Here is a 55,786-nt window from a genome sequence, read left to right as displayed (position 1 = left end):
CGAGCAGCATTTCGCCGCTTTCATCAAGCTCAATCCGTGCAAGCCTCGAATTTTCCGGCACGAAAATCGTGTCGACGTCTTCCGCGATGCTGTTGGTCAGCGGCTCCAGCGTCACGATGCAGGACTGAACGATTTCCGCATCGATACGACCCCGCACCCGGATACCGTCCTTTTTCCAGGGTGTAATCAGAAATTCCGCAGCAAAGGCATTTACAGCCTCTAGCCCATGGGCTGCCGCGAGTGCTGCGCGCTCTTTCTCATCCGTGCCTATTTTCACCGTCACGCCCTTTTGCGGCAGGTGAAGAACCGGAACAGGATAGGTGAGCGCCGGTTTGTCAGTCATTCTCATTGGCCTTTTCAGCATTGTTTTTTGGCGCAAAGTCCATTTGATCCGCATCCATATAGGAAATGTCGCCTGCCGCCAAAGCATCGTCCGCAATTTTTTGCAGCCGGTCACGGCATCCCAGAACATATTCACTTAAATGGTGGGCATGCGGCCAGAATTCGAGGTCCGGGCGGATATTTCGCGTGAGTGCGGCAGCCAGCGCGTCTGCATCATTTGCATCCAACGCCTCCCCATAAGCTGCGACCCGACCATAGAACATGCGTGCAAGCTTCTTCATGCGCTTCGGGACGCCCTGGTCACCGATACCGAGTTCGCGCAGCGAATGATCGACATCCTTGAAAAACTCGTCGGCGATTTCCTGTGCCAGATCGGCAAGCGCCTTGTTTTCTCCCCTCATCCGATGCAGGGCGAGGAAAATATGCAGCGAAAGCATTTCATAGCGGCCAAGCGGCGTATCAGGCACCTGAAATTGTGCATAAAACCGTTTTTGCCGCGCCGCCGCCACGATCACCTCGTAAACGCGAAGCATAATTGCCTCGTTTGCTTTCGATTTGCGGCGGAATAGTTGGAGAATCATGTCCGTACGACCGTTCCAGTTGCATAAATAAGCAAGGTGGTTTACCGAAGTTCTCCCGACGGCGAAAGTGCCGCGCTGATTTAGAATGTATGGAGAGGTCTTTGTTGCAGCGAATTTTTCCAAGTGCATCCTCTGGCGTACGCAAGCAGGGTGCCCTTCTCGCAGGCACGGCAATTCTCGTCGCAGTAGCTCTTGCCGGATGTAACACTGCATCCACGCTCAATCCGTCCGAAACGCTGACAGAGGGTTACGTACTCGATCAGGGTGCGCTTGATTCGGTTCCTGTCGGCTCCAGCCGCGAGCAGGTGCTTCTGGCGCTCGGTACGCCGTCCACCACCGCGACCTTCGACAATGAAGTGTTCTACTACATTTCGCAGAAGCGTTATCGCGCCGCGCAGTTCATGAAGCCGAAGATCATCGAGCGGCAGATCCTCGCCATCTATTTCAACAAGGACGGCAAGGTCGAGCATATCGCCAATTACGGCCTGAAGGACGGCAAGCTGTTCGACTTCGTGTCGCGCACCACGCCGACAGGCGGCAAGGACCAGACCTTCCTCGGTCAGATCATTCAGGGCGTTTCCAAGGCCCCGACATCGTTGCCGGGCGCCGCAGGCGGTGCCAGCAACTGATCCGGTCAATCCCGGCAAAAAGAAAACCCGCCTTTACGGCGGGTTTTCTTTTTTCACAATGCATGTCCGTCAGGACATATGCGCCAACACAGCCAACAGAAGAAGGGCCACGATGTTAGTGATCTTGATCGCCGGATTGACAGCCGGACCGGCTGTATCCTTATAGGGATCACCAACCGTATCGCCGGTCACCGATGCTTTATGCGCTTCCGACCCTTTCAGGTGCTTCACGCCGTCGGCATCGGTAAACCCGTCCTCGAAGCTCTTCTTGGCATTATCCCATGCGCCACCTCCGGACGTCATGGAAATCGCGACGAAGAGGCCATTGACGATAACGCCGAGAAGCGATGCACCGAGCGCTGCAAAGGCTGCAGCCTTCGAGCCTGAGATAAGCAGCACGCCGAAATAGACCACAATCGGCGCCAGCACAGGCAGGAGCGACGGGATGATCATCTCGCGAATGGCCGCCCTGGTCAGAAGATCGACCGCACGGGCATAGTCCGGGCGCTCCTTGCCGGTCATGATGCCTGGCTTTTCACGGAACTGGCGGCGCACTTCCTGCACGACCGCGCCTCCGGCCCGGCCCACGGCGGTCATCGCCATGCCACCGAACAGATAAGGGATCAGGCCGCCAAAGATCAGCCCCGCAACCACATAAGGGTTGGAGAGATCGAAGGAAACCGGCCCCATATCGGCGAAATAAGGATAGGTCTGTCCGTTGGCGGCAAAGTAGGCCAGATCGTTGGAATAGGCCGCGAACAGCACCAGTGCGCCAAGCCCTGCCGAACCGATAGCATAGCCCTTCGTGACGGCCTTGGTAGTGTTGCCAACGGCATCGAGCGCATCGGTGGCCTTGCGGACTTCCGGGTCGAGACCGGCCATTTCCGCAATGCCACCCGCATTATCCGTGACCGGACCGAAGGCATCGAGCGCAACGATCATCCCGGCAATACCAAGCATGGCAGTGACGGCGATTGCCGTACCGAACAGACCAGCCAGCTGGTAGGTCGAAATAATACCGCCGACAATCACGATCGCTGGCAGAGCCGTGGATTCAAGCGAAACCGCCAGCCCCTGAATGACATTCGTGCCGTGCCCTGTTACCGAGGCCTGCGCGATGGAATTGACCGGACGTTTGTTGGTGCCGGTATAGTATTCTGTGATCACAACGATCAGACCGGTAACGATCAGACCGATCAGTCCGCAAATGAAGAGATTGGTGCCGGTAATGCTTTTACCAGCCACAGTACCGATTTCACCCCAGCCAACGGTCAGCGTATTGGCAATAGCAAGACCAACGATGGAAAGCAGGCCCGTCGCTATCAGCCCCTTATAGAGGGCACCCATGATGGAGCCATTGACGCCGAGCTTGACGAAAAATGTGCCCACGATTGACGTGATGACACAGGCGCCGCAGATCATCAGCGGATAGAGCATGACGCTCGAAAGAATGTCCGATCCGTTGAAGAAGATTGCGCCGAGAACCATGGTTGCGACGACTGTCACCGCGTAGGTTTCGAAAAGGTCGGCAGCCATGCCTGCGCAATCGCCGACATTGTCGCCGACATTATCCGCAATGGTCGCTGGGTTGCGCGGATCATCCTCTGGAATACCGGCCTCGACCTTGCCGACAAGATCGCCGCCGACGTCAGCGCCCTTGGTGAAGATACCACCGCCAAGACGCGCGAAGATCGAGATCAGCGAAGCACCGAAGCCGAGCGACACCAGCGCATCGATAACCGTGCGGTCGGACGGCGAATAACCAAGCCAGACAGTGAGAATGAAATAGTAAACGGATACGCCGAGCAGCGCGAGCCCTGCCACCAGAAGGCCGGTAATGGCCCCTGACTTGAAGGCCAGCTCAAGCCCTCCGGCGAGGCTGAGTGAAGCTGCCTGGGCGGTGCGCACATTGGCGCGAACCGAAACGTGCATTCCGATAAAGCCGGTAACGCCCGACAGAACCGCGCCAATCAGGAAACCGATTGCGGCACTGATCGACAACAAATACCAGGCTGCCAGAAAGACCACGACGCCGACAATGGCAATCGTCGAATATTGTCTTGTGAGATAGGCTGAGGCACCCTCGCGGATGGCTTCAGCAATTTCCTGCATGCGCTGCGTCCCCTGATCGGCTGCAAGAACCGAACGGATCGCCCATATGGCGAAAAGAACGGAAACCACGCCGCAGGCAATGACGAGAACTAAGACTGCCACTCCCATTTGCATAAAGGCCAACTCCCATTGAGCTCGCGCTGGCTACCGTCAGACCGCGAGCCGCGATTGTCGGCAGGCACATGCGCAGGTTAGGCCCGAAAACCCCTCCCCGGACCCGATTGAGCGGCATGGAAGTGCCTGAAGCCAATGCAAGATACCGGGCTTCTTCGGTATATTCACGTCTGGAACTTACGCCTAAAGCGGATCGCGATCTTTCAGATTCGCTCTCAGCGCTTTATGTCTCTGATTTCAGGCCTGTCGTTCTCGCAAAACTGCTACGCACTTTTGCGCGACATGCCTGAGAAATCAATCAATTGGCGCGATTCCTTGCATTTCAGCATTCTCAATGCCGCGTACCCAACATGCGAAACGGTTTAACAAACGTCAAGTCGTTCTTTGCCAGCGTACAATGAAAGAAGGGCTGCGATTTCTCACAGCCCTTTTTTCATGATTATTGTCAGGGAAGCCGGATCAGCGCGGTTTCACACCGCGGCTCTCGCCACGAATGACGAATGCCAGGCGATCAAGTACGGCATTGACCAGCTTCGGCTCGTCTTCTGTGTAGAAAGCCTTGGCGATATCAACATATTCCGACACGATAACAGCCGTCGGCACGTCTTTGCGTGTCTGCAATTCCCAGGCGCCAGCACGGAGAATGGCGCGCAGGGTCGAATCGAGACGCGACAGCGGCCAGTCTTCCGTCAGCGCCTGATGGATCATCGGATCGAGCTTCAGCTGTTCATCGACGACACCAGCCACGATTGCGCGGAACCATTGCGGATCGGCATCAAGATACTGCGTGCCATCCACTTCCTTGCCGAGACGGAAAGCTTCGTACTCAGCCACCACTTCCAGAACACCTGTTCCGGCAACATCCATCTGATAAAGCGCCTGGACTGCAGCAAGACGGGCAACACCGCGCTTGTTCGCCGTGCGTGGGAGATTGGGGGTTGGGCGGCCTTCGGTAGAAGAATTCATAATGATCAGACTCCGAACTTCTTGCGCAGGTCGATCATGGTCAGCGCAGCGCGGGCGGCAAAACCGCCCTTGTCCTTGTCTTCACGGCGGGCGCGTACCCATGCCTGCTCTTCGTTTTCGACCGTCAGAATGCCGTTGCCGATGGCGATGCTTTCCTCGACCGAAAGATCGGTGAGTGCGCGGCAGGATTCATTGGACACGATATCAAAATGATAGGTTTCGCCACGGATAACCGTACCAAGCGCAACAAAGCCATCATATTCCTTGCCGCCATTGTCTTCACCATCGAGTGCGAAAGAAATGACCGCCGGAACTTCCAGCGCGCCAGGCACCGTCACCACGTCGTAGGTGGCCCCTGCCTCATCCAAGGCTGCCTTTGCGCCATCCAGAAGCGCGTCGGCGAGATCATCGTAGAAACGCGCTTCAACAATAAGCAAATGCGGCGCATGCGCCTCGTGCTTGGACATGAGAGACTCCATGACAAATCTTGCGGACCGCAACGATTGCGGTCAACGCTTAAAATCGGGATATGCTTTTACAGCCTGGGAATTTAGGCTGTAAGCCTATTTCTGATATTGCGCAAGCCTTGCTGCGTAACGTGCCAGCTGGTCGATCTCGATATTCACCTTGTCGCCTGCTTTCCGCTCGCCCCAGGTCGTGACTTCAAGCGAGTGGCGGATCAGAAGCACATCGAACTCGTTGCCATTGACGCCATTAACCGTCAGCGAGGTTCCATCGAGAGCGACCGAACCCTTCTGGGCGATAAACGGGGCCAGTTCTTCCGGCGCACGCAGGGTGAAGCGCACTGCATCGCCTTCTTCCTTGCGCTCGACGATTTCAGCCTGCCCATCGACATGGCCGGAAACGAGGTGGCCGCCCATTTCGTCGCCAAGTTTCAGAGAACGTTCCAGATTGATGTTCCGTCCGCTCTGCCATTTGGAGATTGTGGTCAGGCGCAGCGCTTCTTCCCATGCCTCGACCTCGAACCAGCGGGCATTCGTGCCTTTTTCTGGCAGCGCCACCACTGTGAGGCAGACGCCTGAACAGGCAATCGATGCACCAAGCTCAATCGTTTCGGGATCATAGGCAGTTTCAATGCGCAGAAGAACGCCTTCATTCAGCGGCTTGATCCGGTCAACCTTGCCGATATCGGTAATAATGCCTGTAAACATCAAGTCTCCTTCGTGCCTGATCCAAAATTCGCCATGTCTTGGCTCGCAAATAGCGGTTTCCTGCGCTTCCGGCGCTCATGTACTTAAGTACACTGCGCTCCGGTTCTCGAAAACCACCATTTTTGCTGCGACCTGACGCTTTTACATTCTGGCACTTACATATTCCGCATAGGCATCGTCGCCGTAGCGAGCCTGCCTTAAGATTTTGAACTTGTCTGCGATATGGGTTTCAAGCCCGTCCACGGCAACCCCAAGTTCTGAGCCGATTTCAACCGGCGAACGGAAGATGGCAAGCCGGTCCACCAGCCCCTCGTCCAGAAAGCTCTTCGCAACACCTGCTCCGCCTTCAACGAGAACCGAGGAAATGCCTTGCGCAGCGAGATCGTCCATCAGTTCGGGCAGAGCGATGCGGCAATCATAAGCTTCGGTCGCGAGAATCCGGCAACCGGCCGCCTGCAACTCGTAGCGCCGCTCCGGCAACGCTTCTTCACCACAGGCGATCCATAAGGGCTGGGCATCAGCGGTCTGTACAAGTTTCGAGGAAAGCGGCAAACGCAATCCGGTATCGAGCACCACCCGAACAGGCGAACGCTGTTCCAGCCCCGGCAGGCGGCAGTTCAACACCGGATCGTCGGCCAGGGCGGTTTCGATGCCAATCAGGATAATATCGGTCTGGGCCCGCAGGATATGCGACTGGGCGCGCGCAACCGACCCCGTTATTGCAAGCTGTCCCTCGCCCCGACGGCCGATCATGCCATCGGCAGAAAGTGCAAGTTTCAGAATCACTTCCGGGCGCTTCTTCGCAGATCGATTCAGATAGCCCGCAAGATCATCGGCAGCCTGTTCGGCAAGAATGCCTGGCACAACCTCAATCCCTGCCTCGCGCAGAATGGCAAAGCCTCTTCCGCTGACCCGTTCGTCCGGATCGGTCGCGGCAACCACGACACGCGCCACACCCGCCCGCACCAGCGCTTCCGCGCAAGGCGGTGTGCGTCCGTGATGCGCACAAGGTTCCAGCGTCACATAAGCCGTCGCGCCACGCGCCGCTTCTCCCGCGTCTGCAAGCGCCTGCGGCTCGGCATGAGGCCTGCCGCCAATTGCAGTCACGCCACGTCCGACGATGACGCCATCCTTGACGATGATCGTGCCGACGGACGGATTGGTTCCCGTCAGCCCCTTGTGACGCCGTGCATAACGGATCGTCGCTTCCATGAAGCGGACGTCATCCGCAGTTGCATTCGAAGGCGGAAATTTGCTGCCACTCATGCCTAAACGTCCAGATCGTCCTCGGTTTCAGCAACTGTCAGTTCATCAATGACATTGTGGAAATCGACGGCCTTGCTGAAATTGCGATAGACCGAAGCAAAGCGGATATAGGCGATATCATCGATGCCTTTCAGCGCATCCATGGCCAGCCGCCCGATTTCGTCGGACGTCACCTCCGCCTCACCCGAACTTTCAAGCTGGCGGACAATGCCGGAAATGGCGCGTTCCACCCGGTCATTATCGACGTCGCGCTTGCGTAGCGCCACTTCGATAGACCGCGTAAGCTTGTCGCGATCGAAAGGAACTCGGCGCCCGCTTTTCTTCACAACCATCAGGTCACGCAACTGTACGCGCTCAAAGGTCGTGAAACGGCCTCCACACACCGAACAGACACGACGCCGGCGAATGACCGCACCGTCTTCCGCCGGACGGGAATCCTTCACTTGCGTATCTTCAGACTGGCAATAGGGACAACGCATGGAACACTTTCGATTTCAATATCGGCAATTTCAATATCGGCAGCTTTAGCACTGGCGACGAACAGCTCATATGTGGGGACACCCCCGCCAAAAACTCAAGAGCTTTGCCATCGTCAACCGATTCCCGGCGATCATAGCCCATAAGCGGTAAGCTACCTACCAGATGCGACAATGAAAAAGCCCCGCTCAACAGAGTTGAACGGGGCTTCATCTCAATCATGGAAGCAGGCTTAACCCTGATAGCCATACATCGGGAAACGGTCGGTCAAGGCCATGACCTTTTCCTTCACGGCCTGTTCGACAGCGGCATTGCCTTCATCGGAATTGGCAGCCTTCAGACCATCCAGCACTTCGGCGATCAGCGAACCAATTTCCTTGAACTCGGTTACGCCGAAACCGCGCGTGGTGCCAGCAGGCGTGCCGAGGCGGACGCCGGACGTGACAAACGGCTTTTCAGGATCGAACGGAATACCGTTCTTGTTGCAGGTGATGTTGGCGCGGCCAAGAGCAGCCTCTGCACGCTTGCCGGTTGCGTTCTTCGGACGCAGATCGACCAGCATCAGATGGTTATCGGTGCCACCCGAGACGATGTCGAGGCCATTGGACTTCAGTTCTTCGGCGAGCGCGCGCGCATTGTCGACGACGTTCTTGGCATAAAGCTTGAACTCCGGCTTCAGCGCTTCGGCAAAAGCAACAGCCTTACCGGCGATGACGTGCATCAGCGGACCACCCTGAAGACCCGGGAACACAGCCGAATTGATCTTCTTGGCGATGTCGGCGTCGTTGGTGAGGATCATGCCACCGCGTGGTCCGCGAAGCGACTTGTGCGTCGTCGTGGTGCAGACATGCGCATGCGGAACCGGCGAAGGATGGACGCCACCGGCAACGAGACCGGCAATATGCGCCATATCGACCATGAGATAGGCACCGACTTCATCGGCGATCTCGCGGAAACGCTTCCAGTCCCAGACGCGCGAGTAAGCAGTACCGCCTGCGAGGATGAGCTTCGGCTTGTTCTCGCGTGCGAGGCGGGCAACTTCATCCATGTCGAGCAGATGGTCGTCCTTGCGAACGCCATAGGACACGACATTGAACCACTTGCCGGACATGTTGACCGGCGAGCCGTGGGTCAGGTGACCACCCGAATTGAGGTCGAGGCCCATGAACGTGTCGCCCGGCTGAAGAAGCGCAAGGAACACGGCCTGGTTCATCTGGCTGCCCGAGTTCGGCTGAACGTTGGCAAATTCGGCGCCGAAGAGCTTCTTGGCGCGTTCGATGGCCAGTTCTTCCACGACGTCGACATACTGGCAGCCGCCATAATAGCGCTTGCCCGGATAGCCTTCGGCATATTTGTTGGTGAGGATGGAACCCTGCGCTTCGAGAACAGCGCGCGAAACGATGTTTTCCGAGGCAATCAGCTCGATTTCATGGCGCTGACGACCGAGTTCGTTGCGGATTGCTCCGAAAATCTCGGAATCGCTGTCCTCGAGGCTTGCATTGAAGAAAACGTCGGACGACGCGTTCTTGGCGGCGGCGTTGGCTTGAGACATGTTTCACACCCTCCGGGTTAGCCGGTAAAAGCTATATGGATGAGGCGCATTATCACACTTGAATGCACAAGGCCAATGGTCGCAAAGCGAAAAGCTTATTCCAAAATGCGGCAAACCGATTTGATAAATGCCTTGCAACTAAAAAGCCGCCCGGAACGGGTCCGGACGGCTTTGGAAAATCAAACTCAAGATGAGAATCAGGTGTCGGTGCCAAGAGCGAGTTCGGTTGCGCCATCCATCTTGTAGATGTCGTCGCGGAACTGCACCACGCCGTCGCCGGTAGACCACGCAGTAATGTAAACAAAGTGCAGCGGAACCGGATCGGCGAGCTGGATCGGCGTGTTCGTGCCCGACTTGATCGTGCTTTCGATGTTCTGACGATCCCAGCCTGCGGTGTTCTTCAGCAGCCACACATCGAGGTCGCGCACGTTCTGGACGCGAACGCAGCCCGACGAGTCGAAACGCATGAGCTTGTTGAAATAGCTCTTCTGCGGCGTGTCGTGCATGTAAACGGCGTACTGGTTGTGGAAGTTGATCTTGGTCGAGGACATGGCGTTGATCTTGCCCGGATCCTGACGGAACATCAGCTTCACTGCATCGTCCGTATTCCAGTCGATGCTTTCCGGCGCCACTTCCTGACCGGACTGGTCGTAAAGGCGGATCTTGTTCTTCGCCAGATATTGCGGGTCCTTCCGCATCAGCGGAATGATATCCTTCTGGATGATCGACTTCGGCGCAGTCCAGTAAGGATTGAGAATGACTTCGTGAATCTTCGAATTGAGGATCGGCGTCTGGCGGTCGATCTTGCCGACAACTGCCGTATGGCGCTGCATGACGCTGCCGCCTTCAACGGCTTCGATACGCGCAGCCGGGATGTTGACCATCACGAAACGCTGTTCCTGCAGGCCCTGATTGGCGAGAGGCGAAAGACGCTGCAGATTGGTCTGGAGCTGGCCGAGGCGCGTATTCGCGTCCACATTCATGGCCGCATAGGTGAACTGTCCCATGACGCCGTCGGCCGGCAGACCATGACGGGACTGGAAGCGCTTCACGGCAGCATCGACATAGGTGTCGAAAGAACTGGAAAGCCCGGCTTCCTGTGGCAGATCGCCAGAAATCATGAGGCGCTTGCGCAGTGCCTGGACGGACGGATCGGTGACGCCGATCTGGAGTTTTGTATTACCCGGAACGCTCGGCCAGCCACCGCGGCCGGCAATGTCGGTATATTGAGCGATAGCGGTCTGGAGATTGCCAACCGTCTGCGGGCTCAAAACCGGCTGGTTGGTTGCGACCCGCTGGCCACCCGTCGCGCGGGCATCGAACTGGTCAGCCCAGTTGCCGCGACGCGACGATGAGATTACATCGGTCAGAGCTTGTTGAGCGTAAGCCGAGGAAACCATGGCGGAGGCTGCCACGGAAAGGCCGGCGGTTGCCGCGCCGCGCAGGAAACTGCGGCGGTCTACTCTTAAAGTATCGGCTGGTCTGTCGGTCTTGGTCATTTTGCTTAGTCCCAAAAGGCTAACCGCTCGCGCGGGATCTTCCCAGAGAATATCAGCAATAGGTCAACAAGGCGATATCCGGACTGCAGACGATGCAAAGCTGCTCGCTCATCCGAAATTCGATTTCGAGCCCATTCCTGACTGAAGGTGGCACAATATTGCCCGTGCCGCTCTAAAACGCTTATGTCGTTTTTTATGGCTTAATCATGTCGCATGGCCCGAATTTCAAGCCATGCGCCTTACGATTGGGAGCTTCACAGCGCCTTATTCTTCTCAATGGCAGCCTGTTGTGACAGTTCTGCAACAAAGCAGTCAGTCAGTTAACACCGACCCGCTTTCTTTAGAGCCGGTAAGCGATGCTGTCGTTCCAGAAACGGTCGAGACGCTGCAGCGACTTGTTCATCGCCGTGAATTCTTCGACCTGAATACCGCCAACCTGTTCGATCGAGGAGATATGGCGTTCGTAGAGCGAAGCCACCTGATCGGCAATAGCATTGCCCTTGTCCGTCAAGCTGACGCGCACCGAACGACGGTCAACGCGCGAGCGCTGATGATGAATGAAGCCCATTTCGACCAGCTTCTTCAGGTTGTACGAAACGTTCGAGCCGAGATAGTAACCGCGCGAGCGCAGTTCACCGGCGGTCAGTTCCGAATTGCCGATGTTGAAGAGCAGAAGCGCCTGCGTCGCATTGATGTCGCTCTGGCCATTGCGGTCGAACTCGTCCTTGACGACGTCGAGCAGGCGGCGATGCAGGCGCTCGACCAGCTGGAGCGCTTCCAGATAAAGCGAACGAAGTGCGGTTTCCGGTGTCGTGAGCGGAGCGGATATGTCCGTCTTGCGCTGTGCGTTGATCATTTCTTTTGCCTCTCTGTCGGAGCCGCATTCCATGAAACCATGATGCAGCTCTCTGTCCTGTTTTATGCGGTGTATTGTTTCTCACCGTGTCTTGAGAGGAATTTAGGGGAGATGCATAAAATTCGACTTAAAAGTCAGCCTTAACAGTAACTTACCGGACAGATTGACCATTCAGGCTTAATGTTTGCTTACTCCGCGCCATTTGCTGGACCGCGCCCGGATACATTGTTACAGCGCAAGAATGCCGGTTTTCCGGGCGTTAGAAAGGCCTGCTACATTAAACTTTCGTCATTTGAGAAGTGTCTGGATACCGGCTAAATACGAGCCATCTACAATCCATTGGAGGGACCATGGCGCTTCGTCTTGCACATTATTTCGTGGTCGGCGGGCTGTTAAGCTTTACCGGCTTTGTGAGTTTCGCTCATGCTGAACCGGTTACCGCAGCTCCGCAAATGACCATGTATAAAGATCCCTATTGCGGCTGCTGCGAGGGCTGGGCTGAACATATGAAAGCTGCTGGCTTCAATGTGACGGTTAAAGTCGAGGAAGCGATGGACACCGTAAAGACAAAGTATGGCGTTGGTGCCAATCTCGCCTCATGCCACACGGCAGTCGTCGATGGATATGTCATCGAGGGGCATGTTCCTGCCGGTGCAGTCAAGCGGCTGCTGGCCGAACGTCCGCAGGCAACGGGGCTGACTGCACCCGGCATGCCGATGGGATCGCCGGGCATGGAAATGCCGGGCAGCAAAGCCGATACCTATGATGTTCTGCTTTTCAAAGGCCAGATGACGAAGCCCTTTGCCCGCTATGAGGGTACGCAAGCGCTCTAGAAGCTAGATCGGCAGGCTCGCACGGGCCTGCCGTCTCTTTTCGAAGAAGAGCAGAATACGAAAAGCGATAAAAATGACGATGCAGGCCGCGTTGAACCCAACTGTCAGCGGCTTGTATTCGAAATGCCGGGAAAAAACGGAATAGATGGCGATTTCGCCGAGCGCTGCTACGAACCAGAGCACAGGCCCCCACGGTGCGCGCATCCACAGACCTGTCGCAGCAACGGGCATCAGAACGGCCAGAGCCACAACCGCAGTCTGCCAGGGCCACGGCATCAGATCGAAACGCCATAGAAGTCCCGGTTGAATACCGATCAGCCTGATCCAGTAGAAAACACCACTTGCCAGGGCCACCAGGGCGAGTATCCGAACGAACCATGTGAAGGCCCATTCGGTTCCGCTCGGCTGGGTATGCTGGCGCAGCTCGTTCATATGCATCAGCCGATCCTCACCACAAGGTCAGTTCCTTGTCACCCAGATTTGCAAAATAGACATTGACCTGTTCGGGCTTCACTTCGTCGAGCGTTGCGGGTTTCCAGTTCGGCGCACCGTCCTTGTCTATGAGCAATGCGCGAACGCCTTCATAGAAATCGTGCGCTTCCAGCATCCGGTTGGCAATGCGGTATTCCATGCGCATGCAATCATCGAGATCGAGCGGACGACCATCGGCAATCTGGCGGAAAGTAACCGCGACACTGGTTGGTGAACGCGTGGCGATCACCTTCACGATGTCCATTGCGGCCTTGCTGCCCGCTTCGGCTTCCTTTTCCAGCGAAGCCATGCAATCGGCAAGCGTTGCGCCGGAAAAGCATTCCGCAATGATCTGGCGCGTTTCAACAGCGGTTTCAAAATCGGGATACTGGCTGCGCGTCAGAGCCGCATCAATGTCGGCGGTTGCGATGATGTCGTCCCGCACATCCTGCAGATCACTTGCGGCGATGGCATGTGTCGCAATCCCGCTCTGCAGGCAATCGCCCCAGCGGATTCGGTTGCCGGTCAGCGCAAGATAATATCCGAAATTGTCGTGCAGATGCGGCAGGAAAGCGCTGCCACCCACATCCGGGAAGAATCCGATGCCGGTTTCCGGCATGGCAAACATGGTGTTTTCCGTCACGATGCGGTGCGAACCGTGAACGGAAATGCCCGCACCACCGCCCATGACGATCCCGTTGATCAGCGAGATATAGGGTTTTGGAAACCGGCCAATGCGCGCATTGAGCCGATATTCGTCGCGGAAGAATTCGTAAGCAGGTGTTCCGGCCTGACCGGCCTTGTAGGCGGCAACCACATCACCGCCTGCGCAGAATGCGCGCCCTTCGCCTTCGAGAATCACACAGGCCACTTCAGGATCGTCTTCCCAGGCCTGCAATGCGCGATCCAGCGCCAGAATCATTTTATGCGTGAGCGCATTGAGGGCCTCGGTCCGCGTAAGCTTCACAAGCCCCGCTTTTCCCTTGCGTTCAAAGCTGATTTCGCTGCCGCCGCCGAAGTCAATCTGCATATCATGTCTCCCGTTCCATCAAATGGGTAGAAAGTGAGACGCCCCGCGTCAATCCTGCACAGGTCAATGTTCTTGGTTTCATCACTTTTCCCATGATAAACGGTGCGCATCCGATATCAGCCTCCAAAATTTGGGAATTAAGGCTTCACTTCTCGGGATTATTCAAATGACCGACCGCCAATCCAAATATCTGCCCACCAATATCAGCCAGCATGTCGATGACGTTACCGGCAGCAGACGTCTGCGCCGTATGCGCAAGGCCGACTGGTCGCGCAGGCTGGTGCAGGAAACCCGGCTGACGGTCGATGATCTCATCCTGCCGTTCTTCCTGACCTATGGAACCGGTGTAGCAGAACCTGTGGAAGCAATGCCCGGTGTCGAACGCTATTCGGTCGACATGGCTGTTCGCATGGCGGAAAAAGCCGCCAGGCTCGGCATTCCCGCCATTGCCCCCTTCCCGCGCGAAAAGCTGGAAGTGAAGACTGAGGACGGCGCTTTCGTCGCAAGCCCGGACAATCTGATCAATCGCGCCGTGCGCGCAATCAAGAAGGAAGTGCCTGAAATCGGCATCATCACCGACGCGGCGCTCGATCCCTTCACCACGCATGGCCATGACGGCATTTTGCGGAACGGCGAGATCGTCAACGACGAATCGGTCGCCATGGTGGTTCGTGGTGCGCTTTCGCAAGCTGAAGCCGGTGCGGATATTATTGCTCCGTCCGATATGATGGACGGTCGCGTCGGCGCCGTGCGTCAGGCGCTGGATGAACATGGGTTCTGCCATCTGCCGATCATGTCTTATGCCACCAAATTCGCTTCCGCCTTTTATGGTCCTTATCGCGATGCCATCGGCACGCAGGGGCTGCTGAAGGGCGACAAGAAGACCTATTATCTCGACCCGGCCAATCCGGAAGAAGCCGTGCGCGAAGCCGAGCAGGATATTGCTGAAGGCGCAGATATGCTGATGGTCAAGCCGGGTTTGCCCTATCTCGACATCATCCATCGCCTGAAAAGCGAATTCCGCCTTCCCACCTATGCCTATCAGGTGTCGGGCGAATACGCGATGATCAAGGCCGCCGGGATCAATGGCTGGATTGACGAAGAAAAGGTGATGATGGAGAGCCTCATGGCGTTCAAGCGCGCCGGTTGCGACGGAATTCTTACTTACTTCGCAATCGAAGTGGCTGAAAAGCTTAAGCAACAGGGTTAAACGGCAAGTCCTTTCGGCAGGAAATCTTCAAATTTCCTTGAAACCGCCGGTTTTGGTTACCATGTTGATGACTGTTCCGCTGAGGTAGCGGGACAGCGCCGGTTGTCAAACTCCCCCGGACGCTTCCTTGGAAACGACTGGAAGGAAAAATGTCCGACCATATTCTGCACGGCGAAGTCATGGGCCCGCGTTATGAAAGCCGCGCATTCTTTGAAGGCGTGCGCACGCGCCGTATTATGGCTTTTCTTATCGATTACCTGATTGTCTTTCTGCTCTGCATCCCGGCAGCAATCGTCATTGCAATCCTCGGCATCATTACGCTCAGCCTTGGCTGGATGCTCTATGGCATCATGTTTCCAATGGTGGCGCTGTTTTACATTGCACGCACTCTGGGTGGACCGCAGCAGGCCACCAAAGGCATGCAGATGATGAACATCAAGCTCGTCCGGCTCGAAGGCGGCACGGTCGATCCGATGCTCGCAATCGTGCACACGGTTCTGTTCTGGGGTCTCAACGTGGTGCTGACACCGCTGATCCTGCTCGCTTCGCTGGTTCTCGACCGCAAGCGCACGGTGCATGATCTTCTGCTCGGCACGGCTGTGATCCGTTCAGATCGATAAACGCATAGAGTTGAATCGACGCATCGACCCCAAAGTCTATTCGGATTTTCGGGTCGATGCTTCAGATCAAAAAAATTCAGAGCCGGCTGCGCAAAATGCCTATTGACGTTTTGTGCCGTCGGCTCAATCTTTAGAGATAGTATCGTGATGGTTTTGCCAGAGCATTTCCAGCAAAAGTGCGAAGCGGTTTTGTGTAGGAAAACGCGTCAAAGCGAATAAGTTAAGCCATTTCGTGGATATTGAATGACCCATCAACCGCAACAGTCTCCGCAGTTCTTTCTGACAGCTCCGTCGCCTTGTCCCTATCTTGAGGGTCAGATGGAGCGAAAAGTCTTTACGCATCTGGTCGGCGACAAAGCGAACGAGATCAACGATCTTCTGACCCAAGGCGGCTTCCGCCGTTCCCAGAACATTGCCTATCGTCCGGCTTGCGAACTGTGCAGGGCCTGCATATCCGTTCGCATCCTTGCCGGAGAGTTCAAGATGACGCGCAACATGCGCCGCGTCTGGACGCAGAATAATGACCTGATCGGGCGCGTGCACAAAGCCCAGCCCAGCACCGAACAATATGCACTTTTTCGCGATTATCTCGACGCGCGTCACCGTTCAGGCGGCATGTCGGACATGACCGTCCTCGACTATGCGATGATGATCGAGGATACGCATGTGAACACGCAGATCATCGAATATCGCAAGCGCGGTCCGGAAAGCTTCATCAGCGCCAAGGGCGACGGTGAGCTGATCGCTGTAGCACTCACCGATGTAATGGCCGATGGCCTGTCTATGGTTTATTCGTTCTTCTCACCGCATATGCATGACCGGTCGCTTGGGACCTACATGATCCTCGATCATATCCAGCGCGCACACGCCGCCGGTCTGCCGCATGTCTATCTCGGCTATTGGGTCGAGGGATCACGCAAGATGCAATACAAGATCCGCTTTACCCCGCAGGAGCATCTGGGCCCCCGCGGCTGGCAACGGTTTGAGGGTTAGACATAAAAAGCGGCGAAAGCCGCTTTTTTATTGATCCGTTTGCGCAGTGTCTGAATCAAAAAGCGGCAGGCCGTGGTGAAAATGGTGATTTCGAGAACCGGAGCGCAGCGTACATAAAGGTACGTGAGCACCGGAAGCACAGAAATTGCCATTTTAGACCGGCATGGCGACTTTTAGATCAGACACTTAGAACTTGCCTGAACGCGGAAACCCCTTCGGCACCAGACGGCCCGCAGAGGCGCGTGCGCCGATCCACTCGACAAGCTCTTCCTTGTTGCGATTGAAGGTGCGCTCTGCCGAATCCTGCCAGGAAAGCCCCTCGGCAAGTGCAAAGGTGCGAACGTCGGAAACACCGCCATCCTTGTATTTTTGCAGGCGCACGCCCTTGCCGCGTGTCATTTCCGGAATGTCGGAAAGCGGGAAGACCACCATCTTGCGGTTCTCGCCAACGACAGCGATATGATCGCCGGAAACGCGCTGGCAAAGCTTCGCCTCGTCCGGCGCCTTGACGTTCATCACCTGCTTACCCTTGCGGGTGTTGGCGACCGCTTCGTTTTCCGGAACGATGAAACCGTTACCTTCATGGCTGACGAGCAGCAGTTTCGCGGATGGATCATGCACGAAGGCCGTCAAGATATCCTGATCGTTTTCCATATCGACAAGGATGCGGATCGGCTCGCCATGGCCGCGACCGCCAGGCAGCGTGTTTGCGCCGATGGTGAAGAACTTGCCGCCCGTCGTGAAGAACAGAAGCTTGTCCGTCGTCTCGGCATGGAAAGCGAGCTTGAGCTTGTCGCCTTCCTTGAAGGCGAGCGTCGAGAAATCGGCCAGATGCCCCTTCATCGCGCGCAGCCAGCCCTTTTCCGAAACCACGATCGTGACCGGCTCACGCTCGATCATCGCCTGATGAATATCTTCCAGATCATGGGTCGGCGCATCGGCAAAGGTCGTGCGACGCGCGCCGAGCTTGGTCTTCGGACCAAACTTTTCGCGCACCGACTTGATTTCGGCGCTGATCTTCTTCCACTGGCGTGTACCCGAAGCGAGCAACCCTTCGAGATCGGTCTTCTCGACGGTGAGATCGTCGAACTCCTTGCGGATTTCGAATTCCTCGAGCTTGCGCAACGAACGCAGGCGCATATTGAGGATCGACTCGGCCTGAACGTCGGTCAGCTCGAAAGTCCGCATCAGGTCCTGCTTCGGCTCATCCTCCTCGCGGATGATGCGGATCACTTCATCCAGATTAAGATAGGCGATCAGGAAGCCGCCAAGGATTTCCAGGCGTCTTTCGATTTCCGCCAGACGGAATTGCGAACGGCGGACAAGCACTTCCTTGCGGTGGTCGAGCCACTCGCGCAGAACGCTGCCCAACGACAGAACATTCGGCACCTTGCCATGTGACAGCACGTTCATGTTCAGCGAAACGCGGCTTTCCAGCTCGGTCAGCTTGAAAAGCGATTCCATCAGCAGTTCAGGATCGACCGTCCTGTTCTTCGGCTCCAGAACGATACGGATGTCTTCCGCCGACTCGTCACGAATGTCGTCGAGCAATGGCAGCTTCTTTGCCAGCAGCAGCTCGGCAATCTTTTCGATCAGGCGCGATTTCTGAACCTGATAGGGAATTTCGGTGACGACGATCACCCAGGTGCCGCGATTGCCCTCTTCCTTCTCCCAGCGCGCACGGACGCGAAATGCGCCGCGGCCCGTGCGATAGGCTTCCAGGATATTGCCATGCTCTTCGACAAGGATGCCGCCGGTCGGGAAATCCGGGCCACGCACCTTGCACTTCAACAGAGCAGCCGGGTCGGTCTCGGCTTCGCGCTTCAGTTCTTCCCATTGCTCCGGCGAGGTAACGAGTTCCTCAACCGGCGCGTCAGGATGATTGATGATATAGAGCGCCGACGAGCAAAGCTCCGCCACATTATGCGGCGGAATATTGGTCGCCATGCCGACCGCAATGCCCGCCGAACCGTTTGCAAGCAGGTTCGGGAAAGCGCCCGGCAGAACGATCGGCTCTTCGTCCTCTTCATTATAGGTCGGGCGGAAATCGATGGCGTTTTCGTTGATGCCTTCCAGCAGCAACGTCGCCACTTCCGTCATACGCGCTTCGGTGTAACGCATGGCAGCCGCGTTATCGCCGTCGATATTGCCGAAGTTGCCCTGCCCGTCCACGAGCGGATAACGCACCGCGAAATCCTGCGCCAGACGCACCAGCGCATCGTAGATCGACGCATCGCCATGCGGATGGAACTTACCCATCACATCACCGACGATACGGGCGCATTTTGCATAGGCCTGATCGGGATTGAGACGCAGCAGACGCATGGCGTGCATGATGCGACGATGCACCGGCTTCAAGCCGTCGCGCACGTCCGGCAGCGCACGATGCATGATCGTCGACAGCGCATAAGCGAGGTAACGTTCCTCGAGAGCCGATTTGAGATCGACCCGTTCGATGTGTTCTTCGCCGTCATCCGGCGGAATCAGACTTTTTCCCATGTCTCTCAGTACCAACTGCGCGATTCGCCAGCAAGAGTTCAGGAGAACCAATCCAGTACATTAGTGTGTAATAGTCGCAATCCTGCCGCCATTTGTGTCCTATAGAGGTATCAAGGGTAAGTTTCCCCGGCTGCAATCGCAGGATGAGGAAATCATGTTGTTATTGCGAGTGATTTCCGCCTATGAATGCCGCGCTATATTAGAGATTAGGCAGGAGCTTCGAATGCAGGTTTTCGTCAATATCAAGCCAGCGGCACGTGTTTTGGCTGCAGGTACAGCGCTTTCGCTGATTTTCGGCGGCGCGGCCATGGCAGCTGACGCCAATGCAGTCGCCGAGCGTATCAAGGCACTTTATGCGAAACAGGGTGGCGAACTGAACTTCGCCAATGTTCAGGCGAACGGCTCAGACATCGTGCTCCAGGGCACCAAGATCAAGCTGCCGACGGTGGGCGAAAAAGAAACCGCCCTCGGCGACGTGACGCTCCAGAACGTTCAGGATGCGCCGGACGGCGGCTACAGCATCGAACAGGTCACCGTGCCCGATCTTGCCTTTGCTGGCGAGGAAGACAAGAACGACAAGGCCGAGATCAAGGGCCTTGCCATGCAGAACGTGCATATTCCGTCGGAAACCGCCAAGGGTCCGCTCGACAGCATGGTCATGTATGACAAGCTGAAGATTGACGAAATCCAGTTCGGCACCCCCGGCACGGATGGCGCCACCGTAAAGGGTTTCGACCTGTCGCTCGACACCTCCAACAAGGCCGAGAAGATCGGCTATGTCTGGACCATCGCCAATATCGACGCGACCTTTGAGAAGGGCGGCAAGAACCCGCTTGCACCGCTCGACATGAACACCTTCAACGGCTCGCTGAACTCCAAGGGCAGCTGGTCGCCGACTTCGGGCGACACATCGCTGGACCAGCTGGAACTTCAGGCCGAGGAACTTGGCAAGATCAACATCACCGGCAGCCTCGGTGGCTATGATCTGGCCTTCCTCGAAGCCGTCCAGAAGACACAGGAAAACATGAGCAAGGCCGACGCAGACAAGGATGCTGCCGGACTTGCAATTCTGGGTCTGGCGGAACAGCTGAACCTGAAGAACCTGTCGATCCGCTTCGACAATGAAACCCTGACCCAGAAGCTTCTCGACTATTACGGCAAGCAGCAGGGCGCGGATGGCAAGCAGCTTGGCGAGCAGATGAAGATGATGGTTCCGCTGATGGCGACACAGCTGAAGAACCCGGATTTTGCCCAGCAGCTCAAGGCCGCATCCGACAAGTTCTTCGACGATCCGAAGTCGCTGACCATCAGCGCATCGCCGGACCAGCCGGTGACCTTCGCTTCCATCGTTGCCACCGCATCGCTGGACCCGACGAAGATCATCCAGCTTCTCAAAGTCAGCGTCGACGCTAACAACTAAAATGAAAAAGCCCGGTGAGAAGACTCACCGGGCTTTTTTCACCTAATAAAAAACCCGGCTCAAGGCCGGGTTTTTACTTTTTTATAGAGGTCGTTTAGCTCTTCTGTACGGGAGCCAGACGAATATGCAGGTCGCGCAGCTGCGCGGGCGACACATCCGAAGGCGCGTTCATCAGAAGATCAAGTGCCTGCTGGTTCATCGGGAACAGCGAGATTTCGCGCAGATTCTTTGCACCGACCAGAAGCATGATGACGCGGTCGATACCGGCAGCCATGCCGCCATGCGGAGGTGCACCGTACTGGAACGCACGATAAAGACCGCCGAAACGCTCTTCCACGTCCTGCTGGCTCAAGCCAACCTTTTCAAATGCCTTGACCATCACGTCAGGCAGCTGGTTACGGATCGAACCCGAGGCGATTTCAAAGCCGTTGCAGACGAGATCGTACTGGTAAGCCTTGATCGCAAGCGGGTCCTGGTTTTCCAGAGCGTCCATACCGCCCTGCGGCATGGAGAACGGATTGTGTGCGAAGTCGAGCTTCTTGTTGTCTTCGTCCCATTCGTAGAACGGGAAGTCGATGATCCATGCCAGTTCGAAACGATCACGATCGACGAGGTTCAGTTCTTCACCAGCGCGCGTGCGGGCATCGCCAGCGAACTTGTAGAACTTGGACGGCAGACCGGCAACGAAGAAGCAGGCATCGCCGTCTTCGAGACCCATCTGCGTGCGGATCGCTTCCGTGCGCTCTTCACCGATGTTCTTGGCAATCGGACCAGCGCCTTCAAGCTTGTCGCCTTCCTTGCGCCAGAAGATATAGCCGAGACCCGGCTGGCCTTCGCTCTGCGCCCAGGAATTCATGCGGTCACAGAATGCGCGCGAACCACCGGTCTTGGCCGGAATTGCCCAGACTTCGACCTTCGGATCGTTGGAGATCATGTTTGCGAAGACCTTGAAGCCCGAACCGGCGAAATGCTCGGTCACAGCCTGCATTTCAATAGGGTTGCGCAAATCCGGCTTGTCCGAACCATAGGTGCGGATCGCATCGTCATAGGCAATGCGACGGAACTGCTGCGTCACCGGCTTGCCTTCGGCAAACTCTTCGAAGATGCCGCGCATGACTGGTTCCATCGTTTCCCATACTTCTTCCTGGGTCACGAAGCTCATTTCGAGGTCGAGCTGGTAGAACTCGCCCGGCAGACGGTCTGCCCGCGGGTCTTCGTCGCGGAAGCACGGCGCGATCTGGAAGTAGCGGTCGAAACCGGCAACCATCAGAAGCTGTTTGTACTGCTGCGGCGCCTGCGGCAGCGCGTAGAACTTGCCTTCATGAATACGGCTCGGCACGAGGAAATCGCGCGCGCCTTCCGGCGAGGAAGCTGTCAGGATCGGCGTGGTGAACTCATTGAAGCCGATTTCGGTCATGCGGCGACGCATCGCGGCAATGATCTTGGTGCGGCTCATGATGTTCTTGTGCAGCGTTTCACGGCGAAGGTCGAGGAAACGGTACTTCAGGCGGATATCTTCCGGGTAGTCCGGCTCGCCGAATACAGGCAGCGGCAGTTCCTTGGCAGCGGCCAGCACTTCGATTTCGGTTGCGAAGATTTCGACTTCGCCGGTCGGCAGATTGGTATTGACCGCATCGCCTGCGCGGGCCTTCACTTCACCATCGACACGGATAACCCATTCGCCGCGAACGGTTTCGGCAACCTTGAAGGCGGGCGAATCGGGATCGGCCACGATCTGGGTAATGCCATAATGATCGCGAAGATCGATGAAGAGAATGCCGCCATGGTCACGGACGCGGTGAACCCATCCGGAAAGGCGAACGTTCGAACCAACGTCCGTCTTGCGAAGGGCTGCGCAGGTATGGCTGCGGTAACGGTGCATGATTTCTGCCTTTGGAATAATAAGTCAGTCCTTGCTGACGGAAACGCTTTAAATTCTCGCGGAAAAGCGCATTTTGACCGGGTTTTGTCAAGTCTGCATTCCCTGCGGGTTTTGGTGTTAAACCACCTTGACGTAACGTGTCGACAAAAAACACTATGTGCGTATTAAGTGGAGCGCCAGTTCCTGATTATTTCGCGACAAGCGGCAAAGCTCTGTCTCTTTGTTTTGTCGCATTATCCGACGCAAAACCGCTTCGCACTTTTGCTGGAAATGCTCTAAAAGGTAGACATGCATCTGATTACGACAACACAGGCTCTCGAAGAGGCCGTATCCGCCCTCGCCAAATCCGATTTCGTTACAGTCGACACGGAGTTCATCCGTGAAACGACGTTCTGGCCGGAATTGTGCCTCATCCAGATGGCCTCGCCTGACCATACGGCGCTTGTGGATGCGCTTGCGCCGGGGCTCGACCTCGCGCCGTTCTTCCGCTTGATGGCCGACGAGACGATCGTCAAGGTTTTCCACGCAGCACGGCAGGACATCGAAATCGTCTTCCACCTCGGCGATCTCATCCCGTCGCCTGTCTTCGACAGTCAGGTAGCGGCAATGGTTTGCGGGTTTGGCGATGCCATTTCCTATGACCAGCTTGTGCAGAAGGTCACCGGCAAGCAGATCGACAAGTCGTCCCGGTTTACCGACTGGCGCCGTCGCCCGCTTTCAGACAAGCAGCTCGACTATGCACTGGCCGACGTTACCTATCTGCGCGATATCTATCTCTATCTGAAGGAAGAACTTGAGAAAGAAGGTCGCAGCGAGTGGGTGAACGAGGAAATGGCGGTGCTGACTTCCCGCGAAACCTATGACATGCACCCTGACGATGCGTGGCGCCGGGTCAAGGCACGCGTCCGCAAACCGCTGGAACTTGCGATTGTACAGGCTGTCGCCGCCTGGCGCGAACGCGAAGCGCGCGAGCGCAATGTGCCGCGTGGGCGTATCATCAAGGACGACACCATAGCCGAAATCGCACAGCAGCAGCCGCGTGACGCGGAAGCACTGGGCCGTCTCCGCTCGATCCCGAAGGGTTGGGAGCGTTCGGCACAGGCTGCAGGGCTTGTCGCCGCGATCCAGTCCGCGCTTGAAATCCCGAAGGAAGATTTGCCAAAATTGCCGAAGCCGTCGCATTCGCCGGAAGGCAGCGCCGCCGCTGCAGATATCCTCAAGGTTCTGCTCAAGCTTGTGACGGAAGAGCACGGCGTCGCGGCAAAGATCGTGGCGAATTCCGACGACATCGACAAGATCGCCTCGGAAGGCGACAAGGCCAATGTGCCTGCCCTGCATGGCTGGCGTCGCGAGGTTTTCGGTCAGAAAGCCCTCGATCTTATCGACGGCAAGATCGTCATCAAGTTCGAGAACCGGCGGATCAGGGCAGTTGAGTTAGGGGAGTAAGGCAATAGGGCAGTAAGGCAGTGTGTTTAACGCGCGCATTAACATATTGCCTTACTGCCCTACTCACTTACTGCCTTATTCCCGCGTCCCCTCGATGGCTGCATCACCAACCGCGAAATAGATGTTCTTTCCGGTCAGTTTGGAGAGCTGCTGCAAGCGGCCTTCGGGACGATCCGAAATCAGATCGGCCAGGTCTCCCGGTACGACAAGTGCAATGCCGTTTTCTTCCTCACGCCAGACAAGGCGCGGGATGACGCCCGGCATCGAAGCCGACAGAAGGTAGACCACCCGCAGCAAGGCTCCAAGCAGCTTTGCCCGTTCACGCAGGCGCGGCGTGGCGAGCTGCATGATCTCCGGCGCAATCTCGTCTTCGATCAGCCCTTCATGGCGATAATAATTGGCAAGCGCCATGAAGGAACGTCCGGCGTGGTCGATACCGCCGAACGAGCCGTGAGCGATGATGTTCAGCGCCTGCGATCCGCGATAATCGGGATGCGCACGCCAGCTTATGTCGGCCACGAGGCAGGCAGCCTGTCGGTAGCGCGCTTCGTCCTCGGTTTCGTCAAACCCGAGGACCGGCAAGGACAATGTTGTCCAGGTTGCCAGTTCGCGGGCATGACGCGGAGAGCGCGAGCGCAGAATGGACAGTTCGTCTGCCGAGGCCAGCAGCGGATCGAGCCGCTGCTCGTTCTTCGGCAGAAGCGAATAAAGATAGCCTTCACGCACGCCGAGCGCCGAGAAAACGATCTTGGAGGGCTTCATCAGACGGATCGTCTCGAGCAGCACCGTGGCGCCATAAGACAAAAGTTGACGGCGGTTTTTCGAAACAGCTTCAATGCCGCGCATCGTGTCGAGATTGCCCTTGGCAACGCGCTTGAGGAAGCTCTGCGCGTCCACCGGATTCATCTCGTAGCCGTGCATGACGTGCAGCGGATAGTTCTTCGCCGTCATATGCAGCTTGGCAAGGTTACGCCAGGTGCCGCCGACCGCATAGAAAACCTGGCCCTGATGGGCTTGCAGAAGCGTCGCCTTTGCGAGTTCCGTGCGTGCAATCTTGGTTGCCTCTGGCAGCCGTCCATCGGACATATCCTGCAAGCGCAGGCCACCGAGCGGCAAGGTGATCCCCTCGCCTACCTCGTGGTCGTCCACCGCGATCAGCTCAAGGCTGCCGCCGCCGAGATCGCCCGTGACACCCTTCGGCTGGAAGAAACCGGAAATAATGCCGAGCGCCGAGTAATAGGCTTCTTCCTTGCCGGACAGCACCTCGATGTGCCGGCCGAGAATGGCTTCCGCCTGTGCGATGAAATCCGGACCGTTTTTCGCTTCGCGTGCAGCCGCAGTCGCCAGCGCGTGAATGGAAACCGCGCCGGCCTGTTCGGCCAGAGCGCGAAAACGCTTCAGCGCACGAAGGGCCGCTTCAACGGATTTCTCGTTGAGCTTGCCGGTTTTCGCGAGGCCCTTTCCGAGGCCGCAAAGTATCTTTTCATTGAAAAGCACCGTCGGCGAACGGACGATGCCTTCATAGATGACGACACGGATCGAGTTCGAGCCAATGTCGATGACCGCGACGGGCTTGAGTCCCTTGAGGCGGCCTTGTGCTACAGCTGGACTCATGCAGTCGTTTTTCTTTCCGCCTGCGCGCGCTTGCGATGCGCGATAAGGCGGGGGGCCGAAGACTTCAGCGACTTTCCGCGACCCGACAGGCTAGGATTGGTCATGAAATATTCCTGCGCGTTGAAAGCTTCCTCTCCTGCTTCTTTTTCTATCCGGCGAGAGGTGCCGTCCGCAAGTAGCTGATAGCTCTGTTGGTTATCAATTATGTTGGCAAACATGATTTGCGACAGGATTTGTTGATGCACTGTTGCATTTGTGATCGGAACAAGCGTCTCCACGCGGCGATCAAGATTGCGCGGCATCATGTCGGCGGAACCGATATAGACGATTGCCTTGTCGGAAGGCAGGTCATTGCCATTTCCGAAGCAGAAAATGCGGCTGTGCTCGAGAAAACGTCCGACAATCGACTTGGCGCGAATATTGTCGGAAAGCCCCGGAACGCCCGGACGCAGGCAGCAGATGCCACGCACGACCAGATCAATCTGCACGCCCGCCTGGCTCGCCACGTAGAGCGCGTCAATAATCTGTGGATCAACCAGCGAGTTCATCTTCATCCAGATCGCAGCCGGACGCCCCGCCTTCACATGCGCAACCTCGTCCTCGATGTGCTTGAGGATTCGCGCGCGAAGTGTGAAAGGTGAAATCGCTATCTTCATCTCTTCGGCAGGCTGGGCATAGCCCGTGATGAAATTGAAGATATGCGCCACGTCGCGAGCAATATCCGCGTCCGACGTAAAGAACGACAGGTCGGTATAGATACGCGCCGTGATCGGGTGATAGTTGCCCGTGCCCAGATGCACATAGGAGCGCAGCTTCTGATCTTCACGGCGTACCACGAGCGACATTTTCGCGTGGGTTTTCAATTCGATGAAGCCGAACACCACCTGAACGCCCGCGCGCTCCAGATCGCGTGCCCAACGAATATTCGCTTCCTCATCGAAGCGTGCCTTCAGCTCGACCAGCGCCGTTACCGACTTGCCCGCTTCTGCAGCATCGACCAATGCGCGCACGATCGGGCTGTCATTGGAGGTACGATACAGCGTCTGCTTGATCGCCAGCACATCCGGGTCGGCTGCAGCCTGCCGCAGGAACTGCACCACCACGTCAAACGATTCATAGGGGTGATGGACCACAATGTCCTTTTCACGAATCGCTGCAAAGCAATCGCCGCCATGCTCGCGAATACGCTCCGGGAAACGCGGATTGTAGGATACGAATTTGAGGTCATCCCGCGGGATCGAAACGATCTCCGAAATCATGTTGAGCGCCAGAAGACCTTCATGCACGCTGATGCGGTTTTCCGAAACGCCAAGTTCCGTCGCCACGAAGACGCGCAAGGCTTCTGGCATTTCGCCGTCAAACTCAATGCGGATAACCTGACCGCGACGACGGCGTTTCAGTGCTGTCTCGAAGAGACGAACGAGATCTTCCGCCTCTTCTTCCACTTCGATATCGCTGTCACGGATGATGCGGAACGTACCGGCGCCGCGCACTTCGTAACCGGGGAACAGTCGCCCGATGAACAGGCTCACCGCGTCCTCGATGGTGATGAAGCGGTAGGTGTTTTGCTGGTCTGTCGGCAGCTGAATGAAGCGCTTGAGCGCGACCGGAATACGCAGAAGGGCCGTCATCGGATGATTGTCGGCGCGGCGCGCAAGCTGCAGGGCGATGGAAAAGCCGAGGTTCGGAATGAACGGGAACGGATGCGCCGGATCAATGGAGAGTGGCGTCAGAACAGGGAAAATCGTTTCGAGGAAGTGGTTTTCAAGCCATTCCTTTTCGGGCTTTGAAAGCGCCGACGGGCGAACAATCTCGATGCTGTCCTGTTCCAGTTCCTCGCGCAGCATACGCAGGCGTTCCTGCTGTTCTTCCTGCAAGCGCCCTACTTCGTCCAGAACGAAGTCGAGCTGTTCCTGCGGCGTGCGTCCATCGGCGCTGCGCATCGCCACACCGGCGCGCACCTGAGCGGCGAGACCGGCAATGCGGACCATAAAAAATTCATCGAGATTGGCGGCGGAGATAGACAGGAAACGCAGGCGTTCAAGCAGAGGCTGCCGCATATTCGCGGCTTCTTCGAGAACACGCCGGTTGAATTGCAGCCAGGAAAACTCGCGATTCACAAAGCGATCGGAACTTTGCATCAATTCGCCGTTCAAAGCTTTGTGAACGTCAGGGGCTACGTCCACATCGGGAACGACGGTTGGGTTGGGGGCTAGTCCGGCTGTCATTTCGTGTGTCCCGCCTTCAATCGCGTTGGGGGTTTCGCTCGCCATAACGCTGTTTTCGCTCATTTTTCCTGTCCCGACTTCCACCGGAACATTCCGGCTCTGCCTTAAGCCTATGGCTGTCATATGACAGTTTGATAGCAATTAGCTTGAAATGTCCTCAGAATTGATGAAAACGCTTCCGGAAACAAGACTTTCGCGGTACACGCATGCCAATCTCTATGCATGATCCTGTCCGGGACCCGGTTCAGGATCATGCTCATACCGCCCATCGACCAGAACCGGAGCATATTATGTCCGATCACATTATTCCTCACTTTCAGAACGACGCCGGCCATGCGGCCATCGAAATCGGCGTGAAGGAATTCATGTGCGTCGGTGCAAACCCGCCTTTCGATCATCCGCACGTGTTTCTCGACATGGGTGATGAAAGTGAAGTCGTTTGCCCGTATTGTTCGACCCTCTATCGCTACAACGCCAAGCTCCATGCCGACGAAACCGTTCCGGCTGGCTGCGTTTACGAAGCACCCGCCGACAAAGCTGCCTGATCTGGGCAGCCTCACGGGGCTGAATGCCGGATGATCTCATCGACATGAGCAAAGGGCGCATATTGATTGCCGGGGCCGGAGTTGCCGGTCTGTCGGCAGCATTGGAGCTGGCAGCGCGCGGCTGGAATGTCCGGCTTGTCGAAAAGGCCGAGACCCTTTCGGAAGTCGGTGCTGGCCTGCAACTTGCACCCAATGCGATGCGTCATCTGGAACGGCTCGGCGTTGCCGGCCGTCTTTCTGCACAAGCCATAACGCCGGAAGCGCTCTACCTCATGGATGGGCGCAAAGCGCGTCCGCTGATGGAAATGAAGCTTGGCGACAAGGCTTCTCAGCGCTGGCACCATCCCTATGTCGTTTGCCATCGCGCCGATCTGCAATTCGCTTTGCTCGACGCCTGCTGTGAAGAGCCCGGCATCGACATCAGCCTCGGTGCTGAAATCACAAATCATCGCGTCGAAAACGGCGCTGTTGTAGCCACTATCCGCCGTGGCAATTCCGAAGAATCTGTCGACGCTGCATATCTGATCGCCTGCGATGGCGTCTGGTCAGCGGAGCGCTCGAAGGCAGGTTTCAGCAAGGCAAGGTTCAGCGGCCATATTGCCTGGCGCACTACGCTCGCGGCGGATGCCCTCCCCGCATCGTTTTCGTCCGCTGTTGTAACAAGCAACGCAGTTTCAGCATGGCTCGGCAGGCAAGCGCATTTCATCGCCTATCCGGTCAAGGGCGGCAGTTTCTTCAATTTCGTCGCCATCACGACGGGCGAAAACCCCGGCGAAGTCTGGTCCAGAACCGGCGATCCGGCGCGCTTGCGCTCCATCTACGCGGAGTGGGGCGCTCCCGTTCGCGATGTGCTGGCGGCTGCCAATGAGTGGACCTATTGGCCGCTTTTCGAAATGCCAGATGCTCAATTCGTCGGGCCGGACCGGACGATTTTTCTCGGCGACGCTTCGCATGCGGTCACACCTTTTGCTGCACAAGGTGCCGCCATGGCGATCGAGGATGCTGCGGCCATTGCCGAGGCACTGGACAGTGGCGACCACGAAGCAGGGCTGAAGCGCTTCGATAACGCCCGCAAGGAGCGGATTGCTGCGGTTGCCAAGCGCGGCCAGTTGAACAGGTTCGCCTATCACGCCACCGGCATTTTCGCGCTTGGCCGCAACACGCTCTTCGCCATGCGCAGTCCGGATAGTTTCCTGAAGGATCTGGACTGGCTCTATGGCTATGATGCCATTGCGGCCGTGCGGAATTAAGCTGCGTCGCGCGCAGCTTCGAGCATCGCAACGTCGAGCTTGACCATCTTCATCACGGCATCGGCCACGCGCTGGCGCTGTTCGGCTGTGCCGTTCTGCAGGACATCCAGCAACATCTGCGGCACGACCTGCCACGAGAAGCCATATTTGTCCGTCAGCCAGCCGCATTCCATCGGCGCGCCGCCCTCCATCAGTTTCTCCCAGAACATATCCAGTTCCACCTGATCCTTGCATTGGACGAAAAGCGAAACTGCCGGGGAAAACTTGAAGGTCGGCCCGCCGTTGAGGCCGGATATCGCCTGCCCGTCGAGCGTGAAGTTCGCCACAACCACATCCGTGCCTTCGGGCTGGTGTGCATGCTCAAATCGAATGAAGCCATCGACGGAAGCCGATCTTCCGCAAGCGCGGAAGATCGAGACATAGTGGTTCGCCGCTTCTTCGGCCTGCTTGTCGAACCAGAGACAGATTGTCAGACCTGACATTGTTTCCTCCTCAGCCCATAACCTTCTTGGCTTCTTCCATATCCATCCACATTATCTCCCAGATATGGCCGTCAAGATCTTCAAAGCTGCGTCCATACATGAATCCATAGTCCTGTTTCGGACCCGGATCCGCCTTACCGCCAGCGTTTACCGCTTTCTCAACGGTGGTATCGACTTCAGCCTTGTTTTCCGCGGACAAACAGACCAGCACTTCGCTGACCGTGTTGGCATCTGCGATCTTTTTCGGCGTAAACTGGCTGAACTTTTCGTGGTCAAGGATCATCACGTGGATCGTATCCGAAAAGACCATGCCGGAAGCCGTTTCGTCCGAGAACATTGGGTTCTTGGTAGCCCCGATGGCTTCGTAGAAGCTGGTCGACTGCGCAACATTCTTCACTGGCAGGTTCACGAATATCATTTTCGGCATAAGATTTCCTCCGTTGGAAGGCCAGGTGGCCTGATTTTATTTTACGATTATCTATCGCCTGCCCGGCTCCCCCGGCGATAAGATCGAGCCATGAGTCTGAGGCCCGACATGCAATCGATGCCTGAGCCTTCCGGGCGTAAAACAATTCACGCAATTGGCATCGGAAGAACTCAAAGTTCGCTTGTACATAATGGCATATAAGTTATAATTAGCAACCATGAAGTTAGAAAAAATAACCAAACCGGAAAAACCAGCCGCCAAACGCAGTTATGACGATGCTTGCGCTGCTGCCCATGCCCTTGATTTGATTGGGGAACGCTGGTCGCTTCTGGTTATGCGCGAATTGATGTTCGGTCCCAAACGCTTCAGCGATCTGCGGGCTGATCTGCCGGGTGTGAGTGCAAATGTCCTCACCCAGAGGCTTGAAGGGCTGGAAGAAGCAGGCATTCTTCGCAAGACAAAACTTCCACCTCCCGCATCGGTGCAGGTCTACGAACTGACTGAATGGGGCTATGAGAGCGAACCCATCCTTCAGACGTTGGGTCGTTGGGCCGCGCGTTCACCAAAGCATGATCCCAACCTGCCTATTTCGACCGCTTCATTCCTGCTGTCGCTCAGAACCATGATGGATCATGACAGGGCTCTCGGTATGCGCGCCGTGATCGGTCTCCGTCTGGACGGAGAAGATTTTACCGCACAGCTGAACGATGAAGGGATTCGGATAGAGCGCGGCACAGCGCAGAAATACGATCTCCATTTCGAAAGTTCACCGCGTATGCTGGCTGCCGCCATCTATGGCGGACAGCCCCTTTCAGTGCTGGAAAGCGCCAATATTCTCAAGGTGATAGGCGACCGCACCCTTGCAGAAAAATTCGTGACGTTGTTCCCGCTTCCCGACAAGGCGACCGCACCCGAATAAAATATGCAACTTTTTAGTTGCGTATTTCGTCAAGCACCCTATATTGGCAACCATTAAGTTGCCAATTACGGAGGATGCATATCATGACCATTGCAAGCAATACTGACCGCATCGCGAAAACCGTCGATATTCATGCAGGGATCGACCGCGTATGGCGCGCCCTCACCGATCATGAAGAGTTTGGGAGCTGGTTTCAGGTCAAGATCGACGGGCCGTTCATCGTCGGCACCCGTTCGACCGGCCACATCACCTATCCCGGTTTCGAGCACGAGCCTTGGGAATCACTCATCAAGGAAATGAAGGCACCAAGCTACTTTGCCTTCACCTGGCATCCCTATGCGGTGGACCGCAGTATCGACTATTCCAAGGAGCCGCCGACGCTGGTGGAATTCAAACTGGAACCGATCGAGACCGGAACGCGGCTGACGGTGGTCGAAAGTGGTTTCGATGCCTTGCCTGCCAAACGCCGACCGCTGGCGTTGCGGATGAACGAGGGCGGCTGGGAGGAACAGGTCGGCAACATCAAAAGACACGTCGAAAATGTATGATAGGCCAGAGATGACCGGTATGGACATGTCCATGGTTTTCGCAGCGCTCGCCGATCCGACCCGGCTGGCGCTCATCGAAACCCTGAGTGATGGCGAAAGCCGTTCAATTGTGGTGCTGTCGCAAAACGGCAGCATCACCCGGCAGGCTGTCACCAAGCATCTGTCCGTGCTGGAACAGGCAAATCTGGTCGAGCGGGAAAAGGTCGGACGGGAGAGCAGGTTTCGCCTGCATCCTGCGCCATTGATTGACGCCCGCGCTTATCTCGCAACCGTTTCCAACCAGTGGGACGACGCACTCCAGCGCCTGCGCCGTTTTGTCGAAGATTAGAGCATTTCCAGCAAAAGTGCGCAGCGGTTTTGCGTGAGGCAAATGCGACGAAGCAAATACTTGGAACACCAACCTGATTCAGTCAGATCGGTGTTCTAACGCTGGTTGAAAAGTAACGAGGATGTGCCCTTCACGAAGCCAAGCTTCTCGTAGAAGGGCACAAGCTGTTCCGGGCAGTAGAGTTCAAAACTTTTCACACGCTTCAACTTTTCATGGTTGAGAACGCGTTCAACAAGGGCTTGTCCGAGCCCTCGTCCACGATGCTTCTCCGACACGATCACATCGAAGACCATCGCCTTGAAGGTGAAGTCCGTGAGAACGCGGGCGAAACCTGCGATCCTGCTTTCTGCGTCGAGGCAGAACAGAAGCAAATCACAATGGGCCAGCATGTTAGTGACGTCATCAAGCGTCCGCTCGCTCGTCCACCATTCTTTACTATAAAACTCATGAAATTCGCTGTATTGCTCAGGCGCGAGTTTCTCCACCCATTGAAAATCAGTCACTGCTTCCCTCTCCCGTGTCACGGAATAATCAGTCGCAAAGGCGTTTCAGAATGGCAATCCAGTTTGAGCAAACCTGTCCGATCTTTCGCATTTTCGACATAGAGAAAGCCCGTGAATTTTATCTCGGCTTTCTCGGCTTCAATCTGGATTGGGAGCATCGATTTGCCGAGGGAATGCCGCTTTATATGCAGGTTTCCCGCGGTGCGCTTGTCCTGCATCTCAGCGAGCATCACGGCGACGGAAGTCCGGGCGCCAATATTTTCGTGCGCATGCAAGGTGTTGAGGAACTGCACAAAGAAGTCAACGCACGCGGTTACCGCTTCATGCGACCAGGAATTGAGAATGAGCCGTGGGGCCGCGTAATGGCGGTCATCGACCCCTTCGGCAATCGCATCCAGTTCTGCGAAGGCCCGCACGACGAATAAACAAAAACACCCGCCGGCGAACCGGCGGGTGTTTCGATTTCAGGTCACTAATCTGATTAGTGCAGAATCTGGCTCAGGAACAGCTTGGTGCGTTCGTGCTGCGGATTGTCGAAGAACTGGTCCGGCGAGTTCTGCTCGACGATCTGGCCCTGATCCATGAAGATCACGCGGTTGGCAACCTGACGGGCAAAGCCCATTTCGTGCGTCACGCAGATCATGGTCATGCCTTCGGCAGCGAGGCTCACCATCGTGTCCAGAACTTCCTTCACCATTTCCGGATCGAGAGCCGATGTCGGTTCGTCGAACAGCATGACTTTCGGGTTCATGCACAGTGCACGAGCAATCGCCACACGCTGCTGCTGACCACCGGAAAGCTGGCCCGGATATTTGTTGGCCTGTTCCGGAATCTTCACGCGGGCCAGATAGTGCATGGCGATTTCTTCCGCCTGCTTCTTCGGCATCTTGCGCACCCAGATCGGCGCGAGCGTGCAGTTTTCCAGAATGGTCAGATGCGGGAAGAGATTGAAGTGCTGGAACACCATGCCGACTTCGCGGCGCACTTCATCGATCTTCTTGAGATCGTTGGTCAGCTCGATATTGTCGACGACGATCTTGCCCTTCTGGTGTTCTTCCAGACGGTTGATACAGCGGATCATGGTCGATTTGCCCGAGCCCGACGGTCCGGCAACAACGATGCGCTCCCCGCGCATGACCTTCAGATTGATGTCGCGCAGGACGTGAAACTCACCATACCACTTATGCATATTGGTGATTTCGATGGCGACATCGGTTGTGGAAACCTGCATCTTCGAACGGTCAACATCCATTCCCAGCTCGGATTGCGGGAGGGCGTTTTGTGCACTCATTTCCATAATTCCCTTTATTCTTATCGTTTATGACCCGTGTCGAGCCGTCGTTCCATGAATATAGAGTATCGCGACATTGCGAAACAGAAAATCCAGAAAACGAAGCCCGCAAAGATGAGACCGGTGGCAGGCGTCTGTGGAGAAGCCCAATTGGCATCGGAAAAGTTCTGACGGACGATGCCCAACAGATCGAACATGCCGATGATGTAGACTAGGCTCGTATCCTTGAACAGACCGATGAAGGTGTTGACTATACCCGGAATGACAAGCTTCAGCGCCTGCGGCAGAACGATCAGTCCCGTTTTCTGCCAGTAGCTGAGACCCAGCGCATCCGCACCTTCATACTGCCCACGCGGGATAGCCTGAAGACCACCGCGCACCACTTCCGCCATATAGGCCGAAGCGAACAGCGCCACGCCGATGAGCGCTCGCAGGAGCTTGTCGAAAGTCACGCCCGGCGGCAGGAACAAAGGCAGCATGACGCTGGCCATGAACAGCACCGTCACCAGCGGAACGCCGCGCACCATTTCGATGAAGATGATCGAGAAGGTCTTGATGACCGGCAGCTTTGAACGGCGTCCGAGCGCCAGCACGATACCAAGCGGCAGCGACACGGCGATACCGACAAAGGACAGCACAAGCGTGACGAGAAGCCCACCCCAGAGCGGCGTTTCCACATAAGGAAGGCCGAACCAGCCGCCGACCAGCAGGAAGAAGGCGACAATCGGGAACACGAAGAAGAACAGGATCGCATTGAGAGCCTTCTTCGGGGCCTTCGGAATCAGCAGCGGCACCAGCAGGACGACGAAGATCAGCGCCGTCAAATTGACGCGCCAGCGTTCCGAAATCGGATAACGGCCATAGATGAACTGCTCGTATTTCGCGTTCACGAATGCCCAGCAGGCGCCCGACCAGCCTTCCGGTTGCGTGCCGCCCTGCGCGACAGTCAGGCAGGCCGTGCGATCCGCACCCGTCCAAACGGCCTTGAAGAACAGCCACTCGATGATTGGCGGGAGGAACCACGCCACGGCCAGCAGGCCGAGAATGGTCAGCGCCGCATCGACAGGCGTTGCGAACAGATTGACGCGCAACCAGTGCGAAATGCCCTGCACGGAGCGTGGCGGCGCTTCGCCATCCACCATCTGCGAGCGGACATATTGGAGATCTGCGTTTTCCATTGTCACCTCTCCACCAGCGCCATCTTGGCATTGAACCAGTTCATCAGGCCGGACACAATCAGGCTGATGCCCAGGTAGATCACCATCCAGATCGCCACGACTTCGACCGATTGACCGGTCTGGTTGAGGATCGTGCCACCTACGGCGACAAGATCGGGATAGCCGATGGCAATGGCGAGGGACGAGTTCTTGATAAGATTGAGATACTGGCTCGAGAGCGGTGGAATGATGATGCGCAGCGCCTGCGGCACGATGATGAGACGCATCGTCTGGCCGGGACGGAGCCCGACTGCATAAGCCGCTTCGGTCTGCCCCTTGTTGACGCCCAGAACGCCGGCGCGAACCGTTTCAGCGATAAAGGACGCCGTATAGAAGGAAAGCGCCAGAAACAGAGCCAGAAACTCCGGCTTGATCTGTGCGCCGCCGGTCAGATTGAACGTTCCGAGCTTCGGCAAGTCGAACGAAACCGGAAATCCGGTCGCGATCAGCGCCAGTATCGGCAGGCCGATAATCAGGGCGGCGGACACGCGTATCGTGTGAAAGGACTGGCCGGTTGCCATCTGGCGGCGTTTTGCCCAACGTGCAACGATGACCGAAGCGACGATGCCGATGAGAAGCGCCACCGGCAGAAGCCACGCCCCCTCACCCCATATAGGAGATGGCATGAAGAAGCCGCGATTGTTCAGGTACGTGCCCAGCGGGAGCGCGAAGCTGTCGCGGGCCTGCGGCAGGACCGACAGAACGCCGAAATACCAGAAGAAGATGACGAGCAGCGGCGGAATATTGCGGAATATCTCCACATAGACCGTGCAGATCTTGCGGATCAGCCAGTTGCGCGAAAGACGGCCGATACCAACCAGAAACCCGATGATCGATGCCGTAATGACACCCAGCGCGGCAACGTAAAGCGTATTCACGAGGCCAACCAGAAAGGCCCGGCCATAGTTCGAATCGCTGTTGTACTGAATAAGCGTCTGGCTGATATCAAACCCGGCACGCCCATTGAGGAAGGCGAAGCCGGATGCAATGTTTGCGCGCTGCAGATTGGTGACCGTGTTGCCGACAATCCAGTAGATCGCGCCAATGACCGCACCAAAGACAATGACCTGATAGAAGATGCCGCGAATCCGCGGATCGTACAGGAGCGAAGTTCCGCCGCTGTCCTGGCGACGTTCAGTTGCAGAATAGGAAGCCATATGTTTCCTGTGCCTCTCGGCTGGCTGCATCGACCTCAAACAGGAAAGGCTGACCGCATCTGCGGAGCAATTCCTGAAATCGAGACATCGAATGCCGAACCGTTCGGTCTTGCCATCCCCAATTCAGGCTCATCTCGAGCTTGCGGGCCTGCAAGACGCGGTTGAATTCCAAAATGCAGCTTGTCAGCGTTCAGATGCCCTCACGATGCGAGGCCAGTAGCAAATGGACAAACTGCAGAGCCGACAAATCCGGCGGGCGCTGCTGCACCCGCCGATGATCAGTCTGGAAAGAAGGGCCCGTTAGCGCACAGGGACGCCGTATTGCAGGCCGCCCTTGTTCCACTGGGCGTTGATGCCACGTGCAATCTTGAGCGGGCTGCTGGCGCCGATATTGCGCTCGAAGATTTCACCGTAATTGCCGACGCCCTTGACGATCTTCACCACCCAGTCATTGTCGAGACCGAGATCGGTACCGATCTTCGTGTCTGCTTCCACACCGAGAAGACGCTTGATGTCCGGATTGTCGGACTTCTTCATCTCTTCGACATTGGCCTGCGTAATGCCGTATTCCTCGGCGTTGAGCAGCGCATTATGGGTCCAGCGAACGACATCCGCCCACTTGGAATCGCCCTGACGAACGGTCAGACCGAATGGCTCCTTGGAGATGATTTCCGGCAAGATGACGTGATCATCCGGATTGGCAAGCGCCAGACGAACCCCGTAGAGGCTGGACTGATCGGTCGTATAGGCGTCGCAACGACCGGAATCGTAAGCGGCGTTGGCTTCTTCGATCTTCTCGAAGACAACCGGGTTATATTCCATCTTGTTGGCGCGGAAATAGTCGGCCATGTTCAGCTCGGTCGTCGTACCGGCCTGAACGCAGATGGAAGCGCCGGAAAGCTGCAATGCGGAATTGATGCCCGACAGCTTCTTTGAATTGATCATGAAGCCCTGGCCGTCAAAGTAGTTGATGCCAGCAAAATCAAGGCCAAGCGCAGTGTCGCGGCTGATCGTCCAGGTCGTGTTACGGATCAGGACGTCCACTTCACCCGACTGCAGGGCCGTGAAACGCTCCTTGGCGTTCAGCGGCGTGAACTTCACCTTGGTTGGATCGCCGAAAATCGCAGAAGCCACAGCGCGGCAATAGTCTACGTCAAAGCCGGACCACTCGCCCTTGTCGTTGGGCGAAGCAAAGCCGAGAAGACCCGTATTAACGCCGCACTGCAGAAAACCTTTCGCCTTCACATCGGAAAGCGTATCCGCGGATGCTCCCGAAGCTACGCTAAACAGCGCCGCCGCACCCAATACACCCGTCATAAGAGTTTTTTTCATCTGGCCTGCAACCTTTTGTTCCCTGGAGAGCGCTGAACCCTTGGCTCAAGCGTCTCTTGTTGCTTTATTTTTGCATAAACCCGTCGGAAAAGCCGTGTGACCTCCCAAGCCCATGCCCATACAGCAGGCTGCCCCTCGCCCGAGACCGCTTTCCGGTCTTCGATTCTTGTTTTTGAGCGCAGTGACAAACCTGCCGCCTTCACGGGTCTTATCGAAGGCGAAAAATTGCCTTTGGTCAAGGCAATAACGCAGCCCGGCGAGCTGGCCTCCAAAAAAGATGAGGGGGAAATATTTGAAAATTTACACGATTTCCCGATTTCTGGGTAGAAACCCTCTCCAGAGAAGATCATGTCGCAACCAGTTGGAATACGGCATTATAACTCAATTAATACAATTGGTTAAATTTGACTACCACCCTAGATGGGCAATGCCGAGAGCAACTCCTGATAGAAATCAGACGCGCGGCATCGCGCTTTCACCATCCAAAGAAAAAATAATATTTCGCGTCGCCATATAGCGGGCAACCCACCATGTCGCCACGAATCCGATCGTCAGACCGGCTACGATGTCGGTCGGATAGTGCGCGCCCGCGGCAAGCCTGCTGATCCCGAAGAGAAAACATGCCGGGGCTGTAAGGACGCGCCAGCGCGGCAGGAATATCCAAAGCGAGACCATCATGATGCCAGCCATCATAGAGTGACCTGACGGGAAGCTTTCATAAAGAAACTGGCCTTTGAACGGTGAGAAATAGGCTGCGCCCACGTCATCGAGCAGGAACGGGCGCGCCCGACCGATGGCGAGTTTACCGATTTCAGTCGGGATGCTCCCCACAACAATCGACGTCAGCACCAGCGTTGCCCAGCTATGGAGTTTCACGAACCATGGTCTGGCACTATCACGCAGTTTTGGCGAAAGCAGTATCGCTGTGACGAGCCAGACGACAATGCCGATTGCCAGCCAGACGATAGTGCGAATCGCATCCGTAACCGCACGCAGGAATTCCATGATAAAGTTGGTGCTCTGCGCCGTGACGCGAACGATGTCAGCATCCCACAGATGCAGCACGAGGATAATGAACGGCAGAAGCACCACAATTGCGGTCATTTCAAGCGTCCATGAGGATGGCGCCCCCTTGTAAGCCGGGCGCAAAAGAGCTCGAAGAAGTTCCAGCGCCGCGCGAAAGGGATATAGAAAAATGCTTCCCGTGCCTGACGCCATCATAATAGAAATACCCTTTCAAAAGCTTCTTACGCAATAAATTGCACGCGAGGTTGCATCCGGAACGCGCGCATCCTATCCAAGTATTCAAAGTTTCCGCCGCAAACGGAATCGCAGATCTTTTTGCCGCAGCCGACCTTGATGCGACCCGGCAAAATCCTCTTGTTCGAGAATCGGTGGGCGAGAATCAGTGGGATAGCATGCAACATGGTCTGGAGGCATTTTCGTGACTAAGCAGCAGGGCAAGACAGAGAAGCTGGGTATAAACACACGGCTGGCTCACGATGGTTATCAGCCGCGCGATTATCATGGCTTCGTCAATCCGCCCGTTGTCCGCGCCTCAACCGTGCTTTTCCCGGATGCAGAGACGATGGCAACCGGTGGCCAGAAATACACTTATGGCACGCGTGGCACGCCGACCAGCGATGCGCTTTGCGCTGCCATTGATGCGCTGGAAGGTTCGGCAGGTACGGTCTGCGTCCCGTCCGGTCTTGCCGCTGTTACCGTTCCGCTTCTCGCCTTCCTGTCGCCCGGCGATCACGTGCTGTTTGTCGATTCGATCTACAATCCGACCCGGCATTTTGCCGATACGATCCTGAAGCGCATGGGCGTCGAAGTCGAATATTACGATCCGGAGATCGGTTCCGGCATTGCAAAGCTGATGCGCCCGAACACCAAGGTCGTGTTCACGGAATCACCGGCGTCGAACACGTTTGAAATGCAGGATATTCCGGCCATCGCTGAAGAAGCGCACAAGGGCGGCGCCATCGTCATGATGGACAATACCTGGGCTACCCCGCTTTACTTCAAGGCGCTCGATTTCGGCGTGGACATTACCATCCATGCCTCGACCAAATATCCGTCCGGCCACTCCGATATTCTGTTTGGCACGATTTCGGCCAATGAAAAATGCTGGCCGCAGCTTCTGGAAACGCACGGAACGCTTGGACTGTGCACATCGGCTGACGATACCTACCAGATCCTGCGCGGCATGCGCACGATGGGCGTGCGGCTGGAACATCACCGCAAGAGCGCACTGGACGTCGCCCGTTGGCTTGAAAGCCACCCGGCCGTCGACCGGGTTCTGCATCCGGCACTGGAAAGCCATCCGGGTCATGAAATCTGGAAGCGGGACTTCTCCGGTTCTGCCGGTATTTTCTCCATCGTGCTCGCCAGCGGCGGGCAGAAGGAAGCCCATGCTTTCCTCGATGCGCTTGAGATTTTCGGCCTCGGTTATTCCTGGGGCGGCTATGAAAGCCTCGCAGTTCATGTCCGCCTCGATGACCGCACCGTGGCCAAGGGCGACTATCCGGGCCCGGTGATCCGCCTGCAGATTGGTCTGGAAGACGTGCCGGACCTCATTGCAGACCTCGAAAAGGGGTTTGCGGCGATCTAAGCCGGTTTTGCAGCGGCCATCTTGCGGGACCGCGCGCGGATCGTTTTCTTTGCCGCCTTCAAGGGCTTCGGTTCGATTTCAGAGAGGCCTTCCACGACGGCCTCTATCATGGTGCAGGCGACGAAATCCGCCTGCATTTCTTCCCGCAACGCCTCCCGGTCAACGGATCGTGCTTCGCTCGGATCGTGCCACAGCACCACGCCAATGCGCAGAGAGGGCCGCAGACGTCGCAGACGACGTACGGCAAAGCGGGCGTGACGCGCCGCCTGCTGATCCAGAAAGCAGATTATCAGCGTATCCCTGCCGGAAAGATCCAGCGCCCTGAGATTGGCGGGCTTGAGCGCATCATGCACGACGGCTTCTGCCGACGCGCCCTGCACGGCAAGCACCTGCGCCAGCATGATCGCAGCCGTGTCGTCGAGCCCCTTCCGTCCCCCGAATGTCAGCAGCGACCGGCCTTCGCCGGAGGGAAGTTCCAGATCGGATGCGCTGCCATCGCCATCGGGATTCTCAATCGCGATCTCTTCGTCGTCACCCTCCTCCTCGCTCGCAATCTGCTCCAGATTGGCCACCAGCGTCTTCGTGCTTTCGTCAACGATCTGCAATTGCGGCTCGGTCAGAACACCGCGCAGACGGTCCCGCTCCGCCATCAGGAGCGCCGGGATCGCGACCGAACCGTAAAACTCGACCAGATATTTCCGTTCCAGCATTTCCTCGGCATTATCCGTGGCCTCATCCGGGTCTCCGGCCAGGAGGCGTTGATAGAGACGTTCCTTCGGATCGAGTACAGGCTCGTTGCCGAACAGGATTTCCAGAAACTCGAATTGCGGCACATGACGCCCCAGCACCACGAGACAGACCGTCAGAGGCGTCGACAAGACCAGCCCGACCGGGCCCCAGAGCCAAGTCCAGAAAATGGCCGAAACGATGATTGCAAGCGGCGAAAGGCCGGTGCGCGAGCCATAGAGCCAAGGCTCGATCACATTGTTTATAAGAAGCTCAATGATGACGAAGAGCCCGATTGTCCAAAGGAGCAGGCTCCAGCCGGGTGCAACTGCAAAGGCAAGGAACAGCGGCAGGATCGCTGCGATAACCGGGCCGATATAGGGAACGAACCGCAAAACGATTGCCAGCATTCCCCATAGAGCTGCATTCGGAATACCCAAAATCCAAAGCCCGAAAGCGAGTGGCACTCCATAGGTAATATTCACCACAAGCTGCGTCAGCAGATATTGTCCAACCCGCTTTCCCGCATCCTGCAACGCTTCGGTCGTGCGATGAAGATCGCCATAGCCGACCAGCCTTATGAAGCGATCCCGCAGCTCCTCCCGTTCGAGCAGCATGAAAATCACCACAACCACGACGAGACCTGTCGTCGCCAGCGGACCGACGAGCGGTTCGATTATGCTCCGGAGCGTTTCAACCGGATGGCGCGGCGCGAATATCTGGACGAGCAGCGGCTTTTCCTCCGGCTGATCCGAAGGCAGCGCCTGTGTTTTCTGTTCCGGCCTGTTGATTTCCGTGCCTATGCGCTCGGCAAAGCGGTTGAGCCTGTCAAAGAAACTGTTGTCTGAGCTCGCTTCCTTGAGTGTCCTGATCTTCTCGATGATGTTGTACTGATAGATTGAGATATTCTGCCCGACCTCAGAAACCTGAAAGGCAACGACCGCGCTGAAGACTGCGACGATCAGAAAGCCGCCGGCCACACTTGTAATCACCGCGAACAGGCGTGGAAGCCCGGCCCTGCGCAGAAAGGCGACAATCGGCGCAAGCGCAAATGTCAGCAGCACCGCTATGGCAAGAGGCAGAAAAACGTCTTTTGCAAAATAGAGAATGGCAACGGCGACAGCCATTGCCGCCAGGGTCGGCAGACGTGGCGGCGCCGACGTGATCGGACGCACCGCAGAATCCGGATTGTCGATAATCTCCATAAACCCCTCTTTAGCCGTGTTGTGACCTTCGGCTTGTTAGCCGCAATAACTGAATAGGAGGGCGTTCGGTTCCATATTCCGTCGGAACAGAGAACAAATTAAATTAGCAACAACTAACGAACATATTTCTCGAAATATCATGATAACTGTTGAGGTAAATATTAATACAATTAAAATATCGAAACTATCTAAAATACAGCAAGTACTGGAATTTTTGGGGACGTGCTTTGTCGTTAATGCCAATGAATAGCTTCATAAACCACCATTTATACAAACATATTCTAATTCTACTTTTGGTGGTATTTCCATCAGCATCGTATGCGCAGCAGGCACCCAAGCCCGTGCAGGTCGGTGTTTATGTCAGTGAGCCATTCGTCAACAAACAGGGCAATGCGTTCTCCGGCATGGCTATCGATATCTGGCAGGACATTGCCACACGCATGAACCTTGCTTCGCAATATGTGGAGTATCCGAATTACACCGAACTGGTGAAAGCGGTTTCAGAAGGCAAAGTCGAAGCCGCCGTTACCAATCTGACAATCACGGAACAGCGTGCCGAGATCGTGGATTTCACCCATCCATGGTTCGATGCTGGCTTGCGCATCATGGTGCATACCCAGGCAGGAAGTGGCTGGGACGATCTCATCAGCCGCCTTGATGATGCGGGACATCTGGCGACTTATGCCTGGATCCTCGGCATTCTCGTTGCGGCCACGGTATTGCTGACGATCTTCGACAGGCGTTTTGATGAAGGCTTTCCGAAACGCTGGCGCGAGGGACTGGCAGAAAGTTTCTATCACGTGGTTTCCATTGCGACGTCTGGCAAAACTTCACGCAAAAACCTGTTCGGTTGGGTGGGACGCATCTGGCAGACATTCTGGATGGTGTTTGGCATAGCGATCATCGCCTACATGACTTCATCGATTACTAGCGTCATGACCGTCGCTCATATCGACAACAATATTTCCAGCCTTTCTGATCTGCAGGGGAAATCCGTTGGCGTTCGTGCAGGCGGTGTCGCAGAACGGTTTCTGAAGTCGCGCTCTATCGCGACTGTTCCTTTCGATCACATGCCCGAAGCGGTAAACGCACTGGTCAGCGATGAAATTGCGGCAATCGTCGGCGACGGGCCGGTTCTGGAATATTACGCCCACCAGCACGCCGACCAACCTGTCGATCTTGTCGGGAATGTATTCAGCCCGGACAAATATGGCTTTGCCTTCCCGCGCCATAGCGAACTCGTCAAGCCCGCCAGCGTAGCAATCATCAGTGCTCACGAGAGTGAAGAGGTCGCCAAGCTGAAAGCCAAATATTTTGGCCCCGAGAACTGATATTGCAGACATGGAAAAGGCGGCCAATAGCCGCCTTTCTTGTGCAGATTATTTACCGGCCCGCCACGATGGACGAAATGATTCCGGTTGCGATGCTGATCAACATATAATCGTTGTTGACCTTGACCCAGTGATAGCCGCGTGGCGGCTTGCGCAGCTTGTAGCCAGAATAGTTGTTCACGACGTGGCCGCGGTAGTTTGGCGGCAGGCGGTTGCCCTTCTTCCAGCTCTGGTGACGGCGATTGTCATATTTACGCGCATCATATTTCGGACCACCCTTGTGCATCTGGCTGTGAGACGGCTTGCCATGTTGCGACGGATACGGTTGGGCCATCGCAGCAGGAGCTGCAAGAAAGGAAAAGGCAGTAAGAGCAATAACGATCGGCTTCATATCGGCTTCCTTTGTTTATTCGATGTAAGGAAAATGCGCTCGCCAACGTGAACGCCAAGTGAATACTCCCATTAAATAAATTTAATGATTTCATACGATTAGTTTTCATCAAAGCGCACCATGTCCAATCAAAACAGGATCGGAGATCAGTCCAGCGAACTTATTTCCTTGTGTAGGCGCGTCGCACTTTTCGGGATGCACTCCAGCTCAAAGCCATTATGTTGCGTTTCCCATCCGACTAAAATGCGCTAGGTAGAACCCAAATTCGTACGCACCTCTCAATGAGGTAAGTGTCAAAGGACTACATCATGATGAACTGGGTTTTCATTCTGCAAGGCGTTATCGCGTTCGGACTGGCTGGGTTGGCGATTGCGGTCATCCTTCGCCATCGTCGCCACTAACGCGGTTTCGATCTGCGATATTTTTCGTCCGGGCCTGCAGGTTCGAACGCAACCGATCATGAAATCAATCGTTTAAGCTTAGTCTGGTATTTCTCAGGAGGAGACAGGGATGCGGAAAGTGGCGCTTGGTTTGGTGGCCTTGCTCGCAATAACGGGCTGCACGACCACCGAAAAGGATATTTCCATCGGCACCGGCGCAGGTGCCATCATTGGCGGCATTGCTGGCGGCGGACGTGGCGCACTGATCGGCGCAGGTGCGGGCGCATTGGGCGGCCTTCTGGTGCGTGAACTGCGCAATGGCAATTGCCAATATCGCGACCGTCATGGCCGCATGTATGTGGCTCGCTGCAGACGATAGTTCCAGCAATCCGCAAAGATCCTCGAAAGCGCCGGTTTTCCGGCGCTTTTGTTATTCGGCACGCACGGCCTGTCTGCCCTGATTGGAACCTTCGCTCATCGATGTCGTTTTATAGACAATAGAGACAGTTCAGGGAGAACTCCGATGAAGCTTGCTCTCAAAGCCGCTCTTGTTGCCTTGGGCGTATTTGCGGCGGGCGCAGCGCAGGCCGCGAACGCCATATCCACCACCAACCTCAATATTCGAACAGGCCCCGGCACGCGCTATGCGACACTGGGTTCCATCCCAAGCGGAGCGCCTGTCACTGTGCGTGGCTGCACATCCGGTTATGGCTGGTGTCAGGTCAGCTACGGCCCGACTTATGGCTGGGCATCGTCGCGCTATCTGGCATTTCGCGAGGGAACATCAGGTGGTTACTCCGATGATTTCGGTCGAACAGCTGCACTCATCGGCATTCCGCTTATCGCTGGCGTTGCCATAGGCTCTGCTCTCAATGACCGGGATGACTATTGGTATCGTGATCGTCGCTACTATCGCGACAGGCATTGGGGTCGCCGTGGATGGCGTGATCGTCCAGGCTGGCACGGGAATGACCGGCCGCGTGTCTATATGAGGCACCGTGTTCCCGACGGTCCACACGGACAATAACGGACAACCGAACAGACATAAAACGCCGCGAAGTGCTCGCGGCGTTCTGTCTTCGTTGGAAGGCTCGTACCGTGCCCTATTGTGTTTTCAGGTAAACTTCGTGCCAGAGGGTGACACGGTCAGCTTCATCGAATTTCAAAAGCAGCATCGCTTCGAATTGATCCGTCGTCTCATCGAGACGCACGACCGTGGCAGTCATTGCCAGTACGGCTGAATTTCCTTCCACCACAACGTCTTGCACATCGTAGTCGATGGTGTGAATCGTGCTGCGGAAACCATTCAGAAAGGCCAAATAATTGGCATGATTGGCAGGATGGATGCGTCCATTGGCCTTGACTATGAACTGGTCCGCGAATTTCTCCGCTATGATTGCCTCTGTAAGCGCTCCGCCTTGAACCAGATGCTTTCGGTTCCAATCCAGAAGCCCCAAGGCCAATTGTGCCGTGGTTTGCTTGTGCAAGATGGCCTCCATGTCGGTTGCAATAAGGCGCTCCTCTGTCAGGCCTTTGCACTATGCTCAAGATCGAGCCTGTGCTTTTGGCCTTCTTGCAGTTTAAATTGGCCCAATATCGATATTCATTGCCTTTGTCGCTTCGTGAAGATCGTCAGTGCCAGACCGATCAAAACAAGTGTGACACCCGCAGCGAAATACCACCCCATCGTATCGCCAAACATGACCGACGAAGCCATGACCCCGAACACAGGCTGCAAATACTGAACACTGGCAGCCGTTCTGGCAGGAACCGTCCGCAGGAGATGAAGCCAGAGGAAAAAGCCAGCAACGCTAACAATGAAACCAAGATAGATCGCTGAAACGATTGCAACATAATTGAGCTGAAAATCGACGGTCGAGATTTCCCATCCGGCAAACGGCAAGAGTGCCAGCAAGCCGAACCAAGTGCTCCATGCGACAACTGTGGCTGTCCCGTACTGAACCGTGAGCTGAACGCTCCACACATAATAGAAGGCGATAGCGACTGCCGACAGCAGCAGGAAGCTTGCACCGACGAGACTGTTTTGCGTTCCAACCACAGACGGATCGCCCTTTTCCAGAGCGACCAGACCGATTCCCACAAAGGCGGTAACCAGTCCGAGCATCTGCACGCCTGAAACGGCCTGCTTCAGGCGAAGGGCTGCAAAAACGACGACAAACAGGGGAATGGTAGCGGAAATAATCGTTCCGGCTGATGCCGATGTGCCGGCAACACCCAATGTCTGTGAAACTTGACCAATGCCGATGCCCAGAACACCCAACCCTGCCAGTCTGGGAAAAGCCTTGAGTGGAAGTCTTTGTTTGCCCAGAACGAAGAGCGGCAGAAGCGGAACAGCTATGCCAAACCGCAATGCGGTCAGCGTCAGCGGCGGCATTGTCTGGAGTCCGAGCTTGGTCACCGGAATGGACAACCTCCTCTTCGGCTGCCGTCGCGACCTCTGACGTAAGCTTGCACCACGCGAACAGCTGGCTGGGCGCAATGCCATGACGACGGGCGACCAGACTGACCGTTGCGTCCGCCTCGTAGGTTTCGTGGACAATCGCAAGTTTCTCCGCTGTACTCCAGCGTCGACGCCGCTCAGGGCCGGAAAGAATTTCCATCTTAATGCTATTACCAGTCATAATGTGAACAGTAGTCCTATCACTTATTTAAGTGGCAGAAACTGTCCGGGCAATTAAGGGGCTATTCCAGGATAGAATGAGGGGGCCGAATAAAGACGGGCTAAAATGACGGAACAAAATTTCGCCAACGTAGTTTCACGCAATGCATCGATACCACTCCGCGCCAGTACGGCTCATTCACCACTAGAACCGTCGCTGACGCAGCCCTGCCTAGCTCGTCCCTAGGGCAGGCGCCTTTTTCTAGTTATTCGCTGGGTCCGTACGAAGCTCAGCGGATAGAGCAGACGGCAAGGACATGCACCTCATTTGCCGAGCGCGGCCCGACGACTCCGGGAAGAGCGTGTCGGGGCTTTTAAAATGAAGCCCTTGCCCGCGATCGCAAACACGTTAGTTTTTGTATTACCATGCCTCGATAACAACACTCAGGAATGGTAGGAAGCCCCGACGTTTGGAGAGGCGTCGGGGCTTTACTATTAAAGATCCTATCGTGTGCAATCCGTTTAGCGCTTTCAAATTAACCGGCTCAGAATTACGCCAGTACTTGCGCTGCAAACCACAACCAATGCCAGAAACTTCGTGAGTGACAATTGTTCGATCCATCGAACTACCCACAAACGCGGCGCTTCGACCGTCCTTTTGCTGTACATTCTCCCCTCCCTTTTTTGGAGAGACCTTTTATCGTACGGTCAAAAAACTGTCAGCACTTTCTTTCGTTTATATTGATGTCCCACAAATCAATCCTTAGGACTTTACAAACGCGAAGTTCTGAATAAAATTTTGGGTGCCGATGAGACATGACTTCAACCCGCGCGATCACGCCGCGGGGTTATTTTTTATGTGGAGCTGGATTTCCGAACATAAGATCGTTCGGGCTGCGTCAGAATAGTGAGTATCTTGCCCCTAAGTGACCTTAATTGTTCGCTTGCTATCAAATCACAAACAGTCCACCCTAAAGTGTCAGTGAATTGATTTAATACAGGCTCTGCTGACGTGGGTTGAATTACCCTTGCCCGCAATTTGAAAGGAGGACGCCATGTCTTCCAATATCCATAATGGCGATTTTCACTCAAACCATCGCATTCTGAAGCAGATGATTATTAAGGCTGGCTATCTCACGTCCAGGATGAAACCCCTACCAGGGCCCCATTATAATGAGTCAGCGTTAGTTCTGAAGAGTTTTATGGCTGGAGTAATGGGCGACATTCAAACGGACCCAGATTCACAGACGGAAGTGTCTTCTGCTTATGGCACGGCTCAATAATTATCCTTTGAGGGCGCCCAAACAGGGCCTCTCAAACAATAAGTTTGAAATCGTTATTTCATTGTAAAAACAACGGAAATATTAAGATATTTAAGTATTTTTATCTGTTAAATTAGTCGAATCATATTAAAAATTTGACACAAATAATTAAAATTGCTACAACATGACATCGAGATTTTCTTGTTGAGATTAGCTTTCTGCACGATTAGCGCCGTGCGTTGACGAAAACTCCCTTTAAAAAATCGTTTCATCTCTGCGTTTGTTTCGAACGCGGCTATCAATATTTCTATGAAAGGGGTTCCAATGAACACCGGCACAGTTAAATGGTTTAATACAGCAAAAGGCTTTGGGTTTATTCAGCCTGAGAATGGCGGCGGCGATGCGTTTGTTCATATCTCTGCGGTTGAACGCGCAGGTATGTACTCGCTTACCGAAGGCCAGAAGCTCACTTATGATCTGGAACAGGATCGCAAGTCGGGCAAGATGTCTGCTTGTAATCTGCAAGCAGCCTAAATGAGGCTTTTTCTTTCTTGTGACCACGGATGTACTGGCACTGTTGAAAGAAATTAGCTTTGGGGCCAAGCATTGCTTGGCCTTTTTTTATTTTAATTGCTCGGCAAGGGAAACAACACGAAAGAGAGATTAAAATGAATAACCATGAAGAGAATATCGGCCTTACCGTACCCGCCACCAATCTTAGCATATTGAAACATGCTGTTGCTACGCCGCGCGAAATTGAAGACGCGCACAAACAGATGTCATCCCCCTCAGAAGATTGGACAAAGCTTTCCAATATACTTAGGCGGTCATGCGGTGGCTCATCGCGAAAGCGTTCTTTTCGTAGATAAGCGCTCAAAGGGTGCGCACGACTGGCTACGTTTACCTCCGCGTTTCCACAGCCTTAGGCCCCCACACGAAGTATAAGATCTTATTCAGATCATACATTCGGTTGGCCGCATCTTTTTCCCCGAACCGATAGCAGGCCTTGAAAATGTTGCCGGGTGCGAAGGACATGCCTTTATGCTCGATTAGGTCGTTCAGCTCGGTCGCGCCAGCTGGCAACTCATAATAGCTCGTGCTACCGCCATCGGAGGTGCCTGCAGGGGGAAAGCCAGGGGCGTCTTCCATAGATGCGGCTTGCCCGGCAACGTCGGCGACGGACCCAACAGCCCCAGTTCCGCCGCCCGCTTGATGCTTTCGTGGAATGCCACTTTTTAATGCCGAGCGCAGTGGCAGCCTTAACCAGCGTGCCGTGCTCGCGGTAGGCCTCGGCGCGCCGCAGGAGTTCTTCGTGTGAAAGGCGCGCACCCGCGCCCTGTCTGTCATGGGACATACAGTCTCCTCGTGTTTGGTTGGTAGCCGTGGTGAGCGGCGCAAAAGGAAAAATGAAATGTCTCGATAAAGGTGGTGTTAATGGGCAAATAAAAATCGCGGCGGCTTTTGATGGCGGCGCGCCATAACACAGGTTCGGACCAGTTAAGTGATCCCTCCCCGTTATCCACATATGCCCCCAGCGGGCGCACCCAAAGAATGTTAACACTAGATTTAGTATTTGCGGAGATCGGCGCGCAATGAGATAAACAAAGGGCAAGAAGCGAAATGATTCACTTCTTGCCCCTGTGTCGATAAAAACGGAGCACCAATCGGCACTCGGCGTTTTCTCGCCTTAGCAATCGAGTGATACGCCTCTAGGGACTTTCAATCAAGATGCTCTCGAAAGAGTCTACAACAAATGGCGAAGCCACCTCTAAAGCCAGGTAATATCACTCCCCGCTCCGGCCAGTATGCAACTATTGGACCGCGCGGCGGTGTTGGACCAGAAATAACTGGAGTGCAAGGAAAGCCCTTACCTCCAACCCCTAAGCCTGGCTCAAGCTATCGCTTGGTTGATCCAACCAAGCACAAATAAAAAATTGGCGCCCTTCGGGGCGCCTTTCTTATATGACCAGCATCGTCACCACGAGATATTGCCGCCGCACTATCCACCGGCTACAAGCGCACATGATTTCATTTCCTTGGTGGGTTGCCGCCCTCGTCTATATGTCAATCTACTGGCCGATTACCGTGATGATAGCGGCGGCTATAGTCATGACGGCATTCCTAGGCACAAAGAATGTCGGGTGGCGGGTTGCGTGGTGCGCGCTTGCAATCCCGATCGTGGCGCCCGTTATTTGGTTCTGTTCGCTGGCATAAATAAGAACTCCGGCGCAGCGGGGCGATTGATCTCATTAAGCCGTTGCATTCACATGACCCGGAGAGCACTTGAACCTGAAAATCAGTAGTGAGTTACTCGCGTCTCCAGCTGCCCAAAAATGAAACGAGCGGCCCGAAAGCCGCTCTCTCAAAAACTGGTTACTTAGCCCATCGGCCCTCGTACTTAAACTCGGCGGCCTTTTCGAGTTGTTCCTTGGTAGCGTTCATTTTCGCCGACCATTTCTTATCATTCTCAGAATAGACAATCTCGATGGCATCAGGGTCAACGACCACATACTTTTCGCCGACGCCCAAGAAGCCGCCGACCGATACGATATAGCCTTCGACGTCACCGTCGCCCATCACTACATCCTGAATCTTGCCGATGCTCTCATCGTTAGCATTCGTAACGTCAAGATTCAGGATACTACTAGTAATAACGTCGGTCGGCTTTGCGGTAACAAATGCCTCTTCTTGCATTGCGGTAGCGTTCTGCGCATTTGCAAAAGAAACGATTGCAGCAGTTGCAACAGCAGCTAGAAAAATACGACGCATATTATATTCTCCATTCATATTTGGTATTTCCGAACATATAATGCATGCGCAGTATCTTTGGTTCCAACCTTTCAGGAATTAAATTCTACTTCTAGCTGACTTAGGCTGCATCAGATTGTCAATCCGCTCGGTGAGTCCATCGATGCGATGCGCCACGCTTTCAATGGCCCGCATGATCTGCGACGCCTGTTCCTGCATGCCTGCCTTCGTGGCGAACGTCTCGGCTGCGCGCAGCTTGTAATCGGAAAGCTCCTGCCGCGTCAGGCTAGCAAGAGCGGTCGCAGCTTCGGCTTTCGCCGCGTTGCGCGTCTCAGCTTTCGCGATTTGGCTTTCGACGTACTTCCATAGACCTAACGGAAAGCCCATAATCATTACGATAAAGCCGACAGCGGCCATGATTTCAGCGCCGGTCATTCGGCGTCTTCCTAAGATTAGACATATGATTTACCGTTTCATAAATTTAACGCTTAGCGCAAACGTTCACGCAGCGTGACCGTGACGCTGTCTCCCGCAGACTTAGCAATCCGCTTGAGAAGGTCAGCTTTGATAGGAAGTTTGTGAGTGCCGTCTCCGAGCGCCATGAAGGAACTTTCAAAGTCCACGCCGTCGACGCTTGCCTTCACTTTGACAAGGCCCCTTGTTCCAAAGAAAGCCGCTGCATCGGGCCAGACAATGTACGTCCAACCTCTTTTTTCTGGCTTTTCTGAATTACCGCATCAAACGTCTTGTCCAGCGTGCTTGGCATTCAACCACTCCCTGAAAGTTGAAAAGTCACGCAGTTTATCAGCAATTGGGCGCGGGCGAACCTCCTTGCAAGACACGCCTTCACGGTTTCACTCCGCAAAGCTTTTCCAGTTTTGTGTTCTCTGCGAGGATCTGACGTTTCGTGCCATCAGTCAGGCTGTCCTCGACGCTCGGTCGGACAGGCCGGGCCACGTCGCAGTAGCTACCGGCTGTCGCGCAGCCACCAAGAAAGAGCAGCGTCAACATCGCCGCCGCCAAGCTTGCTTGTTTCATCTTCGATCTTCCTTGCTTTGTTGGCCTTGTCGCTGCCGTTGACGATTGCGCGGGCATCCTGCGGCGCAGCCCAGCCACTACCGAAGTGATCAGTCAGCCGCTTGCCCGTGAACTTGCCGTTGATCATCCCGTTGAACAGGATGCGCACAGCCACGCCGTCCTCAAGCGCTTTGTCCGGCGCGACGCCAAGGCCATACTTTTCATAATTGTCGCGCTCGGTGATCATCGCCAAACCGCGACCGCGGTATAGCCAGCCATCGTTGGCGCCGGTATTTCCTATGCGCCCGCCGTAGACCTTGTTAGCCAAGGCCTGCGGATTGCGCACATAAGGTTGGGCGCTCTGCACGGAGGAGAACCGCGACGGCCAGACCTGCCGGATGCGAGCCGCACTGGTGTAGTTCAAGTTTCTCTCGATCGGCTGCATCTTGCCGCCGGTCTCATGGAACGCCGTCGCGAGCACGTAAGCCGTCTGCTCGTCTGGCAGGCCTCGGCGCTCGGCCATAGCCAGAATTGCCGACGTACCGTCGACCTGCGCTTGGCTCAGCGCCCGCCAAAAGGCGCGCGCCTCGCATACGCGAAGAACGCTGTTTTGTTCATGGGGATTTCCTGAAATTTAACATAAGAGGCTCTTGAAACCGTCGATGCGATCACTAAATCGAAGCCGTCATTCCAACACACTTCGTTCGATCAAATGGAGGTTTCGATGAGCGACCGTTTGTTTGACAGTCCAATTTTTGTGAAGGACGGCGAATACTTAATCCAAGAGATTGCAAGCATCGAAGATGCTATTGATTTTCTTTATGACTGGCCCGACGAACAACGCGACGTCATATTTGAGGTTACGTGGAAAACCTGCTGCGATGCACAGAATGGGCTTAAGCCGGTTCACGTAGCGCGTAACGCATTCGAAGGCTTCGCGAGAAAGCGCAATCTGCTTGAACAGCCGGAAGCGGCAATCCCATGGATGATGAGCAAAGCTTCGAGCGGCGGTAGAATTCCGATGTGAGGTGGTGTCATGCACTGGTATTTTCTAATTGAGGGTACAATCTTCGTTGCGCTGCTCTGGGTCATATCATTGCTTTTCTGGGACACCAGACGAAAACAATGAACATAGACCCCCGGCTCATTCCGGGGTTTTTCTTGAGGATTTTGTCGTCGGAGGGTTGTCCGACGAACGAGCAAGGGCCATTACCGCCTGACCTCTCCCCAAGACAAAGGTAGTTCACCAAATGCTAGTAAGATGGTCCGGCTTCGGAATGGTATCGGTTTTTGTGCTGATTGCAGGAATGCTTGGAGCAACTTTCCTACTGCGGCCATATTTCATGCAGAGCATAGCACTTCATCCCGCCGCTTACGTCGCCAACGGTATCGGTCTAATCCTCGGTGCCGCTGCCAACCTTTTTGTGGCCGCAGCTTTCAACAAGATCTCTTCCGAAACGTATCACAGCTTCATGGGTATCAGCATGATTGGATGGTCGGTTATTGGTGCCGTCGGAGGTGTAGCCCTCGCTGTGTATGGATGGACGCTATAGTCGCTGCGTCTATGATATACTTCATCAGCGTGCCCATCGTGTTCGCCGCACGTGGAGGCGCGTAGCCCCGGCGTATTGGGAGACGTGCCGGGGTTTTCTTGTTCATCCCGAAACAGACTGTTTACAATATGCGAGATAAACGTCGACTGGGCACCTATTATTGCTTTCAGCGTGATTTCCCAAGGTGCTCGGCCCCAGTTCAGTGAAACCTTACTGGGGCCTTAAACCTGCCACTGCAAGGACTTGCCTGCCACGCCCAAATCAGTAAGCTGTGCTGGAGAACATGGGGAGCGTTATGCGTGGCGAATTTCTAGATAAGAACAGGCAAGAAGTAGTCATCAACTTTGAGCATGTTTTGTCTGTTGAGACCTTCCACCGCCGCTTCAGCCCGCGCAACTGCGTCTTCGGCAGCAGCAAGGATAGCTTCCGCATCGCCGTAGGACAGCAATCGCAACTCGGTGCCGGTATCGATGCAAAGCAGAGCCATACCTGGCATGAGATACTTAGCAGGAACCGGTTGATTGATGTTGGTAACCAGTGCGCGATTAATTGCGCCGGATAGCCGAGCCGCTGTAGGGCAGAGTGGCGGTCTTTCTGGGCTGGTGACAGTCCTCCCTGCCCGACCTTAGTCTCGATCATCAGCAGACGCCCGAATTCACCATAGATGCGGAGGTCAGGTTCACCGCTGGTAATTCCCGTTGCGATTGCCTGAGCCTGAGCCATCGGGCCTCTCTTGCTCGCGTTCATGTCTCCCGCCAACAGGAACTGGCGCTGGTACTGTGGCAGTCGGCGCAATGCGGAAACCTGTGCCGCCTGTAATTCCCATTCGAGCGGCAGGGCTGGCTTTGTCGTCACATTGCCAGACTTGGTGCTGATCTTGACGCGGGCGCCGTTTATGCGGACGGTTTGGTTTTGGTGACGGTTGTCGTCGTAGACAAAGGCGCGCGTGTGCGGCTGCGTGCCATGTGAGCTCCTCGTGTTGATTGCGGTATGCCGTTGGTAGCGGCAAGAGGAGTGTGGAATGTCTCAATAAATGTGGTGTTAATGGACAGGCAGAAAACGAGACGTTACCCTGCCATGGGGCAAGGCGCTTTGCGGTCCTCCAGTTACACCATTCACCGGGGGCGTCTTGTTGCCTTCCTCACATCAGGTTGTATTTTGGAAAATCCTAAAATCAGGAAAAGTGCGCACTTCTCAAATTACGAGAACTGCGCCGCGCGCTTTGTGCGTAAGTTTCTATATAAGAACTCTTACGCACCAAAAGCAGCGTGCATTTGCGAACTTCTTTTAGGGTTTTCGAGAAGTGCGCAAAAATGAGAGGGAGGACGTACCGCCTCCCTCCCGTGTGCGGCCAGAAAACTATGCCTTATTGATTTGGCTTATGGCCAAGTTCGTTAGTTTGTTATTTGTAGCTTTCTCTTGATCCAAAATTTGGGTCAGTAAGGTGTGCGCTTCCGTGTGTCCGAGCTCCTTTGCCCATTCGCGCAGCGAACCGTATCTGGAAATTTCATAATGCTCGACTGCCTGGCAAGCTGCGAGCAAGCCTGCGTCAAGAGCTGTTCCGCTTGCCTCTTCAATCAAGCCGTCGGCTTCCTTGATCAGCCCTTCGATAGCATCGCATTTCTCGGCAGTAGGCTTTAGCTTGAGAGACTTAAATACCTCATTCAGGATCGTGATCTGCCCCTTGGTTTCTTCGAGATGTTCCTCAGCGGCTTGCTTAAGTTTGGCACTTTTGGCCGCCTTGGCGACTTTCGGGAGAGCCTTCGTAATGGCATTCTCTGCGTAATAAATGTCCTGCAATGTATGCTCGAAAATATCAGACAAAGTTTTCATGATCGTCCTCCTGGTTGGAAAAGCGAAACGAACCATTTGCTGATATGTTCCTTATTATAAGTCCACAACTTGAGCGAGAACCTGCTGTATTAGTTAAGCTGGCCTATTGAACGCGGCGATAGCAGGCTGTATTTTTTGCGGGTTTCCGCTGACCTTGCCCCCAAGTTTTATCCAGTTTTGAGTTCGCTCCAGCGGTTTTGGTGAGGTGCACCCCGATTTTGGGCCACGGAGAGCTGGAATTTTCCGGGTTTAAGTGAGGTGCACCCCGATTTTGGGCCACGGAGAGCTGGAATTT

58 protein-coding genes and 2 pseudogenes (1 of these 60 cut by a window edge) are annotated in these 55,786 nt (G+C 55.5%); 22 read left to right on the top strand and 38 right to left on the bottom strand.

Annotated features, from left to right (window positions below):
* Both CES86_RS16645 and CES86_RS16640 read right to left on the bottom strand, forming a co-directional pair.
* Positions 1 to 343, bottom strand: partial view of a YceD family protein gene (locus CES86_RS16645; RefSeq protein WP_029925123.1) — the 5' portion only. Its footprint begins 215 nt before the window's first position; the window shows 343 of its 558 coding nt (coding positions 1-343); its start codon is at positions 341 to 343; its stop codon lies off the left edge, out of view.
* The gene (locus CES86_RS16640) at positions 336 to 923 is read right to left on the bottom strand and encodes a ubiquinol-cytochrome C chaperone family protein (protein ID WP_010661098.1); all 588 of its coding nucleotides are present in this window, start codon (positions 921 to 923) and stop codon (positions 336 to 338) included. Before CES86_RS16640 ends, CES86_RS16645 begins: the two co-directional genes overlap by 8 nt.
* A gap of 101 nt (positions 924 to 1,024) precedes the next feature.
* Between CES86_RS16640 and CES86_RS16635 the strand changes: the two genes are divergently transcribed.
* Positions 1,025 to 1,552 (top strand): outer membrane protein assembly factor BamE, encoded by a 528-nt coding sequence (locus CES86_RS16635; RefSeq protein WP_029376233.1) that lies wholly within the window; start codon positions 1,025 to 1,027, stop codon positions 1,550 to 1,552.
* Positions 1,553 to 1,621: 69 nt separating this feature from the next.
* On the opposite strand, the gene CES86_RS16630 is transcribed toward CES86_RS16635, so the two are convergent.
* The 9 genes from CES86_RS16630 to ldtR form a co-directional block, all read right to left on the bottom strand.
* On the bottom strand, positions 1,622 to 3,778 hold the full coding sequence (locus CES86_RS16630; protein ID WP_010661096.1) for a sodium-translocating pyrophosphatase: 2,157 nt from the start codon (positions 3,776 to 3,778) through the stop codon (positions 1,622 to 1,624).
* 459 nt (positions 3,779 to 4,237) lie between these two features.
* Positions 4,238 to 4,744 carry a transcription antitermination factor NusB gene (gene nusB, locus CES86_RS16620; protein WP_010661094.1) on the bottom strand — a complete coding sequence of 169 codons (507 nt, stop codon included), beginning with the start codon at positions 4,742 to 4,744 and terminating at the stop codon, positions 4,238 to 4,240.
* A 5-nt stretch (positions 4,745 to 4,749) separates the two neighbouring features.
* Complete coding sequence (locus CES86_RS16615; protein ID WP_010661093.1) at positions 4,750 to 5,211, bottom strand: 6,7-dimethyl-8-ribityllumazine synthase; 462 nt, start codon at positions 5,209 to 5,211, stop codon at positions 4,750 to 4,752.
* 96 nt (positions 5,212 to 5,307) lie between these two features.
* A complete protein-coding gene (locus CES86_RS16610) occupies positions 5,308 to 5,916 on the bottom strand; it encodes a riboflavin synthase (protein WP_010661092.1) in 609 nt (202 codons plus the stop codon).
* Positions 5,917 to 6,057: 141 nt separating this feature from the next.
* Positions 6,058 to 7,182 carry a bifunctional diaminohydroxyphosphoribosylaminopyrimidine deaminase/5-amino-6-(5-phosphoribosylamino)uracil reductase RibD gene (gene ribD / locus CES86_RS16605; RefSeq protein ID WP_094514924.1) on the bottom strand — a complete coding sequence of 375 codons (1,125 nt, stop codon included), beginning with the start codon at positions 7,180 to 7,182 and terminating at the stop codon, positions 6,058 to 6,060.
* 2 nt (positions 7,183 to 7,184) lie between these two features.
* Positions 7,185 to 7,661, bottom strand: a complete 477-nt coding sequence (nrdR, locus tag CES86_RS16600) for a transcriptional regulator NrdR (protein WP_010661090.1) — start codon at positions 7,659 to 7,661, stop codon at positions 7,185 to 7,187.
* Positions 7,662 to 7,891: 230 nt separating this feature from the next.
* On the bottom strand, positions 7,892 to 9,211 hold the full coding sequence (gene glyA / locus CES86_RS16595; protein WP_094514922.1) for a serine hydroxymethyltransferase: 1,320 nt from the start codon (positions 9,209 to 9,211) through the stop codon (positions 7,892 to 7,894).
* Positions 9,212 to 9,408: 197 nt separating this feature from the next.
* Positions 9,409 to 10,710 (bottom strand): L,D-transpeptidase family protein, encoded by a 1,302-nt coding sequence (locus CES86_RS16590; protein WP_010661088.1) that lies wholly within the window; start codon positions 10,708 to 10,710, stop codon positions 9,409 to 9,411.
* A 340-nt stretch (positions 10,711 to 11,050) separates the two neighbouring features.
* The gene (gene ldtR, locus CES86_RS16585; RefSeq protein WP_010661087.1) at positions 11,051 to 11,566 is read right to left on the bottom strand and encodes a transcriptional regulator LdtR; all 516 of its coding nucleotides are present in this window, start codon (positions 11,564 to 11,566) and stop codon (positions 11,051 to 11,053) included.
* Positions 11,567 to 11,916: 350 nt separating this feature from the next.
* On the opposite strand from ldtR, the gene CES86_RS16580 reads away from it, so the two are divergent.
* The gene (locus tag CES86_RS16580; RefSeq protein WP_094514921.1) at positions 11,917 to 12,399 is read left to right on the top strand and encodes a DUF411 domain-containing protein; all 483 of its coding nucleotides are present in this window, start codon (positions 11,917 to 11,919) and stop codon (positions 12,397 to 12,399) included.
* A 3-nt stretch (positions 12,400 to 12,402) separates the two neighbouring features.
* Here CES86_RS16580 and CES86_RS16575 read toward each other — a convergent pair whose 3' ends face one another.
* Entirely contained in the window at positions 12,403 to 12,837 is a 435-nt protein-coding gene (locus CES86_RS16575; protein ID WP_012092343.1) for a DUF6163 family protein, read from the bottom strand.
* A gap of 10 nt (positions 12,838 to 12,847) precedes the next feature.
* Positions 12,848 to 13,900, bottom strand: a complete 1,053-nt coding sequence (locus CES86_RS16570) for an enoyl-CoA hydratase/isomerase family protein (RefSeq protein ID WP_029925130.1) — start codon at positions 13,898 to 13,900, stop codon at positions 12,848 to 12,850.
* A gap of 166 nt (positions 13,901 to 14,066) precedes the next feature.
* Between CES86_RS16570 and hemB the strand changes: the two genes are divergently transcribed.
* The 3 genes from hemB to CES86_RS16555 all read left to right on the top strand — a co-directional run bounded on the left by hemB (position 14,067) and on the right by CES86_RS16555 (position 16,723).
* Positions 14,067 to 15,110, top strand: coding sequence for a porphobilinogen synthase (hemB, locus tag CES86_RS16565; protein ID WP_012092345.1), 1,044 nt, complete (start codon positions 14,067 to 14,069; stop codon positions 15,108 to 15,110).
* A 149-nt stretch (positions 15,111 to 15,259) separates the two neighbouring features.
* Positions 15,260 to 15,730: an RDD family protein gene (locus tag CES86_RS16560; RefSeq protein WP_010661082.1), complete on the top strand. Its 471-nt coding sequence runs from the start codon at positions 15,260 to 15,262 to the stop codon at positions 15,728 to 15,730.
* Between the two features lie 243 nt (positions 15,731 to 15,973).
* A complete protein-coding gene (locus tag CES86_RS16555; protein WP_012092346.1) occupies positions 15,974 to 16,723 on the top strand; it encodes an arginyltransferase in 750 nt (249 codons plus the stop codon).
* A 186-nt stretch (positions 16,724 to 16,909) separates the two neighbouring features.
* Here the strand turns inward: CES86_RS16555 and CES86_RS16550 are convergent, their stop codons facing one another.
* Complete coding sequence (locus tag CES86_RS16550) at positions 16,910 to 19,222, bottom strand: DNA topoisomerase IV subunit A (protein ID WP_010661080.1); 2,313 nt, start codon at positions 19,220 to 19,222, stop codon at positions 16,910 to 16,912.
* Positions 19,223 to 19,445: 223 nt separating this feature from the next.
* Between CES86_RS16550 and CES86_RS16545 the strand changes: the two genes are divergently transcribed.
* A complete protein-coding gene (locus CES86_RS16545) occupies positions 19,446 to 20,642 on the top strand; it encodes a hypothetical protein (protein WP_029925135.1) in 1,197 nt (398 codons plus the stop codon).
* A gap of 94 nt (positions 20,643 to 20,736) precedes the next feature.
* Here the strand turns inward: CES86_RS16545 and aspS are convergent, their stop codons facing one another.
* The gene (gene aspS / locus CES86_RS16540; RefSeq protein ID WP_029925137.1) at positions 20,737 to 22,524 is read right to left on the bottom strand and encodes an aspartate--tRNA ligase; all 1,788 of its coding nucleotides are present in this window, start codon (positions 22,522 to 22,524) and stop codon (positions 20,737 to 20,739) included.
* Between the two features lie 288 nt (positions 22,525 to 22,812).
* Here aspS and rnd point away from each other — a divergent pair, with 288 nt between their 5' ends.
* Positions 22,813 to 23,970 carry a ribonuclease D gene (gene rnd / locus CES86_RS16535; RefSeq protein ID WP_010661077.1) on the top strand — a complete coding sequence of 386 codons (1,158 nt, stop codon included), beginning with the start codon at positions 22,813 to 22,815 and terminating at the stop codon, positions 23,968 to 23,970.
* Positions 23,971 to 24,045: 75 nt separating this feature from the next.
* Here the strand turns inward: rnd and ppx are convergent, their stop codons facing one another.
* Positions 24,046 to 25,584, bottom strand: a complete 1,539-nt coding sequence (gene ppx, locus CES86_RS16530) for an exopolyphosphatase (protein ID WP_010661076.1) — start codon at positions 25,582 to 25,584, stop codon at positions 24,046 to 24,048.
* Positions 25,581 to 27,812 (bottom strand): RNA degradosome polyphosphate kinase, encoded by a 2,232-nt coding sequence (locus tag CES86_RS16525; protein ID WP_043062647.1) that lies wholly within the window; start codon positions 27,810 to 27,812, stop codon positions 25,581 to 25,583. Before CES86_RS16525 ends, ppx begins: the two co-directional genes overlap by 4 nt.
* A 290-nt stretch (positions 27,813 to 28,102) precedes the next feature.
* Between CES86_RS16525 and CES86_RS16520 the strand changes: the two genes are divergently transcribed.
* Complete coding sequence (locus CES86_RS16520; protein ID WP_010661074.1) at positions 28,103 to 28,357, top strand: zinc-finger domain-containing protein; 255 nt, start codon at positions 28,103 to 28,105, stop codon at positions 28,355 to 28,357.
* Positions 28,358 to 28,401: 44 nt separating this feature from the next.
* Positions 28,402 to 29,607 (top strand): FAD-binding protein, encoded by a 1,206-nt coding sequence (locus CES86_RS16515; RefSeq protein ID WP_036595907.1) that lies wholly within the window; start codon positions 28,402 to 28,404, stop codon positions 29,605 to 29,607.
* Here the strand turns inward: CES86_RS16515 and CES86_RS16510 are convergent.
* Both CES86_RS16510 and CES86_RS16505 read right to left on the bottom strand, forming a co-directional pair.
* Positions 29,604 to 30,089 carry a VOC family protein gene (locus CES86_RS16510; RefSeq protein WP_029925140.1) on the bottom strand — a complete coding sequence of 162 codons (486 nt, stop codon included), beginning with the start codon at positions 30,087 to 30,089 and terminating at the stop codon, positions 29,604 to 29,606. The genes CES86_RS16515 and CES86_RS16510 overlap by 4 nt on opposite strands.
* A 10-nt stretch (positions 30,090 to 30,099) precedes the next feature.
* Positions 30,100 to 30,516 carry a VOC family protein gene (locus CES86_RS16505; RefSeq protein WP_010661071.1) on the bottom strand — a complete coding sequence of 139 codons (417 nt, stop codon included), beginning with the start codon at positions 30,514 to 30,516 and terminating at the stop codon, positions 30,100 to 30,102.
* Positions 30,517 to 30,733: 217 nt separating this feature from the next.
* On the opposite strand from CES86_RS16505, the gene CES86_RS16500 reads away from it, so the two are divergent.
* The 3 genes from CES86_RS16500 to CES86_RS16490 all read left to right on the top strand — a co-directional run bounded on the left by CES86_RS16500 (position 30,734) and on the right by CES86_RS16490 (position 32,311).
* Positions 30,734 to 31,435: a winged helix-turn-helix transcriptional regulator gene (locus tag CES86_RS16500; RefSeq protein ID WP_010661070.1), complete on the top strand. Its 702-nt coding sequence runs from the start codon at positions 30,734 to 30,736 to the stop codon at positions 31,433 to 31,435.
* 83 nt (positions 31,436 to 31,518) lie between these two features.
* Positions 31,519 to 31,983 (top strand): SRPBCC family protein, encoded by a 465-nt coding sequence (locus CES86_RS16495; RefSeq protein WP_029925141.1) that lies wholly within the window; start codon positions 31,519 to 31,521, stop codon positions 31,981 to 31,983.
* Between the two features lie 10 nt (positions 31,984 to 31,993).
* Positions 31,994 to 32,311: an ArsR/SmtB family transcription factor gene (locus tag CES86_RS16490; RefSeq protein WP_029376230.1), complete on the top strand. Its 318-nt coding sequence runs from the start codon at positions 31,994 to 31,996 to the stop codon at positions 32,309 to 32,311.
* Positions 32,312 to 32,406: 95 nt separating this feature from the next.
* Here CES86_RS16490 and CES86_RS16485 read toward each other — a convergent pair whose 3' ends face one another.
* Positions 32,407 to 32,814 (bottom strand): GNAT family N-acetyltransferase, encoded by a 408-nt coding sequence (locus tag CES86_RS16485; RefSeq protein ID WP_029925142.1) that lies wholly within the window; start codon positions 32,812 to 32,814, stop codon positions 32,407 to 32,409.
* Between the two features lie 50 nt (positions 32,815 to 32,864).
* On the opposite strand from CES86_RS16485, the gene CES86_RS16480 reads away from it, so the two are divergent.
* Positions 32,865 to 33,239: a glyoxalase superfamily protein gene (locus tag CES86_RS16480; protein ID WP_029925143.1), complete on the top strand. Its 375-nt coding sequence runs from the start codon at positions 32,865 to 32,867 to the stop codon at positions 33,237 to 33,239.
* A 56-nt stretch (positions 33,240 to 33,295) separates the two neighbouring features.
* On the opposite strand, the gene CES86_RS16475 is transcribed toward CES86_RS16480, so the two are convergent.
* From CES86_RS16475 to CES86_RS16460, 4 genes are all read right to left on the bottom strand, one after another.
* On the bottom strand, positions 33,296 to 34,105 hold the full coding sequence (locus tag CES86_RS16475) for an amino acid ABC transporter ATP-binding protein (protein ID WP_012092357.1): 810 nt from the start codon (positions 34,103 to 34,105) through the stop codon (positions 33,296 to 33,298).
* 20 nt (positions 34,106 to 34,125) lie between these two features.
* The gene (locus CES86_RS16470) at positions 34,126 to 35,283 is read right to left on the bottom strand and encodes an amino acid ABC transporter permease (RefSeq protein ID WP_012092358.1); all 1,158 of its coding nucleotides are present in this window, start codon (positions 35,281 to 35,283) and stop codon (positions 34,126 to 34,128) included.
* A 2-nt stretch (positions 35,284 to 35,285) separates the two neighbouring features.
* The gene (locus CES86_RS16465) at positions 35,286 to 36,479 is read right to left on the bottom strand and encodes an amino acid ABC transporter permease (RefSeq protein WP_094514920.1); all 1,194 of its coding nucleotides are present in this window, start codon (positions 36,477 to 36,479) and stop codon (positions 35,286 to 35,288) included.
* 300 nt (positions 36,480 to 36,779) lie between these two features.
* Entirely contained in the window at positions 36,780 to 37,811 is a 1,032-nt protein-coding gene (locus CES86_RS16460) for an amino acid ABC transporter substrate-binding protein (protein ID WP_010661062.1), read from the bottom strand.
* A gap of 96 nt (positions 37,812 to 37,907) precedes the next feature.
* Here CES86_RS16460 and CES86_RS16455 point away from each other — a divergent pair, with 96 nt between their 5' ends.
* A complete protein-coding gene (locus CES86_RS16455) occupies positions 37,908 to 38,138 on the top strand; it encodes a hypothetical protein (protein ID WP_010661061.1) in 231 nt (76 codons plus the stop codon).
* 126 nt (positions 38,139 to 38,264) lie between these two features.
* Here the strand turns inward: CES86_RS16455 and lpxE are convergent, their stop codons facing one another.
* A complete protein-coding gene (gene lpxE, locus CES86_RS16450; RefSeq protein ID WP_029925152.1) occupies positions 38,265 to 39,032 on the bottom strand; it encodes a lipid A 1-phosphatase LpxE in 768 nt (255 codons plus the stop codon).
* Positions 39,033 to 39,255: 223 nt separating this feature from the next.
* On the opposite strand from lpxE, the gene CES86_RS16445 reads away from it, so the two are divergent.
* Complete coding sequence (locus CES86_RS16445) at positions 39,256 to 40,425, top strand: cystathionine beta-lyase (RefSeq protein WP_094514919.1); 1,170 nt, start codon at positions 39,256 to 39,258, stop codon at positions 40,423 to 40,425.
* Here the strand turns inward: CES86_RS16445 and CES86_RS16440 are convergent.
* Positions 40,422 to 42,356: an AI-2E family transporter gene (locus CES86_RS16440; RefSeq protein ID WP_029925155.1), complete on the bottom strand. Its 1,935-nt coding sequence runs from the start codon at positions 42,354 to 42,356 to the stop codon at positions 40,422 to 40,424. The genes CES86_RS16445 and CES86_RS16440 overlap by 4 nt on opposite strands.
* Positions 42,357 to 42,583: 227 nt before the next feature.
* Here CES86_RS16440 and CES86_RS16435 point away from each other — a divergent pair, with 227 nt between their 5' ends.
* Entirely contained in the window at positions 42,584 to 43,687 is a 1,104-nt protein-coding gene (locus tag CES86_RS16435) for a transporter substrate-binding domain-containing protein (RefSeq protein ID WP_029925157.1), read from the top strand.
* Between the two features lie 52 nt (positions 43,688 to 43,739).
* On the opposite strand, the gene CES86_RS16430 is transcribed toward CES86_RS16435, so the two are convergent.
* Positions 43,740 to 44,078, bottom strand: coding sequence for an RcnB family protein (locus CES86_RS16430; RefSeq protein ID WP_010661056.1), 339 nt, complete (start codon positions 44,076 to 44,078; stop codon positions 43,740 to 43,742).
* Between the two features lie 510 nt (positions 44,079 to 44,588).
* Here CES86_RS16430 and CES86_RS16425 point away from each other — a divergent pair.
* Both CES86_RS16425 and CES86_RS16420 read left to right on the top strand, forming a co-directional pair.
* Positions 44,589 to 44,837 carry a YMGG-like glycine zipper-containing protein gene (locus tag CES86_RS16425; RefSeq protein ID WP_012092366.1) on the top strand — a complete coding sequence of 83 codons (249 nt, stop codon included), beginning with the start codon at positions 44,589 to 44,591 and terminating at the stop codon, positions 44,835 to 44,837.
* Positions 44,838 to 44,981: 144 nt separating this feature from the next.
* On the top strand, positions 44,982 to 45,485 hold the full coding sequence (locus CES86_RS16420; RefSeq protein ID WP_010661054.1) for an SH3 domain-containing protein: 504 nt from the start codon (positions 44,982 to 44,984) through the stop codon (positions 45,483 to 45,485).
* 76 nt (positions 45,486 to 45,561) lie between these two features.
* Here CES86_RS16420 and CES86_RS16415 read toward each other — a convergent pair whose 3' ends face one another.
* The 3 genes and pseudogenes from CES86_RS16415 to CES86_RS16405 all read right to left on the bottom strand — a co-directional run.
* Positions 45,562 to 45,945: a hypothetical protein gene (locus CES86_RS16415; RefSeq protein ID WP_235691865.1), complete on the bottom strand. Its 384-nt coding sequence runs from the start codon at positions 45,943 to 45,945 to the stop codon at positions 45,562 to 45,564.
* A 116-nt stretch (positions 45,946 to 46,061) separates the two neighbouring features.
* On the bottom strand, positions 46,062 to 46,877 hold the full coding sequence (locus tag CES86_RS16410; protein ID WP_328589814.1) for a DMT family transporter: 816 nt from the start codon (positions 46,875 to 46,877) through the stop codon (positions 46,062 to 46,064).
* Positions 46,873 to 47,100 (bottom strand): annotated as a pseudogene (locus tag CES86_RS16405) (transposase); the annotation flags it as partial. The pseudogene CES86_RS16405 and the gene CES86_RS16410, both read right to left, overlap by 5 nt.
* Before the next feature lie 1,033 nt (positions 47,101 to 48,133).
* Here CES86_RS16405 and CES86_RS16400 point away from each other — a divergent pair.
* A complete protein-coding gene (locus CES86_RS16400) occupies positions 48,134 to 48,361 on the top strand; it encodes a hypothetical protein (protein ID WP_010661716.1) in 228 nt (75 codons plus the stop codon).
* A gap of 303 nt (positions 48,362 to 48,664) precedes the next feature.
* Positions 48,665 to 48,874, top strand: coding sequence for a cold-shock protein (locus CES86_RS16395; RefSeq protein WP_010661715.1), 210 nt, complete (start codon positions 48,665 to 48,667; stop codon positions 48,872 to 48,874).
* A 1,839-nt stretch (positions 48,875 to 50,713) separates the two neighbouring features.
* Here the strand turns inward: CES86_RS16395 and CES86_RS16375 are convergent.
* From CES86_RS16375 to CES86_RS16360, 5 genes are all read right to left on the bottom strand, one after another.
* A complete protein-coding gene (locus CES86_RS16375) occupies positions 50,714 to 51,109 on the bottom strand; it encodes a PRC-barrel domain-containing protein (protein WP_010661713.1) in 396 nt (131 codons plus the stop codon).
* Between the two features lie 78 nt (positions 51,110 to 51,187).
* Entirely contained in the window at positions 51,188 to 51,523 is a 336-nt protein-coding gene (locus CES86_RS16370) for a hypothetical protein (protein ID WP_010661712.1), read from the bottom strand.
* 53 nt (positions 51,524 to 51,576) lie between these two features.
* The gene (locus CES86_RS16365) at positions 51,577 to 51,783 is read right to left on the bottom strand and encodes a DUF1905 domain-containing protein (RefSeq protein ID WP_235819933.1); all 207 of its coding nucleotides are present in this window, start codon (positions 51,781 to 51,783) and stop codon (positions 51,577 to 51,579) included.
* Positions 51,729 to 51,854: a hypothetical protein gene (locus CES86_RS28125; RefSeq protein ID WP_255487980.1), complete on the bottom strand. Its 126-nt coding sequence runs from the start codon at positions 51,852 to 51,854 to the stop codon at positions 51,729 to 51,731. Before CES86_RS28125 ends, CES86_RS16365 begins: the two co-directional genes overlap by 55 nt.
* Positions 51,855 to 52,055: 201 nt before the next feature.
* The gene (locus tag CES86_RS16360; protein ID WP_235819930.1) at positions 52,056 to 52,628 is read right to left on the bottom strand and encodes a hypothetical protein; all 573 of its coding nucleotides are present in this window, start codon (positions 52,626 to 52,628) and stop codon (positions 52,056 to 52,058) included.
* 201 nt (positions 52,629 to 52,829) lie between these two features.
* Here CES86_RS16360 and CES86_RS16355 point away from each other — a divergent pair, with 201 nt between their 5' ends.
* Together CES86_RS16355 and CES86_RS16350 are read left to right on the top strand one after the other, a co-directional pair.
* The gene (locus CES86_RS16355) at positions 52,830 to 53,132 is read left to right on the top strand and encodes a DUF982 domain-containing protein (RefSeq protein ID WP_010661709.1); all 303 of its coding nucleotides are present in this window, start codon (positions 52,830 to 52,832) and stop codon (positions 53,130 to 53,132) included.
* Positions 53,133 to 53,382: 250 nt separating this feature from the next.
* Positions 53,383 to 53,658 (top strand): hypothetical protein, encoded by a 276-nt coding sequence (locus CES86_RS16350; RefSeq protein WP_040129468.1) that lies wholly within the window; start codon positions 53,383 to 53,385, stop codon positions 53,656 to 53,658.
* A gap of 337 nt (positions 53,659 to 53,995) precedes the next feature.
* Here the strand turns inward: CES86_RS16350 and CES86_RS16345 are convergent.
* The 3 genes and pseudogenes from CES86_RS16345 to CES86_RS27710 form a co-directional block, all read right to left on the bottom strand.
* Positions 53,996 to 54,208, bottom strand: a pseudogene (locus tag CES86_RS16345) (hypothetical protein); the annotation flags it as partial.
* 809 nt (positions 54,209 to 55,017) lie between these two features.
* Entirely contained in the window at positions 55,018 to 55,491 is a 474-nt protein-coding gene (locus CES86_RS16335) for a YciE/YciF ferroxidase family protein (protein WP_010661706.1), read from the bottom strand.
* Between the two features lie 103 nt (positions 55,492 to 55,594).
* Positions 55,595 to 55,786: hypothetical protein (locus tag CES86_RS27710; protein ID WP_208617825.1), on the bottom strand; the 192-nt coding region annotated here is incomplete at its 5' end.

Origin of the sequence: Brucella lupini (assembly GCF_002252535.1) — a bacterium.
Classification (GTDB): Bacteria; Pseudomonadota; Alphaproteobacteria; order Rhizobiales; family Rhizobiaceae; genus Brucella; species Brucella anthropi.
The sequence above is the reverse complement of the archived record's forward strand: the minus strand, read 5'-3'. Positions and strand labels throughout refer to the sequence as shown.

Excerpts from the sequence above, each read along its gene's own strand:
- CES86_RS16640 (WP_010661098.1), bottom strand. The coding sequence starts at position 923 with ATGATTCTCCAACTATTCCGCCGCAAATCGAAAGCAAACGAGGCAATT.
- CES86_RS16630 (WP_010661096.1), bottom strand. The coding sequence starts at position 3,778 with ATGCAAATGGGAGTGGCAGTCTTAGTTCTCGTCATTGCCTGCGGCGTG.
- nusB (WP_010661094.1), bottom strand. The coding sequence starts at position 4,744 with ATGAATTCTTCTACCGAAGGCCGCCCAACCCCCAATCTCCCACGCACG.
- CES86_RS16615 (WP_010661093.1), bottom strand. The coding sequence starts at position 5,211 with ATGTCCAAGCACGAGGCGCATGCGCCGCATTTGCTTATTGTTGAAGCG.
- CES86_RS16610 (WP_010661092.1), bottom strand. The coding sequence starts at position 5,916 with ATGTTTACAGGCATTATTACCGATATCGGCAAGGTTGACCGGATCAAG.
- ribD (WP_094514924.1), bottom strand. The coding sequence starts at position 7,182 with ATGAGTGGCAGCAAATTTCCGCCTTCGAATGCAACTGCGGATGACGTC.
- nrdR (WP_010661090.1), bottom strand. The coding sequence starts at position 7,661 with ATGCGTTGTCCCTATTGCCAGTCTGAAGATACGCAAGTGAAGGATTCC.
- glyA (WP_094514922.1), bottom strand. The coding sequence starts at position 9,211 with ATGTCTCAAGCCAACGCCGCCGCCAAGAACGCGTCGTCCGACGTTTTC.
- CES86_RS16590 (WP_010661088.1), bottom strand. The coding sequence starts at position 10,710 with ATGACCAAGACCGACAGACCAGCCGATACTTTAAGAGTAGACCGCCGC.
- ldtR (WP_010661087.1), bottom strand. The coding sequence starts at position 11,566 with ATGATCAACGCACAGCGCAAGACGGACATATCCGCTCCGCTCACGACA.
- CES86_RS16580 (WP_094514921.1), top strand. The coding sequence starts at position 11,917 with ATGGCGCTTCGTCTTGCACATTATTTCGTGGTCGGCGGGCTGTTAAGC.
- CES86_RS16575 (WP_012092343.1), bottom strand. The coding sequence starts at position 12,837 with ATGCATATGAACGAGCTGCGCCAGCATACCCAGCCGAGCGGAACCGAA.
- CES86_RS16570 (WP_029925130.1), bottom strand. The coding sequence starts at position 13,900 with ATGCAGATTGACTTCGGCGGCGGCAGCGAAATCAGCTTTGAACGCAAG.
- hemB (WP_012092345.1), top strand. The coding sequence starts at position 14,067 with ATGACCGACCGCCAATCCAAATATCTGCCCACCAATATCAGCCAGCAT.
- CES86_RS16560 (WP_010661082.1), top strand. The coding sequence starts at position 15,260 with ATGTCCGACCATATTCTGCACGGCGAAGTCATGGGCCCGCGTTATGAA.
- CES86_RS16555 (WP_012092346.1), top strand. The coding sequence starts at position 15,974 with ATGACCCATCAACCGCAACAGTCTCCGCAGTTCTTTCTGACAGCTCCG.
- CES86_RS16550 (WP_010661080.1), bottom strand. The coding sequence starts at position 19,222 with ATGGGAAAAAGTCTGATTCCGCCGGATGACGGCGAAGAACACATCGAA.
- CES86_RS16545 (WP_029925135.1), top strand. The coding sequence starts at position 19,446 with ATGCAGGTTTTCGTCAATATCAAGCCAGCGGCACGTGTTTTGGCTGCA.
- aspS (WP_029925137.1), bottom strand. The coding sequence starts at position 22,524 with ATGCACCGTTACCGCAGCCATACCTGCGCAGCCCTTCGCAAGACGGAC.
- rnd (WP_010661077.1), top strand. The coding sequence starts at position 22,813 with ATGCATCTGATTACGACAACACAGGCTCTCGAAGAGGCCGTATCCGCC.
- ppx (WP_010661076.1), bottom strand. The coding sequence starts at position 25,584 with ATGAGTCCAGCTGTAGCACAAGGCCGCCTCAAGGGACTCAAGCCCGTC.
- CES86_RS16525 (WP_043062647.1), bottom strand. The coding sequence starts at position 27,812 with ATGACAGCCGGACTAGCCCCCAACCCAACCGTCGTTCCCGATGTGGAC.
- CES86_RS16520 (WP_010661074.1), top strand. The coding sequence starts at position 28,103 with ATGTCCGATCACATTATTCCTCACTTTCAGAACGACGCCGGCCATGCG.
- CES86_RS16515 (WP_036595907.1), top strand. The coding sequence starts at position 28,402 with ATGAGCAAAGGGCGCATATTGATTGCCGGGGCCGGAGTTGCCGGTCTG.
- CES86_RS16510 (WP_029925140.1), bottom strand. The coding sequence starts at position 30,089 with ATGTCAGGTCTGACAATCTGTCTCTGGTTCGACAAGCAGGCCGAAGAA.
- CES86_RS16505 (WP_010661071.1), bottom strand. The coding sequence starts at position 30,516 with ATGCCGAAAATGATATTCGTGAACCTGCCAGTGAAGAATGTTGCGCAG.
- CES86_RS16500 (WP_010661070.1), top strand. The coding sequence starts at position 30,734 with ATGAAGTTAGAAAAAATAACCAAACCGGAAAAACCAGCCGCCAAACGC.
- CES86_RS16495 (WP_029925141.1), top strand. The coding sequence starts at position 31,519 with ATGACCATTGCAAGCAATACTGACCGCATCGCGAAAACCGTCGATATT.
- CES86_RS16490 (WP_029376230.1), top strand. The coding sequence starts at position 31,994 with ATGACCGGTATGGACATGTCCATGGTTTTCGCAGCGCTCGCCGATCCG.
- CES86_RS16480 (WP_029925143.1), top strand. The coding sequence starts at position 32,865 with ATGGCAATCCAGTTTGAGCAAACCTGTCCGATCTTTCGCATTTTCGAC.
- CES86_RS16475 (WP_012092357.1), bottom strand. The coding sequence starts at position 34,105 with ATGAGTGCACAAAACGCCCTCCCGCAATCCGAGCTGGGAATGGATGTT.
- CES86_RS16470 (WP_012092358.1), bottom strand. The coding sequence starts at position 35,283 with ATGGAAAACGCAGATCTCCAATATGTCCGCTCGCAGATGGTGGATGGC.
- CES86_RS16465 (WP_094514920.1), bottom strand. The coding sequence starts at position 36,479 with ATGGCTTCCTATTCTGCAACTGAACGTCGCCAGGACAGCGGCGGAACT.
- CES86_RS16460 (WP_010661062.1), bottom strand. The coding sequence starts at position 37,811 with ATGAAAAAAACTCTTATGACGGGTGTATTGGGTGCGGCGGCGCTGTTT.
- lpxE (WP_029925152.1), bottom strand. The coding sequence starts at position 39,032 with ATGATGGCGTCAGGCACGGGAAGCATTTTTCTATATCCCTTTCGCGCG.
- CES86_RS16440 (WP_029925155.1), bottom strand. The coding sequence starts at position 42,356 with ATGGAGATTATCGACAATCCGGATTCTGCGGTGCGTCCGATCACGTCG.
- CES86_RS16430 (WP_010661056.1), bottom strand. The coding sequence starts at position 44,078 with ATGAAGCCGATCGTTATTGCTCTTACTGCCTTTTCCTTTCTTGCAGCT.
- CES86_RS16425 (WP_012092366.1), top strand. The coding sequence starts at position 44,589 with ATGCGGAAAGTGGCGCTTGGTTTGGTGGCCTTGCTCGCAATAACGGGC.
- CES86_RS16420 (WP_010661054.1), top strand. The coding sequence starts at position 44,982 with ATGAAGCTTGCTCTCAAAGCCGCTCTTGTTGCCTTGGGCGTATTTGCG.
- CES86_RS16400 (WP_010661716.1), top strand. The coding sequence starts at position 48,134 with ATGTCTTCCAATATCCATAATGGCGATTTTCACTCAAACCATCGCATT.
- CES86_RS16395 (WP_010661715.1), top strand. The coding sequence starts at position 48,665 with ATGAACACCGGCACAGTTAAATGGTTTAATACAGCAAAAGGCTTTGGG.
- CES86_RS16375 (WP_010661713.1), bottom strand. The coding sequence starts at position 51,109 with ATGCGTCGTATTTTTCTAGCTGCTGTTGCAACTGCTGCAATCGTTTCT.
- CES86_RS16370 (WP_010661712.1), bottom strand. The coding sequence starts at position 51,523 with ATGACCGGCGCTGAAATCATGGCCGCTGTCGGCTTTATCGTAATGATT.
- CES86_RS28125 (WP_255487980.1), bottom strand. The coding sequence starts at position 51,854 with ATGCCAAGCACGCTGGACAAGACGTTTGATGCGGTAATTCAGAAAAGC.
- CES86_RS16360 (WP_235819930.1), bottom strand. The coding sequence starts at position 52,628 with ATGGCCGAGCGCCGAGGCCTGCCAGACGAGCAGACGGCTTACGTGCTC.
- CES86_RS16355 (WP_010661709.1), top strand. The coding sequence starts at position 52,830 with ATGAGCGACCGTTTGTTTGACAGTCCAATTTTTGTGAAGGACGGCGAA.
- CES86_RS16350 (WP_040129468.1), top strand. The coding sequence starts at position 53,383 with ATGGTATCGGTTTTTGTGCTGATTGCAGGAATGCTTGGAGCAACTTTC.
- CES86_RS16335 (WP_010661706.1), bottom strand. The coding sequence starts at position 55,491 with ATGAAAACTTTGTCTGATATTTTCGAGCATACATTGCAGGACATTTAT.